Below are 42,125 nucleotides of genomic sequence, written 5' to 3' on the forward strand. Positions count from 1 at the left end.
GCGCCCGCGAGTTGCGCACGCAGCGCGTCGAGTTCGCGCGTGAGCGTGTCGACGGTGGCTTCGAGGCGCGCGACGCGATCGGCGAGCGGTAACGGGGGCGGCGGCGTCGCGGAGACCGCGAACGCGTCGGGCGTGGCGCGCGGGTTCTGCTGCTTGCGTTGCCGCAGCGCGTGCCCGACGCAGAATCCGACGGCGGCCCCGAGCAGCGAGCCGCTCCCGGCCGAGAAATCCCCGATCAAGGCAGCGATGCCGCCCACGATGAAACCGATTACGGCGAATGCCCAGTTCAACGCCTTGCTCCCTCTCACTATCGTTATCGTCCTTCGATCGCGGATCGCACCGGATCGAGGCGGTTTCAGCACGGCCGGCAGGCGAACCGGCATGCGCGCGCCGTGCGGCTCGGCCCTCGTGCGAAAGGCCCGCGGCATCGTCGCGATCGGCGTGTTTGCGGGGAATGTATCACAGCGTGCCCGCGCCGAATTCCGGGGGTGACGCGGTATCGCGGCATGCGCCGTTCGGTGTCGCCATCCGGCTTTTTGCACGGTCATGCTTTTTACTGGCGAATGGATGCGCGCTTTCGTCTGAGCAGATCGACGCCGGAACGGACGTCGATTTGTCGCAAAACGACGCGTGCCCGATGCGACCTGACGCAAAACCTCATGTGCCGTTCGCCGCGCTGCTGCGCACAAGTCCGGCGGGCGATGCCCGTCGTTGCTGGCCGGGCGCGTATTGCGCTGCCGCAATCGGCGGCGCGGCCCGCCGGACGGGGCCGGAGGCTGTGTCGTATTTGCGCAAGCGTTTGTCGTAATTCGTCGGCAGGCCGGGGTTTTTTCTGGCAACTATGTAGGCACGCTATGACAAGCGCGAGTCCCCGCTACACGAGGAGAAGGTTTCGATGGATGCCCCCAAGGTTGTGGTCGAAGGTCTGTGCAAGGTGTTTGGAAGCAATCCGCAGCAGGCGCTCGACATGCTCGCCGCCGGCGCGACGAAGGACGATGTGCTCAAGCGCACCGGTCAGGTCGTCGGCGTGCACAACGTCTCCTTCGATGTGCAGGAAGGCGAAATTTTCGTGCTGATGGGCCTGTCCGGCTCCGGCAAGTCCACGCTGATCCGCCTCGTGAACCGGCTGGTCGATCCGAGCGCCGGCAAGGTGCTGATCGACGGGCTCGACGTCGCGTCGGCGCGCCGCTCGGCGCTGACCGCGCTGCGCCGCAAGGACATGAGCATGGTGTTCCAGTCGTTCGCGCTGATGCCGCATCGCACCGTCGTGTCGAATGCCGCGTTCGGGCTCGAAGTCGCGGGCATGGGCAAGAAGGAGCGCGAGCGCCGCGCGATGGAAGTGCTCGAGCAGGTCGGCCTCGCGCCGTTCTCGCACAAGCTGCCGTCCGAGCTGTCGGGCGGCATGCAGCAGCGCGTCGGCCTCGCCCGCGCGCTGGCCGTGAACCCGTCGCTGATGATCATGGACGAGGCGTTTTCCGCACTCGATCCGCTCAAGCGCCGCGAAATGCAGGACGTGCTGCTGCAACTGCAGAAGGAACAGCGTCGCACGATCATGTTCGTGTCGCACGATCTGGAGGAAGCGCTGCGCATCGGCAACCGCATCGCGATCATGGAAGGTGGCCGCCTCGTGCAGGTCGGCACGCCGCAGGACATCATCGCGAACCCGGCCGACGATTACGTGCGCGCGTTCTTCGACGGCATCGACACCAGCCGCTATCTCACGGCCGGCGACCTGATGCAGACGGGCGCCGTGCCGCTCGTGTCGAAGTGCGATGCCGCGAACGTCGCGGCGTCGCTGAACGGCAGCGCCGAATACGCGTTCGTGCTCGATGCCCAGCGCAAGATCCGCGGCTTCGTCACGCGCGACGCGATCGGCCAGGACACGCCGTCCGTGCGGCCGATCGAAAGCATCCGGCGCGATGCGTCGCTCGACCATGTCGTCGCGCGCGTGGTCGCGAGCCCGAATGCACTGCCGGTCGTCGACGACGACGGCTGCTACTGCGGCTCGGTCGATCGCGCGCTCATCCTGAAGGCCATCACGCGTTCGCGAGGCTCCCATGTCTGAAATGATTCCGCTCGGTAGCTGGGTCGACCAGTCCGTTCACTACCTGCTCGACCACGACGCGAAGACGTTCGACGCGATCGGTCAGGCGATCGAAGGGCTCGCCGCATTCGTCGAGCATGGCCTGCAGGCGATCCCGATGTGGCTGATGATGGCGATCTTCATCGGCGTCGGGCTGTGGCGGGTGGGCTGGCGCTTCGCGCTGTTCACCACCGCGTCGCTGCTGCTGATTTTCGCGACCGGCTTCTGGGACCAGACGGTCATCACGCTCGGGCTCACGCTGTCGTCGACGATCATCAGCCTCGTGCTCGGCATTCCGCTCGGCATCTGGGCCGCGAAGAGCAAGTGGGTCGCCGCGATCGTGCGCCCGATCCTCGACCTGATGCAGACGATGCCGGCCTTCGTCTATCTGATTCCGGCCGCGATGCTGTTCGGTCTCGGCCGCGTGCCGGGGATCCTGTCGACGGTGATCTTCGCGATGCCGCCCGCGGTGCGCCTCACGAGCCTCGGCATCCGCCACGTGAACCGCGAGATCGTCGAAGCCGGCCAGGCGTTCGGCTGCACGCCGTGGCAACTGCTGTACAAGGTGCAGTTCCCGAACGCGCTGCCGTCGATCATGCAGGGCGTGAACCAGACGATCATGATGGCGCTGTCGATGGTGATCATCGCGTCGATGGTCGGCGCGGGCGGCCTCGGCAACGACGTGCTCGCGAGTATCCAGCGCCTCGACATCGGTCTCGGCTTCGAAAGCGGTCTGTCGGTCGTGCTGCTCGCGATCATTCTGGACCGCATCACCGAGAGCTTCGGCCGCGCACCGGGCACCGTGAAGGCGCCGCTGTTCTCCGGCCTCAAGCAGCTGTTTCGCGTGAAGGCCGCGCCCGCACAGGCCTGATCTTCGGCGGCCAGGAGCGACCTGGCCGCACACCCTGAATAGATAACGGTTCCCGCGGCTTCGGCCGCGGGGCTGGCCCCCTGCAACCTCCTCGCCAGGAGACCGATGTGACGTCCGCCGTCGCTGTCGCGCCCGCCGCCTGCGTTTCACCGGTTTCGTCCCTCGCCCATTTCGGCTTCCTGACGCTGCCGAACTTCTCGATGATCGCGTTCTCGAGCGCGGTCGAAGTGCTTCGGATGGCGAACTACGTCGGGCGGGCGGAACACTACAAGTGGTCGATCTACTCGCTCGACGGCGCGCCCGTGCATGCCAGTAACGGCATCGCGGTGCGGCCCACGCAGGCGCTCGACTACGACAACCTGCCCGACGTGATGATCGTGTGCGGCGGCATCCGCATCCGCGACGTGGTCGACGAGGGCGCGCGCGATACGCTCGCGGCGCTCGCCGAACGCGGGCTGCCGCTCGGCGGCATCTGCACGGGCGCCTATGCGCTGATGTCGAGCGGGTTGCTCGACGGCTATCGCTGCACCGTGCACTGGGAAAACCTGTCCGCGCTGCATTCCGAATTTCCGCGGGTGGGCTTTGCCGACGAGTTGTTCGTCGTCGATCGCGACCGGCTCACCTGCACCGGCGGCACCGCGCCGCTCGACCTGATGCTGAACCTCGTCGGCATGCGCTTCGGCCAGCAACTGGCCGCGCAGGTATCCGAGCAGTTCATCCTCGAGCGCATCCGCAGTTCGACCGATACGCAGCCGATTCCGGTCGATGCGCGGGTGGGCTTCTCGCGCGCGGAGCTGATCGAGGTCGTGCGGCTGATGGAGGCGAACATCGAGGAGCCGCTGTCGCTCGAGGAACTCGCGCGGCTCGTGCGGCTGTCGCAGCGGCATCTGCAGCGCATGTTCAAGGTGTACCTGAACGTTTCGCCGACCCACTATTACCTGACGCTGCGCCTGAAGCGCGCACGCGACCTGCTGCGCACGACCGATGCATCGATCGCGCGCGTGACGACGGTCTGCGGGTTTCATTCGCCGTGCCATTTCAGCAAGGCATACCGCGCGCAGTTCGGCCATGCACCGAGCTACGAGCGCCGGCTGCCGGGGCGCTGAACGGGCGGTCATTCGGTCCGCGACGTCGCCGGGATCGCGGCGCGCGGCTTCAATAAACGATCCCGCATTCAAGCAAACGACATCACTTTGAGGAGAAGCAAGATGAAGCGCCTATTGATCGCAGCGGTGTGCGGGATCGGGGTGGCCGCGCCGATGTCGGCCGTTTATGCGGCCGATCCGCCCGTATGCAAGAACGTGCGCTTCGCCGATGTCGGCTGGTCCGACATCGCGGCGACCACGGGCCTCGCGTCGACGATGCTGCAGGGGCTCGGCTACAACCCGACGAAGACGATCGCGTCGGTGCCGATCACGTTCGCCGGGATCAAGAGCAAGCAGATCGACGTGTTCCTCGGCTACTGGTCGCCGACGATGGACCCGATCATCCAGCCGTTCACGAAGGCCGGCACGATCAAGGTGCTCGCGACGCCCAACCTGACCGGCGCGAAATACACGCTCGCGGTGCCCGACTACGTGTACCAGGGCGGCCTGAAGTCGTTCGCGGACATCCAGAAGTACGCGGACAAGCTCAACGGCAAGATCTACGGGATCGAGCCGGGCAACGACGGCAATGCGCTGATCAAGAAGATGATCGACGGCAACCAGTTCGGCCTCGGCAAGTTCAAGCTGGTCGAGTCGAGCGAGGCCGGGATGCTGGTCGAGGTGAATCGCGCGATCCGCGACAAGCAGTGGATCGTCTTCCTCGGCTGGGAACCGCATCCGATGAACGTGCAGATGAAGATCGACTACCTGACCGGCGGCGACGACGTGTTCGGCCCGAACTACGGCGAGGCGAAGGTGCTGACGGCGACGCCGCCCGACTACTCGCAGCGCTGCCCGAACGTCGCGAAGTTCGTGTCGAACCTGCAGTTCACGACGTCGATCGAGAACCACGTGATGGTGCCGATCATGAACAAGCAGGATCCGAACAAGGCCGCCGCCGAATGGCTGAAGGCGAATCCGCAAGCCCTCGACAAGTGGCTCGCGGGCGTGACGACGCTCGACGGCAAGCCGGGCCTGCCGGCGGTGAAGGCGTACCTCGGCGTGCATTGACGGTGACCTGTCGGGCTTGGCGGTTGCGACCCGAAACCTGACGTGCATGATGAGCCGGCGCAAGCAGGGTGCCCTGCTTGCGCCGGTTTTTTGCTGCCCGCTTCGCGCTTGGCCCGACCGCCGGCCGGCGATGCGCTAGACTGCTCGATCCCGATCGAGGAGACGGCAATGACCCGCAGCACGCTCGATACATCCGGATGGCAATCGGCAGCCGCCACGCGGCCGAATGGCGCGACCGCTTCGGTCGATGCTGGCTGCAACCGGGCGATCCCGCACCGCGGCCGTTCATTCGCATGAAGCGCATCGAGCAAGTCGTGCTCGCCGCCGATCTCGCGGGCACGGCGGTATTCGCGATCGAGGGCGCCAATGCGGCGATCGGCGCCGGACTCGACCTGTTCGGGGTGATGGTGCTGTCGCTCGTCGTCGCGCTTGGCGGCGGCGTGATTCGCGACCTGCTGATCGGCGCCCGCCCGCCGAGCGCCGTGAGCGACTGGCGTTATCCGGCGCTCGCGTTCGCCGCCGGGCTGTTCGCGTTCGTGTTTCATGCGCGGGTCGCGTCGTTCCCGCCGTCGCTGCTGACGGCGCTCGATGCGGCCGGCCTCGCGCTGTTCGCGGTCGCGGGCGCGGTGAAGGCGCTGGAATTTCGCGTCCACCCGTTCATCGCCACGCTGATGGGCGCCGTGACCGGCTGCGGGGGCGGCGTGGTGCGCGATCTGCTGCTCGCACGGATACCGGTCGTGCTGGTCACCGACATCTACGCGAGCGCGGCGCTGCTCGGTGCGGTCGTCGTCGTGTCGTGCCGGCGACTCGGTTGCCCGCCCGTCGTCGCGGCCGTGCTGGGCGGCGTCGCGTGCTTTGCGCTGCGAATGGCGGCGGTGCGCTTCGGCTGGCAGTTGCCGAAAATTGCCGCGGGGGCGTAAGCGCCCGACTCACGATCCCTTCGTCGCCGCCGGCACGTCGAACACGCGATCGAACGCCCACTGGAACACGAACGCGTAGCAGAAGAAGAACGCGAACAGCCCGATGTCGACGACGAACGCGTCGAACCACGAGATGTCGAGCCACCCCGACACGACCGGCACGAGGATGAAGATCAGTCCGCCCTCGAATCCGGTGGCGTGCAGGATGCGCCGCCCGAGCGTACGCGCCGGCTGTCGGCGCGACGCTTCCCAGCGCTCGAACAGTGCGTTGAAGATCAGGTTCCACAGCATCGCGATCGCCGACATCGTCGCCGACAGCGCACCCGAATAGACGAGGTCCTGCTTGAAGATCGCCGCGATCACGGGCGAGATGCAGGAAATGGCGATCGCTTCGTAGAGCACCGCCTGCGTGATCCTGCGCGGTAGGCCTTGCACGGGTTCCTCCGGTTCGACGGCGGCGTCATGCCGCAACGTCCCGCAAGGCTAGCCGCGTTGCGCACCCGCTTCAATTCACCTAATCTCACCCGGATTGAATCCAATTCAACCCGGCCGCATCCGGCCCGCGAGGCTCCGTGTTCTCGAAAATTCCCCTGACCGCATTACGTGTATTCGAAGCGTCGGCACGGCTCGGCACGTTCAAGGCTGCCGCGGACGAGTTGTCCGTGACGCCGGCGGCCGTGTCGCACCAGATCAAGGCGCTCGAGAGCCGCGTCGGCGTGCTGCTGTTCGAGCGCGGCGCGGGCGGCGTGCGGCTGACCGAAGAAGGCGAGCGGCTGTTTCGCGCGAGTCACGATGCGTTGCTGGCGTTGAGCCGCGGGCTCGACGCGGTGCGTCCGGAGGCGGCCGACGAGCGCACGCTCGTGCTGACCACGACGCCGGCCTTTGCCGCGATGTGGCTGATTCCGCGTCTCGGTGCGTTTCGCCGCGTCGATCCGCATCTGCACATCAAGGTCGAAACCGGAAACGCGCTCGTCGATCTCGAACGCGATGCACGGATCGATCTCGCGATTCGCGCGACGTCGCGCCAGTTTCCCGCGCTGCACGAGATTGCGTTGATCGACGAGTACTTCGGCGCGTATGCGGCCGCCGGGTTCGATGCGCATCGCACGGACGCGCCGCTCGACCTGATCGAGACCGTGTGGGACACGCCGCTGCCCGTGTCGGTCGACTGGGCGTCGTGGTGCCGTGCGGCGGGCCGGGAAGCGTGGCTCGAACGCGCGGTGTTTCGCCATTACGACGACGAGCATTACGCGTTGCAGGCCGTGCTGCACGGGCAGGGTGTCGCGCTGCTCAGCTCCGTGCTGGCCGCCGAGCATGTCGAGCGCGGCGCATTGATGCCGATCGATCCCGCGGTGCGGCTCGACGGCGCGCGCTTCGTTGCGCTGTGCCGGCCGGGGCGGGAGCGCGAGCCGCAGGTCAGGCGGTTTCTCGACTGGCTCGAAGCGGAAATCGCCCGGACCCGCGACGCGGTGGCGCGGATCGCGCCCGATGAGCGCCGCGCCGCTACCCGAAGCTGACGCAATAGACCGGCGGCAAGTGCGCCGATATCTGTTGCCAGTGCTCGCCGCCGTCGGCGGACGTCCATAGTCCGCCCGTCGTCGACGCCATCGCGAGGCGCGTGCCGGAATCGTCCACCGCGAGCCCGTGCCGGTACACGAGGTCGTACGCCGGCGCGGCCGGCAACCCGTTCGACAGACTCTCGAAACTGCGGCCGCCGTCGCGCGTGCGCGTGACGACGAACCGGCCGTTCACCGGGATCCGGCACGCGTCCTTCACGGCCGGCACGAACCACGCGGTATCCGGTTCGTGCGGATGCACGGCCACCGCGAAACCGAAGCTCGATGGCTCGGCCTCGATGCGCCGCCAGTGTTCGCCGCCGTCGGTCGAGCGGAAGATCGCGCAGTGATGCTGGGTCCACAGCACGTCCGGGTTGGCCGCGCACTGCACGACGCGGTGCGGATCCTGCATGTTCGGCTCGCCGCGCCGCTCGGGCGGCATGTAGTCGGCTTCCATGCCTTCCGCCGTGACGCGCCAGGTCGCGCCGCCGTCGACGGTCTGCCAGACGCCGCCGCACGAGACGCCGACGGTGACGTGCCGGCTGTCGCGCGGATCGACCATCACCGAATGGATGCCCGGCGCGTCGTACCCGCCGCCGCCCCATTCGGCGCGTTCGGGGCGATCCCACAGCGCGCGGTTGAGGACCCACGAGTCGCCGTGGTCGTCGGAGCGGAACAGGCCGCCAGGAATCGTGCCGGCCCACAGCACGCCGGGTTCGTCCGCGCCGCCGGCTTCGAGCGACCAGATTTGCTGCAGCGTCCACGGCGGTTGCGGCGATCCGGCAGGCTCGTCGTCGGTGTCGCCGCTGCCTGCGCGCGTGTCGGCACGGGCAGGCGACACATCGGCTGGCTGCGGCGGATAAACCGGAACCGCGCATTCCTCCCAGTCGGTGGCGCCTGCGCGCAGCCGATGCAGCTTCACGCCGAAATGACCGAGATTGAGCGCCGCGTACAGCGTGCCGTCGCGCGGATCGGCGAGCGCCATGCTGACGGGCTCGCCGATGAAATGCGGTTCGCCGGGCGTCCAACCGCCGTTGCCGTCCGGTTGCAGGACGAACAGGCCCTTGCGGGTGGCGACGAGCAGTCGATCGTTCATGTGCGATGTCTCCGGATGGTTCGCCTTGGTACGGCGGCACTTGGTATGGGGATGCGCCCGTGCATCGGTCCCTTTATCCGCCGGTCAGCGCCTGCACGACATACACGCGGCTGGTGGTCCCGAGCGCATCGGACAGGCGCTGCCGGTCGCGGATCGGCTGGCCGTCGATGAACACCGACAGGTGCTTTCGCAGCGCGCCCTGGTCGTCGACGATGTAGCCGCGCAACCGTGGCTGCTCGCTGAAAATGGTGTCGAATGCTTCGCCGACCGTGTGCGCATCGATGTCGCGCTCGGGCGTTTCGACATGCCGCTGGATCGACGCGGCGAAGAAGAGGTGCGCCATGGCGGTAGCTGGCAGGAGCCGCACGAAGGGACGGCTTGTAGTGTAGGCGATCCGGCGCGCGCCGAAAGGTGCATTGAAGGCGCCGTGCAGGGTGGCGGCGGCTACACCGGAATCGACCGCCCCCGGATCCGGATCCCCAGCCGCACGACGCCGATCACCGCATTCGACAGCCAAGTGAGCCAGCGCGGCATCCCGCGACGGCGGATATCGAGCAGCAGCACGATGCGCACCGCGTCGCTGTCGTTCCACACCTCGTGCGTGAATGTGTCGTCCCACAGCAGGAAGCGGCCTTCGTCGAGCCGGTATTCGTGCCCGTCGACCTTCAGCACGGCGGCCGGTGTACCGTCCGCGCGCGTCGGCATCGACAGCACGAGATACCCGCGCAGGATGCCGCGAAACGGCCCGCGATGCGGCGGGATGTGCTTGCCGGGCGCGAGGAACGACAGCGACGCGGACAGCACGTCCGGCGACGCCGCGACGAGCGACGCGACGGTCGGGCAGCGCGACAGGTTGCGCGGAAACGGCTGCCCGTACGCCTGCATGATGAACATGCGCCAGTCGCGTGCGTCGTTGGCCGAGATGTCGTACTGCTCGCGCATGATTTCGTGAAAGCGCGGAATGCGCGGCATGTCGCGTGCTACCGCCAGCGCCTCCGCGCGGATCGCGGGCCACGCGCGCACGAAACGCTCGGCATCCGGGAATGCGGCCGCGTCGAGCACCGCACCGCTGTCGATATGGCGGTCGTACAGCGTGCGCAGCAGGGCGGCTGCATGGTCGTAGGCGGCGGACATGGGCGATCGATGGGCGGTCCGGATGAAGTGCTGGTCAGTCTGCCCGAAGCGCGACGGGCATTGCGTTACGTCAGGTTACGCCGGCTGACGAATGAATGACAGTTGAATGTCCGGCCGGCGCGAATGGCAAGCCGGGAATAAACACGACCCCTCCGTCGTCATACGGGTGTAGCACGTCGTCTCGTTGATCGATGAAGGAGTGGAACATGAATACGCAATGGCTGGTGGCCGCCACGGTGGCGGCAATGTCTCTCGCAGGTGTCGCGACGCAAGCGTCGGCACAGGCGCTCACGCGCGAGCAGGTCCGGCAGGAACTGATCGATGCCGAAAACAACGGGTTGCGCTTCGTGACCGATACGTCGTATCCGGACGTGAGCCCGCTGTTTCAGCATCAAGCCGAGCGGATGCCGCAGCGGCAGGCCAGCACGGCGGTCGGCAGCGATCCGGCCTTGTCGTCCGAAGCGGGCAAGCCGGCGGCGATGTCGCCGCGTCCGGGCACCGCCGCATGCGTCGGCCCCGCGAGCTTCTGCACGATCTATTTCGGCAGCTGATCCACCCGCCTGCATGCGCAGCTCACGCCTGCCCCATGGTTGATCGGTACATCACGTTGAAGGAGTTCATGATGAAAACATATGTCGCACTACTGATGATGATCGGTGCGCTCGCCGGTCAGTCGGCGTTCGCGCAAGCGGCCGCCCCGCTGACGCGTGCGCAGGTCCGCGACGAACTGATGCGTCTCGAAGCGGCCGGGTACGACCCGGCGAAGGGCGACGACGGCGAGTATCCGGCCGACATCCAGGCCGCGGAAGCGAAGCTCGCCGAGCAGGATCGGGCGCGCATGGCGGCGTCGGCGACGCCGGCGGCCGAACCCGGCATGCCGGCGCAGGTCGGCAACTAGGGGCCGACATGTCCCCGTGTGGCGAGAGACCGCCGGCATCGCGACAGAGCGAGGCGCGCGCGCTGCGGGTCGCGCGGATACGAATCGTGTGGAGCGGGGGTGCGGTGTCGTCCCGGCGCCGATGCGTGCTTCATGCCGGCGCTCGCGCTCGACGCGAAGCGTCCGGGTAGGCCGGCAGGCGGGCGGGACGCGACGCGCGTCGTGGCGCGTCGGAAAGTCCGGCCGCGCCGCGTCGAGGCGGCCCGGCCCGGCGCAAATCAGCGCCGTTCGTCCGCGATATGGCTGCGGATCACGTCCGCGAACGACGTGTCGCCCTTCAGCCCGAGCGCTTCCGCGCGCGACGTATCCCAGCGGCCCGGCCAGCTGCCGACGAGCTTCTCGACGCGTTCGTCGGGCGCATGACGGATCAGCTTGACGACCTCGTCGCCCGCGACGTCGCGCAGCGCCGCGATCATCTCGTCGACCGACACCGACAGCCCCGGCAGGTTGATCACGCGCTTGTTGCCGAGCTTCGCGCTGTCGAGTTCACAGCCGGCGACGAGTGCGTCGATCGCGCCGCGCGGCGACAGCAGCCACAGCCGCGTCGAGCCGGGCACCGGGCACACGCTTTCCTCGCCGTTCAGCGGCTCGCGGATGATGCCGCTCGCGAACGACGACGCGGCCGCGTTCGGGCGGCCGGGCCGCACGCTGATGGTCGGCAGCCGCAGCACGCGGCCGTCGACGAAGCCGCGCCGCGCGTAATCGCACAGCAGCAGTTCGGCGATCGCCTTCTCGGCGCCGTACGACGATTGCGGGTTCAGCGCGGTGTCGTCCTGCACGACGTCGGGCAGCGCGCCGCCGTACACCGCGACGGAGCTCGTGAACACGACACGCGGCTGGTGGCCGCGCGCGCGGCACACTTCGAGCAGCGTGCGCGATGCGTCGAGATTGATCCGCATGCCGAGATCGAAATCGGCTTCGGCTTGCCCGCTGACGATCGCCGCGAGGTGGAAGATCGCGCCCGTCTGCGTGTCGATCGCACTGTCGAGCACCGCGCGATCGGCGATGTCGCCGACGATCGACGTCACGCGCGCATCGCCGAAATCGCTGCCCTTGACGACGTCGAGCAGCACCAGCTCGTCGATCTTCTCGCTGCGACCGTCCGGGCCGGTCAATTCGCCGCGCTCGAGCAGCTTGCGCGCAAGACGCTGGCCGAGAAAGCCGGCGCCGCCGGTGATCAGTACTTTCATGTTGGTTGCCCTCTGAGGAATGCTTGAATTACAGGTACGGCTTGAGCCAGCCGAGGCCTTCCGACGTGCCGGCCTTCGGCCGATACTCGCAGCCGATCCAGCCGTCGTAGCCGAGTGCGTCGATCAGCGCGAACAGGTACGGGTAGTTGAGTTCGCCGACATCCGGCTCGTGGCGTTCAGGCACGCCCGCGATCTGGATATGGCCGATGCCCGCGAAATCGCGCTTGAGCTTCATCGCGAGATCGCCTTCGACGATCTGGCAGTGGTAGCAGTCGAACTGCACCTTCAGGTTCGGTGCACCGATTTCCGCGCGGATCGCCTGCGCGTCGTCCTGGCGGCTCAGGAAATAGCCGGGCATGTCGCGCTGGTTGATCGGCTCGATCAGGATCGTGATGCCGTGCGCGGCCGCCGCCTGCGCCGCATGACGCAGGTTCGCCAGGTAGGTGTCGCGATGGCGCGCGCGGTCGGCGCCCGGCGCGACCATGCCGGCCATCACGTGCAGCTTCTTGTTGCCGATCACGCGCGCATAGTCGAGCGCCTGGTCGATGCCGCGGCGGAATTCGTCCTCGCGGCCCGGCAGCGACGCAATGCCGCGTTCGCCCGCGGCCCAGTCGCCCGGCGGCGCGTTGAACAGCGCCTGTTCGAGGCCGTGCGCGTCGAGGCGCGCGCGGATGTCCTCGGCCGCGAAGTCGTACGGGAACAGGTACTCGACGGCCTTGAAACCGTCATGGGCGGCAGCGGCGAAGCGTTCGAGGAACGCATGCTCGGTATACATCATCGAGAGGTTGGCGGCGAAGCGGGGCATGGCAGCGGGTCCTGTGAATGAAGGGAGCGGGGCGCTATGCGCCCCGCGTCGAATGATGAATCGGCCGGCGGCGGATCAGCGGTTCACGAGCTTGGGCGGCGTGAGCCATACCGCGATCGCGCCGAGCACGAGCATCGCCGCGAGCACGTACATGCCGGACGACGTGCTGTGCGTGACGTCCTTCAGGTAGCCGATCACGTACGGGCTCGCGAAACCGGCGAGGTTGCCGACCGAGTTGATGATCGCGATCCCGGCCGCGGCCGCGGAGCCGGCGAGGAACGCGGTCGGCAGCGACCAGAACAGCGGCGCGCAGGTCAGCACGCCGCCTGCCGCGAGCGACAGGAACACGATCGACACCGCCGTATTGTGCGAGTACGACGCGGCGACCGCAAACCCGATCGCGCCCATCAGCGCCGGCACGATCAGGTGCCAGCGGCGTTCGCGGCGCTTGTCCGCGCTGTGGCCGAACAGGTTCATCACGACGATCGCGACGACGAACGGAATCGCCGACAGCAGGCCGATCTGCAGCGTATCGGTGATGCCGGTCGATTTCACGAGCGTCGGCATCCAGAACGTGAGCCCGTACTGGCCGGTGACGAACGCGAAGTAGATCAGCGACATCCACCACATGCGCGGGTCCGAGAACACGGCCTTCAGCGAATGGCCGTGCTTCTGCTGTTCCTGCGGCTGCGCGGCGATCTCGTCTTCGAGCAACTGCTTCTCGCGCTCGTCGAGCCATTTCGCGCTGCGAATGCTGTTGTCGAGATACAGGATCGTCGCGATGCCGACGAGCACGGCCGGCACGGCTTCGATCATGAACATCCATTGCCAGCCGTGGAAGCCCGAGCCGCCGTGGAAGCGTTCCATGATCCAGCCCGACAGCGGGTTGCCGAAGATGCCCGACACCGGAATCGCGGACATGAACACCGCGATGATCTTCGCGCGGCGGTGCGACGGGAACCAGTACGTGAGGTACAGGATCACGCCCGGGTAGAAGCCGGCTTCCGCGAGGCCGAGCAGGAAGCGCAGCACGTAGAACTGCGTGGGCGTCTTCACGAACGCGAACAGCGCGGACAGCAGCCCCCACGTGATCATGATCCGCGCGATCCAGATGCGCGCGCCGATGCGGTGCATCAGCATGTTGCTCGGCAGTTCGAACAGGAAGTAGCCGAGGAAGAAAATCCCGGCGCCGAGCCCGAACACGGTTTCGCTGAATGCGAGATCCTGCGACATCTGCAGCTTGGCGAAGCCGACGTTCACGCGGTCGAGATACGCGACCACGTAGCAGAGCATCAGGAACGGCACGATGCGCCAGAACACTTTCTTGTAGGTGCGGTCGAGTTCGCCCGATTGGGCGGCCGCGGCGGGCGAGCGGCTTGCGGCCGCGTCGAGAGCAGTCATCGTCGTCTCCTGGACTATCGTGTACCGGCGGCGCGTACGCCGCCGGATCGTGTGTGTGCTGACGGAAGGGCCCGCGCACACGGCGGGCATGGGAAGCGGTGCGTGATCCGGACGGCGACGCGTTACCAGCGCGCGCCGAAGGTCTGGCGCAGTTCGTCGAGCGCGGCGTCGGACAGCGGTTCCGGCTTCGGCTGCGTCATCAGCCACAGCCGCGCGGTTTCCTCGAGCTCCTCGAGTGCATACGACGCGTGCGATACCGACGGCCCCCACATCACGGGGCCGAGGCGATCGAGCAGCACGCCGCGCACCTGGTCGGCCAGCGTCGCGACTTCGGCCGCGACGGCCGGGTCGCCGGGGCGGCGGTAACGGATCAGCGGAATGTGGCCGACCTTCATCACGTAGTACGGCGTGATCGGCGGCAGCACGTCGGTGTCGCGCCACACGCCCGCGAGCGTCAATGCGACGAGGTGCGTCGAATGCGTGTGGACGACGCCGTTTGCTGCGGCGTTGCGCGCATAGATGCCGCGATGCAGCGCGAGCGTCTTCGACGGCTTGCCGCCCGAGACGGGCTGGCCGTCGGCGCCGACTTTCGCGATGTCGTTCGGGTCGAGCCGGCCGAGGCAGGCGTCGGTTGGCGTGATCAGCCAGCCGTCATGCAGGCGCGCGCTGATGTTGCCGGCGCTGCCGACCGCATGGCCGCGCGCGTACAGGCTCGCGCCGACCACGCAGATCTCTTCGCGCAGTTTGGCTTCGTCGCTCATCGTGCGGCTCCGTCCAGCGCGCGCAGCGCCTTGTCGAAAAAGTCGGTCGTGCCGAAGTTGCCGGATTTCAGCGCGAGGCCGAGCGGCTGCGCGTCGACGGTGGCCGTGGCCGGCACGCCCGGATCGATCTGGGCGCCGATCTGCAGCGATTTCACGTCGAGCGCCTGCACGACCGCGCCGGACGTTTCGCCGCCCGCGACGACGAACTTGCGCACGCCGAGTTCGCGCAGCCCGCGGGCGATCGCCGCGAGCGTGCTTTCGACGAGATGGCCGGCCGCGTCGACGCCGAGCGCCTGCTGCACGGCTTTCACTTCGTCGGGCGTGGCCGTTGCGTAGATCAGCACGGGCTGCGGCAGGTGCGCGCGCGCAAACGCGAGCGCCTGCTCGACGACGGGCTCGCCGCGCGAGGCCGCGAGCGGATCGATGCGGAAGCTCGGCCGCGTCGCGCGCCACGCGGCGACCTGTGCGTTGGTGGCTTTCGACGCGCTGCCGGCGAGTATCGCCGACAGGCCGTCGATGCGCGGCAGCGACGCCGCGTTGTCGCGCTCGGGCAGTTGCTCCGCGCGGCGGAAATTCGCGGGCAGGCCGAGCGCGATGCCCGAGCCGCCGGTGACGAGCGGCAGGCCTGCGCACGCTTCGCCGAGTACGTAGAGATCGCGGTCCGACAGCGCGTCGGCGATCGCGAAACGGGCGCCTTCCGCGCGCAGCTGGTCGATCCGCGCGCGCACGGCGGCCGCGCCGAGCGCGATCGTGTCGTAGCGGATCAGGCCGACCGGCGACTGCGTCTGCCGTTGCAGCACGCGCACGAGGTTCGCGTCCTTCATCGGCGTGAGCGGATGATTCTCCATCCCCGATTCGTTCAGCAGCACGTCGCCGACGAACAGGTGGCCGCGATAGATCGTGCGGCCGTTCTCGGGGAATGCCGGGCACGCGACCGTGAAGTCGCCGCCGGCCGCGTCGAGCAGCGCGTCGGCCACCGGCCCGATGTTGCCCGCGTCGGTCGAATCGAACGTCGAGCAGTACTTGAAGAAGAACTGGCGGCACCCTTGCGCGCGCAACCATTCGTACGCGGCGAGCGATTGCGCGACGGCGTCGGCGGCGGGAATCGTGCGCGACTTCAGCGCGACGACGATCGCGTCGGCGTCGACGATCGTGTCGGCAGCAGCGCCGTCGGCGGGCACGCCGATCGTCTGCACGGTGCGCATGCCGCTCTTGACGAGCATGTTCGCGAGATCGGTCGCGCCGGTGAAATCGTCGGCGATGCAGCCGAGCAGGGGACGGGAAGCGGAAGCGGTCATGGCAAAAGCGTCGTTCGAATCAGCGGGCGGGCGGCAGCGTGATGCCGGGGAAAGTCTTGATCACGGCGGAATCGTCCTCGCCGCCGTGGCCGGCGCTCGACGCGCTCATGAACATCTGGTGCGCGGTGGCCGACAGCGGCAGCGGGAATTTGCTGCGGCGCGCGGTATCGAGCACGAGGCCGAGATCCTTTACGAAGATGTCGACGGCCGACAGCGGCGTGTAGTCGCCGTTCAGGATGTGCGGCACACGGTTCTCGAACATCCACGAATTGCCGGCGCTGTGCGTGATCACGTCGTACAGCGCGTCGGCATCGACACCTTCGCGCAGGCCCAGCGCCATCGCCTCGGCGGCCGCCGCGATATGCACGCCGGCCAGCAACTGGTTGATGATCTTCACTTTCGAGCCGATGCCGTGCGCGTCGCCCAGGCGGTACACCTTGCCGGCGATCGCGGCGAGCACGTCCTCGCAGCCGGCATAGGCGGCGGCCGGGCCCGACGTCATCATCGTCATCTCGCCGGAGGCCGCGCGCGCCGCGCCGCCCGACACGGGCGCGTCGAGCATCTGCAGGCCCGCAGCCTCGATGCGCGCGCCGAGCGCGACCGCGAATTCGGGCGCGACGGTCGCGCTCGCGATCACGACGCCGCCCGGCTTCATCGCCGCGACCGCGCCGTGTTCGCCGAACAGCACCGTTTCCGTTTGCGCGGCATTGACGACGAGCGTGACGACGACGTCGCACTGCGCGCCGAGTTCGGCCGGCGTCGCGCACGCGATGCCGCCTTCGGCGGCGAACGCCTGCAGCACGGTGTCGCGCACGTCGCATGCGTGGACGCGCAGCCCGGCGCGCAGCAGCGAGCGTGCGACGCCGAGGCCCATCGCGCCGAGGCCGATGACTCCAACATTTCGTGACATGGTCAACCTTGATCGATTCGGGAGAGGTTCGTGACGGCGGCGCTGCCGGGAACGGCCGCGCCGCCGGCTTTCAGCAGATGCCGGCTTCCGCGAGACGGCGGGCGGCGTTGTACATGTGCGTGCGCGCCGCGTTGCGGGCGGCCATCGGGTCGCGCGCGCGGATCGCGTCGGCGATCGCCGCGTGTTCGTCGCGCACCTGGCGCGAGAAGTCCTCGCGCGTCGCTTCGTTGCGCCGCGTGACCTTCACGCCGGCTTCGAGGTACTGGTTCAGGAACTGCAGCGTCTTCAGGAAATACGGGTTGCCGGTGACGGCCGCGATCGTGCGGTGGAACGCGACGTCTTCCGCGACGCCGTCGCGCCCTTCGGCCACCGCTTCGTCGATCTTGCGCAGCGCGTCGTCGATGTCGGCCATGTCGTCGGCGGTGTGGTGCAGCGCGGCTTCGGCCGCGACTTCAGCCTCGATCGCGCGGCGCACCGCGAGCAGGTGCGGCAGCGAGCTCGCCTCGACGGCTTCCGCGTAGTCGATCCGCAGCGGCCGGATCGCGCCATGCTGGTTCACGAACACGCCGCTGCCCTGGCGCGGCTCGACCACGCCTTCGTTCTTCAGCCGCGAGATCGCCTCGCGGATCACGGTGCGGCTCACGCCGAATTCCTGCGCGAGCACGGCCTCGGTCGGCAGCTTGCCGGTGGCCGAGAAGCTGCCCACTTCGATCTGCTTGAGCAGTTGCTGCGCGACATGGTCGCTCATCGCCCGGGCGGGAATTTTCTCGAACATGATGCTCAGGTTTGTAAGGTGATGTGGTCATCATACAAATTTGAGCGGGCATCAGCATCCGGGATAACCCTCGTTTTACGGCGATGAACGTCGGCTAAGTTGACTGGAACCGGTTCCAAAAGCGGCGAAACCGATGTGAACGTGTGTCGATCCGCAATCGACGAGGGGAGGCGGATGCGCGCCCGGGGGCGTTCAGTCGGCGATGTCCTCGACCGGATCGGCCGACCCGTCGGGCGTCGCGGCGACTTCAGCCACGTCGCCGCCGCGCTCGCGATACGTCGCCGGCGGCACGCCGAACTGCTTGCGGAATTCGCGCCCGAGGTGCGACGCATCGGCGAATCCGCAGCTCGACGCGATATCGGCGACCGTGCGGTCCGAACTCGTCAGCAGCCACGCGGCGGTACGCAGCCGCACCTGTTTCGCGAAGGCCTGCGGGCTCTTGCCGGTCTCCGCCTTGAACAGCCGTTCGAGCTGCCGCGTCGACAGGTCGAGCTTGCACGCGAGTTCCTCGAGCGGCAGCGCCCGCCCGACGTGCTGTTCCATCAGAAGAATCGCGCGCTTGACCTTCGGATGCGTCGCCGGCTCGAGGCCCGGCGGATGCGGCTGCGGCGCGTTGCCTTTCTGCATCTCGCCGACCAGCAGGATGCGCAGCGCCTTCTGCACGGTCGCGTGATCGAAATGGCGCAGCAGGATCGCGGCGGCGACGTCGATCGACGCGCGGCCGCCCGAGCACGTGATCCGGCGCCGGTCGATCACGAACAGCCGGTCGGCGATCAGCAGGTCGGGATCGGCGGACGGAAAGCGCTCGATGAAATCCCAGTAATGGAACCAGCTCACGCAGGTGCGGTAGCCGTCGAGCACGCCGGCGCGCATCAACGTGAACACGCCGGTGCAGATGCCGACGACCGTCGCGCCGTCCGCCGCCGCGCGGCGGACGAAATCGAGCGTTTCAGGGCCGGCCTGCGGCCCCGAATGCAGCAGCCCGCCGACCACCACCACATAGTCGAACGGTTCGGCCGCGTCGAACGTCTCCCACGGCGTGATCTGGATCCCGCAACTCGCGCGCACCGGCGCGAGCGTCTCGCCGATCACGCTCCATGCGCAGCGCACCGGCTTGCTGTAGTCGCCGTCGTCGGCCGACAGCCGCAGCATGTCGACGAAGCCGGAGAAGGCCGTCAGCGTGAAATTCGGCAGCAGCACGATGCCGAAGCGGATGCGCCGCGGCGCGGGTTCTGCGAGGGGGGAAGCGGGTACGTCGGGGGTCATCGCGGCCAATCTCGTCACGCCGGGCAGGCGGTCTCACTCGTTTCACTCGGTTTGCGGGTTACGGCTGCCGGGGCGGCGCGGATGCAGCCAGCGTCGCCGATCGACCGCGGCCGGACTTGTGGTTTTTCGTCGCGAACCATCGCCAAAACGCACTTTCGGGCCGGCCGGGGCGGCGCTTGGCGGCGCTATCCCACGCCGATGCCGTTTTTGTTCTATCGGCCGATTTTACGCTTTGATGTACTGGGGCCCAACGACATTTCACGCATGCAACCCAAAGGAAGCCAGATGAACGTCAGCGCGTTCGACCTGTTCAAGATCGGCATCGGCCCGTCCAGTTCGCATACGGTCGGCCCGATGATCGCCGCGTGCCGCTTCGCGTCGCACGTCGAGGACGCGAACCTGCTCGGCTTCGTGCGCCGCGTGCGGGTCGAGTTGTACGGCTCGCTCGGCGCGACCGGCAAGGGCCACGGCACCGACAAGGCCGTGCTGCTCGGCCTCGAGGGCCACCTGCCCGACACGATCGATCCGGACCTGATCGAGCCGCGCCTCGCCGCGATCCGCGCGGAGAAGTCGCTGTCGCTGCTCGGCAAGCAGACGGTGCGCTTCGACGAGAAGGAACACATCGGCTTCTATCGCAAGCTGATGAGCGGCACGAGCATCGTGCATCCGAACGGGATGCGCTTCCAGGCGTTCGACGAACACGGCCAGTTGCTTGTCGAGAAGGAGTATTACTCGGTCGGCGGCGGCTTCGTCGTGAACCGCGACGGCGATCGCGTGAACGGCGTGCGGGCGGCGGTCGACGTGCCGTATCCGTTCCGCACCGGCGACGACCTGATGCGCCAGTGCCGCGAACACGGGCTGTCGATCGCCGAACTGATGCTGCGCAACGAATGCGCGCTGCGCCCCGCCGACGAAGTGCGCGCCGGGTTGCTCGCGATCTGGCGCACGATGGCCGCCTGCGTCGAGCGCGGCTGCAAGGTCGAGGGAGACCTGCCGGGCCCGATGCGCGTGAAGCGTCGCGCGGCCGAGTTGAATGGCCGCCTGCGTGCGCGTTCGGAAGAGTCGCTGCGCGATCCGCTGTCGATGCTCGACTGGGTCAACCTGTATGCGATGGCCGTGAACGAAGAGAACGCGGCCGGCGGCCGGGTCGTCACCGCGCCGACCAACGGCGCGGCCGGCGTGATCCCCGCGGTGCTGCACTACTACGTGAAGTTCGTGCCGGGCTCGAACGAAGCCGGCATCGTCGAATTCCTGCTGACGGCCGCGGCGATCGGGATCATCTACAAGGAAACCGCGTCGATCTCCGGCGCGGAAGTCGGCTGCCAGGGCGAAGTGGGCGTCGCATGCTCGATGGCCGCCGCCGCGCTCGCCGCCGTGATGGGCGGCACGCCCGACCAGGTCGAGAACGCGGCCGAGATCGGCATGGAGCACAACCTCGGGATGACCTGCGACCCGGTCGGCGGGCTCGTGCAGATCCCGTGCATCGAGCGCAACGCGATGGGCGCGATCAAGGCGCTGAACGCATCGCGCATGGCGCTCAAGGGCAATGGCCAGCACTACGTATCGCTCGATTCCGTGATCAAGACGATGCGCGAAACCGGCGCCGACATGAAGACGAAATACAAGGAAACGTCGCGCGGCGGCCTCGCCGTGAACGTCATCGAATGCTAACGAAGGATCCAAACATGAGCCGCTACTCGATATTCAGCCTGTTCCGCAACGGCCTCTCGTATCACGAGAACTGGGAAAAGCAGTGGAAGAGCCCGGAGCCGAAGAAGGAATACGACGTCGTGATCGTCGGCGGCGGCGGCCACGGCCTCGCGACCGCGTACTACCTCGCGAAGGAACACGGGATCACGAACGTCGCGATCCTCGAGAAGGGCTGGATCGGCGGCGGCAACACCGCGCGCAACACGACGATCGTGCGCTCCAACTATCTGTGGGACGAATCGGCCGCGCTGTACGAGAAGGCGATGAAGCTGTGGGAAGGGCTGTCGCAGGATCTGAACTACAACGTGATGTTCAGCCAGCGCGGCGTGATGAACCTCGCGCACACGCTGCAGGACGTGCGCGACACCGAGCGCCGCGTGAACGCGAACCGGCTGAACGGCGTCGATGCCGAATTCCTGACGCCCGCGCAGATCAAGGAAATCGAGCCGACCATCAACCTGAACAGCCGCTACCCGGTGCTCGGCGCATCGATCCAGCGCCGTGCGGGTGTCGCACGCCACGATGCGGTGGCCTGGGGCTTCGCGCGCGGCGCGGACCGCGCCGGCGTGGACATCATCCAGAACTGTCAGGTCACGGGCATTCGCCGCGAAGGCGGCGCGGTGGTCGGCGTCGATACGGTGAAGGGCTTCATCAAGGCGAAGAAGGTCGCGGTGGTCGCCGCCGGCAACACGACGACGCTCGCCGACATGGCCGGCGTGCGTCTGCCGATCGAAAGCCACCCGCTGCAGGCGCTGGTGTCGGAGCCGATCAAGCCGGTCGTCAACTCGGTGATCATGTCGAACGCGGTGCACGCGTACATCAGCCAGTCCGACAAGGGCGACCTCGTGATCGGCGCGGGTATCGACCAGTACACGGGCTTCGGCCAGCGCGGCAGCTTCCACATCATCGAAAGCACGCTGCAGGCGATCGTCGAGATGTTCCCGGTGTTCTCGCGCGTGCGGATGAACCGCCAGTGGGGCGGCATCGTCGACGTGTCGCCGGACGCGTGCCCGATCATCACCAAGACCGACGTGAAGGGCCTCTATTTCAACTGCGGCTGGGGCACCGGCGGCTTCAAGGCGACGCCCGGCTCGGGCTGGGTGTTCGCGCACACGATCGCCCGCGACGAACCGCATCCGCTGAACGCACCGTTCGCGCTTGACCGCTTCTACACGGGCCATCTGATCGACGAGCACGGCGCCGCTGCCGTCGCGCACTAACCGCACTGAGGAGAAAGAAACATGTTGCTGATCGAATGTCCGTGGTGCGGGCCGCGCGCCGAATCCGAGTTCACGTGCGGCGGTGAAGCCGACATCGTGCGCCCGGTGGCGAACGAGACCATGACCGACCGCGAATGGGGCGAATACGTGTTCATGCGCGAGAACAAGCGCGGGCTCCACAAGGAGCAATGGCTGCACACGCAGGGGTGCCGCCGCTGGTTCAAGGTCACGCGCGACACGGTCACCTACGATATCAAGGGCTACGAAAAGTTCGGCGGAGCATCCGCCGGCAACGCACACGAAGAGGGCACGAGCAAATGAGCCAGAAAGACCGCCTCGGCACCGGTGGCCGCATCAATCGCGCGATTCCGTTGACGTTCACGTTCAACGGCCGCACGTACCAGGGCTTCCAGGGCGACACGCTCGCGTCCGCGCTGCTCGCGAACGGCGTGCATTTCGTCGCGCGCAGTTTCAAGTACCACCGTCCGCGCGGGATCGTGACGGCGGACGTCGCGGAACCGAATGCCGTCGTGCAGCTCGAAACCGGCCCGTACACGGTGCCGAACGCGCGCGCGACCGAGATCGAGCTGTACCAGGGGCTCGTCGCGACCAGCGTGAACGCGGAGCCGACGCTCGAGAACGACAAGTATGCGATCAACCAGAAGTTCTCGCGCTTCATGCCGGCCGGGTTCTACTACAAGACCTTCATGTGGCCGCGCAACATGTGGCCGAAGTACGAAGAGAAGATCCGCGAAGCGGCCGGCCTCGGCAAGGCGCCCGAAGTGCTCGACGCCGATCGCTACGACAAATGCTACGCGCACTGCGACGTGCTCGTGGTCGGCGGTGGCCCGTCGGGCCTCGCCGCCGCGCATGCGGCCGCCACGGCCGGCGCGCGCGTGATTCTCGTCGACGACCAGCGCGAACTCGGCGGCAGCCTGCTGTCGTGCCGCGCGGAGATCGACGCGAAGCCCGCGCTGCAATGGGTCGAGAAGATCGAGGCCGAACTGCGCAAGCTGCCCGACGTGACGATCCTGTCGCGCAGCACCGCGTTCGGCTATCAGGACCATAACCTCGTGACGGTCACGCAGCGCCTCACCGATCACCTGCCGGTGTCGATGCGCAAGGGCACGCGCGAATTGCTGTGGAAGGTCCGCGCGAAACGCGTGATCCTCGCGACCGGCGCGCACGAGCGGCCGATCGTGTTCGGCAACAACGACCTGCCGGGCGTGATGCTGGCGGGCGCGGTGTCGACCTACGTGCATCGCTTCGGCGTGTTGCCGGGCCGCAACGTGGTCGTGTTCACGAACAACGACCGCGCCTATCAGACCGCGCTCGACCTGAAGGCGTGCGGCGCGAAGGTGACGGTCGTCGATTCCCGCGCGTCGTCGAACGGCGCGCTGCCGGCCGCTGCGAAGCGGCAGGGCGTGACGGTGATGAGCGGCGCGGTCGTCACGGCCGCTTCGGGCAAGTGGCGCGTATCGTCGGTCGACGTCGCGTCCTACTCGAACGGCCAGACCGGCGGCAAGCTGCAGACGCTGCCGTGCGACCTCGTCGCGATGTCGGGCGGTTTCAGCCCGGTGCTGCACCTGTTCGCGCAATCGGGCGGCAAGGCGTGCTGGAACGACGAGAAGGCGTGCTTCCTGCCGGGCAAGCCCGTGCAGGCGGAAGCGAGCATCGGCGCGGCGGCCGGCGAATTCGGGCTCGCCCGTGCGCTGCGGCTCGCGGTGGATGCGGGCGTCGAAGCGGCGAAGGCCGCGGGCTTCACGGCCGCGCAGCGTCCGGCCGCACCGCAGGTCGCGGAAACCGTCGAAGGCGCGCTGCAGCCGTTGTGGCTCGTCGGCAGCCGCGAGGCGGCCGCGCGCGGGCCGAAGCAGTTCGTCGACTTCCAGAACGACGTTGCCGCCGCCGACATCCTGCTCGCCGCGCGCGAAGGCTTCGAATCGGTCGAGCACGTGAAGCGCTACACGGCGATGGGCTTCGGCACCGACCAGGGCAAGCTCGGCAACATCAACGGGATGGCGATCCTCGCGGGCGCGCTCGGCAAGACGATTCCGGAAACGGGCACGACGACGTTCCGCCCGAACTACACGCCCGTGTCGTTCGGCACGTTCGCGGGCCGCGAGACGGGCGACTTCCTCGACCCGATCCGCAAGACGGCCGTGCACGAATGGCACGTCGAGCACGGCGCGATGTTCGAGGACGTCGGCAACTGGAAGCGGCCGTGGTATTTCCCGAAGAACGGCGAGGATCTCCATGCGGCCGTGAAGCGCGAATGCCTCGCGGTGCGCAACGGCGTCGGCATTCTCGATGCGTCGACGCTCGGCAAGATCGACATCCAGGGCCCGGACGCGGTGAAGCTGCTGAACTGGATGTACACGAACCCGTGGAACAAGCTCGAGATCGGCAAGTGCCGCTACGGGCTGATGCTCGACGAAAACGGGATGGTGTTCGACGACGGCGTGACCGTGCGCCTCGCCGACCAGCATTTCATGATGACGACCACCACCGGCGGCGCGGCGCGCGTGCTGACGTGGCTCGAGCGCTGGCTGCAGACCGAATGGCCCGACATGAAGGTGCGGCTCGCGTCCGTCACCGATCACTGGGCGACGTTCGCGGTGGTCGGCCCGAAGAGCCGCAAGGTCGTGCAGAAGCTGTGCCAGGACATCGACTTCGGCAATGAGGCGTTCCCGTTCATGAGCTACCGCAACGGCACGGTTGCCGGCGCGAAGGCGCGCGTGATGCGGATCAGCTTCTCGGGCGAACTCGCCTACGAAGTGAACGTGCCGGCGAATGCGGGCCGCGCGGTGTGGGAAGCGCTGATGGCGGCCGGCGCCGAGTTCGACATCACGCCGTACGGCACGGAAACGATGCACGTGCTGCGCGCGGAGAAGGGCTACATCATCGTCGGCCAGGACACCGACGGCTCGATCACGCCGTACGACCTCGGGATGGGCGGGCTCGTCGCGAAGTCGAAGGACTTCCTCGGCAAGCGTTCGCTGTCGCGTTCGGATACCGCGAAGGAAGGCCGCAAGCAGTTCGTCGGCCTGCTGACCGAAGACGAACAGTTCGTGCTGCCGGAAGGCGCGCAGATCGTCGCGAAGGACACGCAGGTGTCGGCGGTCGATCCGACGCCGATGATCGGCCACGTGACGTCCAGCTACTACAGCCCGATCCTGAAGCGCTCGATCGCGCTCGCGGTGGTGAAGGGCGGCCTGAACAAGATGGGCGAGAGCGTCGTGATTCCGCTGGCCAATGGCAAGCGCATCACCGCGAAGATTTCGAGCCCGGTTTTCTACGATACCGAAGGGGTGCGTCAGCATGTGGAATGAAACGAGAAACCAGACGCAGGTGGCGGGCGCGGGCGGCGTGACGCTTGAATCGCCGTTCGTCGGCGCGGCCGACGTGCTGAAGGCGCACCAGGCGCGCGCGTCGAAGAAGTTCACGCTGCGCGAGCGGCCGTTCCTCGATCTCGTCAACGTGCGCGGCGAGTTGAGCGATCCGGCCTTCGTCGCCGCGTTCGAGCGCGTGGTGGGCTGCCGGCCGCCCGCGCAGCCGAACACGGTGGCGCGCGGCGCCGAGTACGACGTGCTGTGGCTCGGCCCCGACGAGTGGCTCGTGCGGTCGAACGGGCCGGTTCAGGCCGGCGTGCTCGAAGCGAAGCTGGCGGAGGCCGTGCAGGGCCTGTACGCGGCGGCCGTCGACGTCGGCAGCGGCTATACGGTCGTCGAGGTCAGCGGCGAACGCGTGCGCGACGTGATCGCGCGCGGCTGCCCGCTCGACCTGCATCCGCGCGTGTTCAAGCCGGGCCAGTGCGCGCAGTCGCACTACTTCAAGTCGCCGATCACGCTGATCCCGACCGGCGACGACACGTTCGAGATCGTCCTGCGTCGCAGCTTCGCCGACTATTTCGTGCGCATCATGCTCGACGCCGCGGCGCCGCTCGTCTCATGAAGCCGTTCGACGAACCGTTCGTGGCGATCGACGCGCCGCGCCTGCGCGGGCGCGGCTGGAGCGTGTTCGTCGACGAACTGAAGGTGCCCGCGCGGATCGGCATTCACGCGCACGAGCATGAAGCACCGCAGCCGATCGTGATCGATGCACGGCTCGGGTATCGCTGCGAGCCGAGCGAGCAGGGCGAGTGGATCGACTACGACGGGTACTGCGCGCGCGTTGCGTCGTTCCTGTCGCACAAGCCGCATACGCGGCTGCTGGAGACGCTCGTCGCGGATGTCGCTGTGATGTCGTTTCGCGAATGGCCGGCGCTGGAATCGCTGACGCTGTCGATGTACAAGCCGAAGATCCGGCCGGGGACGAAGCGCGTCGGCGTGTCGCTCGACTGGACGCGCGGCGATTACCTGCGGTGGACGGGGGCGGCGGGGCAGCTTTGATCAGAGGGGGCCGGATCAAGGCACGAGGGAGGTGATCCGGCGATTCCATGGGGCGGCGGCGCGAATGCGCCGCCGCACTCGTTTACGTTCCTGCATGCACTTACTTCGCGTTGCGGTTCGCGGCGGGCGCCGCTGACGGATCGCTGACCGGCACCATGTGCGCCTTCGCGTTGTTCGCATCGTTCCCGGTATTCGCGCTTTTCGCATCGTCCTCGGGTTCGAGCACGAACCGGAACGCATCGACGCGCTGCATCACTTTCGCCGCATACGCACTCGATCCGCCGCTGTAGCTCTTCAACCCGGCCTGCACGTTGCCGCCGGCCGCCTTCACGTAGCCCGACAGAATGCGCGAGCCGACCTCGACGTTCGCATTCGGCTCGGTGAGATCCTTCACGTTGCGCAGCATGCCGCGGTGCGCGGACGGTACGACCTGCATCAACCCGGTCGCGCCATGCTGGCCGCGCGCCTTTTCCTGGAAGCGCGATTCGATCGAAATAATCGCGTAAACGAGTGCCGGCGGCAGCGAATATTTCGTCGCAGTGACGCTCACGATATCGGCGAGCTTCGCGGCGCGTTCCTTCGCGACGCCGAATTTCTTCGTCAGGTAGGACGTGATGCGGCGGTTTGCTTCGTTGGGCTGATCGTTGGCGAGCGGTGCGGATGCGTCGCCTGGCGCGGATGCGGCTGCTTCGGGCGCAGAGGCAGGCAAGGCGGGCGCCTGCTGCGCCGCGGCGTGCTGCGCAATGCCGAGCGAAAGCACGATCAGCCAGAAGAACCGTCGTCGCATGGTCGAGTGCGGGGAAATGGGAGGCGCATAGTATATCGACCAATCGCGGCCGGTGGTCGAGGGCGAGTTCGAGTGAAAGCGATATGTAGGCTTGTCACGTTCGCAATGATCGACGTGCCGATCGTTGCGCGGACACGCATCGGAGTCCGGATGAACCGGGCGTTTCCGTCCTCTCCTGCGATTCGCCCCGCGGTATCGCGGCAATGTCGTCGGCTCGCGTGTCCCATGCCGGCCGCAGTTCGGGCCCGATTTGCGAATCGGCGCGAACGAAACGCTAGTTGATGATCTCGCCCATACCGGTTTCGATGCGGGCTCTGAGCTGCTGGATGAACTCGGGATCGTACGGTTCCCAGCGATCGAGTTCGCCGACGATCTTCAAAGGCGACGTGCTTCGATACGAGCGCGTCGGATTGCCGGGGAATTTCTTGTCCGTGACGTTCGGGTCGTTTTCGAATTCGCCGGTGGGTTCGACGATATAGACCCGCGGCCGGCCGTCGCCCTTGGCCATTTCCGCGGCCAGGCCGGCGCCTTTGGGCAGGGCCGTGAAATAAATGTGATTCATCACCACGTCGTCCCGATAATTCGACCGGAAGCCTGCCGTCAGCAAGTCGCCGATCCGCAAATCCGCTTTCGTGCCATGAAAAAACGGGCCGGTGTCGAGGACAGACATGGTTGCTCCTTCGGAAAATTGCGCAACGGCTGCTAGGCGCGCCGCGCGCTCGCTACCCGCGCAATCGCGCCGATCGCATCGCTGACGAGCACCGCGAGCAAGCCGACGATCACGCCGCCTTGCAGCACGAATGCGGTGTTCGACGTCTGCAGGCCCGCGATGATCACGTCGCCGAGCCCGCGCGCGGCAACCGTCGAGCCGATCGTCGCGGTGCCGAGATTGATCACGACCGCGAGGCGGATGCCGTTGACGATCACCGGGAACGCGAGCGGCAGCTCGACGGACACCAGTTGCTGCCACCCGCTCATCCCCATCCCGCGTGCGGCGTCGACGACGTCGCGCGGCACGTCCTCGAGCCCCGCGATCGTGCTTTCGAAAACCGGCAGGAGCCCGTACAACACGAGCGCGATCAGCACGGGTTTCAATCCGAAGCCGACTGCCGGCACCGCGAGCGCGAGCACGGCGACCGGCGGGAAGGTCTGGCCGATATCGACGACGCTGCGCGCGACCGGCAGGAAATCGGCGCCGAACGGACGTGTGACCGCGATGCCCGCCGAGACCGCGACGATCGTGCCGATCAGGCTCGACAGCGCGACCGTGCCGAGATGCGCGAGCGTGAGATCGAGCAGGCTCGCGCGATCGTAGATCACCGGCGCGCCGTTGTCCGCGAACGGCGCGAACAGGCCCTGCAGCCAGGCCGGGCGCAACAACAGCACGAGCAGCAGCGCGAGCGCGGCCGCGCGGGCGACGTACGCGGGAAGCGACGGCCGCTTGGGCCCCACGCTGCTGCGCGTCGTCATGCGGGCTGCCTCGCGTGCGAGCGGATCGCGTCGAGCGTGATGCGACGGGGGCCGTGTGCGTGGCGGTCGCCGGCGGCGGTATCGTCGACGGGCAGCGCGTCGACACCGCGCCACAACAATTCGGACACCGCATCGCGCAGTGTGCGCGTCGCGGCGATCGGTTCGCCGTCGGCGTGGCCGGCTTCGGCCACGGCGTCGATCGGCGTGAGCGCGAGCAGGCGCAGCGGCCGGTCGACGCCCGCGACCAGTTGTTCGACCACCCCCGCTGCCGGCCGGCCGAGAATCTCGGCGGGCGACGCGACCTGCAGCAGCCGGCCGCCATCCATCACCGCGATCGTGTCGCCGAGCTTCAGCGCTTCCTCGATATCGTGCGTGACGATCACCACGGTGATGCCGAGGCGGCGCTGCAGCGCGAACAGGTCGTCCTGCGCCTTGTTGCGGATGATCGGATCGAGCGCGCCGAACGGTTCGTCCATCAGCAGCATCGCGGGCTCGGCGGCGAGGGCGCGCGCCACGCCGACGCGCTGCTGCTGGCCGCCCGACAGTTCGTGCGGCAGCTTGCCGGCGAATTCGGCCGGCGCGAGGTGGAACAGGTCGAGCAGTTCGTTCACGCGCGCGGCGATGCGCTCGGCCGGCCAGCCGAGCAGGCGCGGCACGGTCGCGATGTTGCGCGCGACGCTCCAGTGCGGAAACAGCCCGTGCCCCTGGATCGCATAGCCGATGCCGCGGCGAAGTTGCTCGGGTGCGACCGTCGCCGTATCGACGCCGTCGATGCGGATCGTGCCGCTGGTCGGCGCGATCAGCCGGTTGATCATGCGCAGCAGCGTCGACTTGCCGCTGCCCGATGCGCCGACGAGCGCCGTGATCGTGCCGCGCTGCATCGTCAGCGATACGTCGTCGACGGCGACCACGTCGCCGAAGCGTTTGCCGACTCGTTCGATCTCGATCATCCTGCACGTCCCTTCGCGAGCGACGTCGCGGCTTCGAACACGACGGCGGCCGCCAGTGCGAGCGCGATCGTCGGGATCGCGCCGAGCAGCACGAGATCGGCGGCCGATTGACCGATCCCCTGGAAGATGAAGGTGCCGAATCCGCCGCCGCCGATCAGCGCGGCAACCGCGGTCAGCCCGATGTTCTGCACGAGCACGATGCGCACGCCGCTCAGGATCACCGGCAGCGCGAGCACGAGGTCGACGCGCAGCAGCCGCTGCACGCGCGTCATGCCCATCGCGCGGGCCGCTTCGGTCACGTGCGGCGGCACCTGTTCGAGCCCGACCACGACGCTCGACGCGATCGGCAGCAGTGAGTAGAGGAACAACGCGAGCACGGCCGGCGCGACGCCGATCCCGCGAATGCCGAGCGCGGCCGCGAGCGGTACGTGCGCGGCGAGCAGGCCGAGCGGCGCCATCATCAGCCCGTACATCGCGATGCTGGGGATCGTCTGCACGATATTGAGCACCGGCATCGCGACGGTGCGCACCGCCGCGATGCGCGCACAGGCGATGCCGAGCGGCACGCCGGCCACGAGCGCGGCGGCGACCGAGCCGCCCGCGAGCGACACGTGACGAATCGCTTCGCGCCAGAAATCGTCGCTGCGCACCGCGTATTCGCGCATCACGGAGAGGCCGTCCCACCAGCCGCTCGCGAGCGGCACGGCAACCGCCGCGATCGCGACGGCGAGCGCGGCGAGACGCCGCCACGGGCCGAACGCGAGGCGCGCGAGCGCGTCGGCGATGAGCACGGCCCACGCGAACAGCAGCAACCAGACGCCGGCGTCGGGCGACACGCGGGCCAGCATGTCGTCGGGCGCGACGACGTGCGTCGCGGCCGCGCCGACCGCATACGCGAGCGTCGCGAGCCCCGCGCAGCCGGCCGCGAGCCGCCACGCGGGGCGGCTCGCCGTCATCGCCCATAGCGCGCCGACGGTCCACAGCGCGGCGAGCGCGGCGCCCTGCATCGCCGGCAGCGCGGCGAACACCGACAGCCCGGTACCGGCCGCGATCCGGTTCGGCCGCAGCACCGCGAACGACAGGCCGAACACGGCGACGATCGTCAGGATGCCGATCAGGATGCCGACCTTGTCGAGCGTGACGCGCCGCGCGGACGCGGCCGCGCGCTCCGTCATTTCACGAAACCCTTCGCTTTCAGGTAGCTTTTCGCGACGCCGGCCGCCGGCTCGCCGTTGAGCTGGATGCGGGCGTTCAGCGATTGCAGCGTCTTCAGGTCGAGGCTCGCGAACACGGGCTTGAGCAAGTCGGCAATCTGCGGATGCGCTTTCAGCGCGGCTTCGCGGATCACCGGCGCCGGCGCGTAGACGGGCTGCACGTGCTTGTCGTCGTCGAGCACCGCGAGGCCGCTCGATGCGATGCCGCCGTCGGTGCCGTAGACCATCGCGGCGTTCACGCCGTCGGTCTGGTTCGCGGCGGCCTTGATCGTCGCGGCCGTGTCGCCGCCGGACAGCACGACGAGCTGCTCGGGCTTCAGCTTGAAGCCGTACGCTTTCTCGAACGACGGCAGCGCCGACGCGCTGTTCACGAATTCGGCCGAGGCCGCGAGCTTCACCTTGCCGCCGCCGGCCACCCACTTGCCGAAATCGGAGAAGGTCTTCAGGTGCTGCGACTGAGCGACGGGCGCGAGCAGCGCGACGCCCCACGTGTTGTTCGCGGGCGCCGGGGCGAGCCACACGAGATGGTTCGCCGCGTAGTCGAGTTTTTTCGCGGTGTCGTAGCCCTGGCTCGCGTTCTTCCACACCGGGTCGTCGGCCTTGTTGAAGAAGAACGCGGCGTTGCCCGTGTATTCGGGGTAGACGTCGATCTCGCCGCTCGTGAGCGCCTTGCGCACGATCGGCGTCGTGCCGAGCGCGATCTTTTCGGTGACGGGAATGCCGTGGGCCTTCAGCACCTGCGAAATGAGGTTGCCGAGCAGGTTGCCTTCGGTGTCGATTTTCGACGACACCACGACGGGCGTGTCGGCGTGCGCGCCGGGCGCCACGATGGCGGCGGCGAACGCGAGGCCCAGGATCCGGGCGGGCAGGGCGAGCTTCATCGGGGCCAATCTCCAGGACGGGGGCGTACGCCGAAAGTTACTTGACTGAGCGGGCTTTGGCAAACCGCGTGCGGCGGCGTGTCCACAGCCGGTGTGGGGATAACCCGCATCCGTCATGCGGGCTTGTTACACTGAAATTCGTTCCCCGCCTGCGGACATTTGCTGACATGAAGCCCGAGCTGCTGGTCCTCATCGCGCTGCGCGGCGACGCGCATCGCGAGATCGCCGCGTCGTTCGACGTGCGTTATGCCCCGACGCCCGATGCGCGCGAACGCGCGATCGCCGAACACGGCGGCACGATTCGTGCGGTGCTGACCAACGGCAGCACCGGGCTGACCGCCGCCGAGATCGACCGGCTGCCGCAACTTACGTTCGTCAGCGCGCTCGGCGCGGGCTACGAGCACATCGACGTCGCGCATGCGAAGGCGCGCGGCATTGTCGTGGTCACGGGCGCCGGCACCAACGACGATTGCGTCGCCGATCACGCGTTCGCGCTGCTGCTCGCGGCGGTGCGCAACGTCGTGCAGCTCGATGCGAAGACCCGCGCGGGCGTATGGCGCGACGGGCTGTCGATGCCGCCGAACGTGTCGGGCAAGAAGCTCGGCATCGTCGGGCTCGGCAAGATCGGCGAGAAATGCGCGCGCCGCGCGGCCGGCTTCGACATCGAGATCGGTTATCACAACCGGTCGGAGAAGCCCGTGCCGTATCGCTATTTCGACCGGGTCGACGCGCTCGCGCAGTGGGCCGATTTCCTGATCGTCGCGACGCCGGGCGGCGCGGGCACGCGGCATCTGATCGATCGCACCGTGCTCGACGCGCTCGGCCCCGGCGGCTTTCTCGTCAACGTGTCGCGCGGCAGTGTTGTCGATACCGCTGCTTTGGCGGACGCGCTGCGCGAACGGCGCATCGCGGGCGCGGGGCTCGACGTGTACGAAGGCGAACCGGAGCCGCCGCGTGCGCTGACGGATCTCGACAGCGTCGTGCTCACGCCGCACATGGGCGGCTGGTCGCCCGAGGCGCTCGATCGTTCGGTGCGGCAGTTTCTCGACAACGCGGCGCGGCATTTCGCGGGGCAGCCGGTGTTGACGCCGGTGTGAGCGCCGCGCGGCGGCGTCGAATCAGTCCGCCTGCTTGCAGAATGTCCAGTAGAAATCCGGCAGGTTCGCCGGCTTGTCGGCATCGAGATCGATCCAGCCGAACTGGTGGTGCTCGTCGCTCAGCACGATGTCATGGCGATCGACCTCGCACTGGAAGCACACGATCAGTACGCGCTTGCCCGGCACGACCTCGCACGAGCGGCTGCCCACGTAGCGGATCGCCGACGCGACGATTCCGCATTCTTCCTCCACTTCGCGGGTGACCGCGTCTTCGAGCGATTCGCCCGCTTCGGGCCAGCCGCCCGGCAGTTCCCACTCGTCGCGGGGATTGCGCAGGAACAGGACGGAACGGCCATTGCGGACGATGGCTTTGGCGCTGAGGGGAATCATGGGGGCTCACCGTAGGCATTCGATTGCCGCAGCCTAGCGCAGGTGTTCCCTTCTTGCAGCGATGCTCCCGCCCGCATCGACGCGGATGCGGGCGGGGGAGACGGCAGCGTCAGGCTGCCAGCCGGCGCACGACTACGCGCCCGTCGATGATGACGCGAGCGGCACCGTCACCGACGTGCCGGCCGGATCGAGCGTCAGGCCCGTGCCGGGCGTCGGTCGCAGCGTCGCCTCGTAGTCGCTGGAGAGGACGACGAGCCCCAGCCGGTGGCCGGCTTCCAGCCGGTAGTCGCGCGGCATGAAGGTCAGCTTCAGGTCGTACGGCATGCCGGGCAGCACCGGTTGCGACACCCACTCGGACAGCCGGTTGCGCGGGTCGGTCCATGCGCGCGTGACGATCGTCGCCGTGCCGTCCGGCGCGCGGTCGACCAGCAGCGCCGTCACGTTCGCGACGCCCGTGAAGGTCAGCCTGACGTGCGCGGTCGCGGTGCCGGAGATGCGCGTGGCGGCTGTCAGCGGGGCCGTCTCGAAGCGGCTGCGGTTTTCGCCGGTCGGCGTGTTCGCCAGCGTGAGCGCGGGAATGCGCGCATCGTCGGTGAAGCGCGCGAGCGGGCCGCCGCTCGGCAGCCGCAGCAGCGTGCCGGTACCGGCGCCGTCGCCGCCCGCGAAGTACGTGACCGGCGTGGCGCGCCGCGCGGCCCAGTCGGCTTCCTTCAGCAGCGTGCCGTCCGCCTGCGCGATCACCGCGCGCGGATCCTGCTCGACGCCGTTGTCATAGCCGATCAGGTAGCGCGTGAACCAGCGGTTCACCTCCGCGGTCCACGCGTCGGCCATGCCCGGCACGCGGGTCGGATCGGTGTGCTTCAGGCGATGCAGCCACAGCTGGGTCGGCACGCCCTGGCGTCGCATCGCCAGATACCACGACGTCGACTGGTCGACGCGCACGTTGTCGTCGGTGAGGCCCTGCGCGACGAGCGCCGGAGCGACCGCGAACCCGGTCGGGATGTCGCGTGCGGCCCAGAACGGCGAATAGTCGCCGGTCTTGCGGTCTTCCTGCTGCAGTGCTTCGTCGATCAGGTGCGTGCAGCGCTCCGGATGCGCGTTGGTCAGCAGCGCCTTGATGTAGACGTCGACGTCCTCGCCCTGATAGCCTTCCGGCGCGCGCACGAGGCCGCCCGAGCGGTAGTAGCCGTACATGTTCGACAGCCCGGCGATCGGCACGATCGCGTCGAGCCCGCGCGTGCGCAGGCTGGCGACCATCTTCGGCAGCGTGCCGTCGTACGACACGCCGTACATGCCGACGTGGCCGGTCGACCAGTTCGCGACGACCGTCTTGCCGTTCGCGTCCTTCGCGGTCGCATCGCGGCCGAGCCAGCGGATCACCGACGCCATCGCGACCGATTCGTCGCGCGTCAGGATCGTCGGGCAGCCGTCCGAGCCGGCGGTGCCGAGCGAATCCGCATAGACGATCGTGAAGCCGCGCGGCACGAAATAGCTTTCGATCCACGAGCGGCCGGCGGCAGCCGCTTCGACCTGCTGCAGCATCCGCGACTGAGGCGCTGCGGCCAGGATGCGGGCGGACGCCGATGCCGCGGCACCGGCGGTCGCGGCCGGATGCGGCGTGCCGTCGAGTTCGACGTCGACGTCGTGATTGGGGCTGTCGGCGAGCCCGGCGTAATACGGGCTCGCGAGCACGATGACGGGCGTGCGCGCGCCGTTCGCGGTTTCGGACGGCCGCACGATGCGTACGTGGATGCGGTCGCGCGTGCCGTCGCCGTCGGAATCGACCGGCGTGTCGACCCACGCGTTTTCCTCGATCGTGCCGCCCGACAGCGACGGCTGCACCTGGCCGTTGCTGATCACCGGCTTGTAGCGTCCGCCGCTCGCCGGATTCGCGTACGGCACGCCGGACGGCGAAAAGCGCGACGCGAGCGATGGCGTATTGGCCGTGTCGGCCGCGGCGGAGGCCCCCTCCTGTTGGCCCTGCGCGAGCGCTGACACGCCCGCCACGCTGCCGCCGTCGTCGCCGCCGCACGCGGCGAGCGTCGCGGCCGCCACGAGCGCGGGCAGCCATGCGCGCCGCACTCCGGTTCGATGAATGTTCATTGAATCGACCTCGTCTCTTGTGTTTGTCTGGAACCGGCTGGCTCGCGATACGCCCCCTGCGGCCTGGCCGGGTGCTGCGTCGGATGAAGCGGAACTGCACCATCAAAAAACGGCGGGCGAGATGGATGAGCGTCTCGCCCGGTGCCGGCGCGCGTCAGGCGGCGCGCATCCGGCCGGCGTCGAGGCGAGTGCATCGCCCCGAACGGAAATCGTCAGTGCGGCGGTTCGCTGAGAATGCAGGACTGCGAATCAAATGCGGGCATGCCCGGGATTCCTTCAGGTTTCGAATGAAACGGAACGGCACGATGCAATGAGGCGGGAATGTTGCGAACGGCGGTGCTGCAACGGCAGGAAAGCGCGACGCGAGTCGGCACGCTGGCCGGATTGCTTTCCGGAAGCTTGCGCAAAAGTTATCTCAGCGAAATGCCCGTGTCAAACTTTTTTAGTTCGGGTCAAACAAAGTTTCGGTGTGCGTGGGGCGGGCGATCTCAACTTCCGCGGAATCCGTCCGTAAACAATGAAAAACGCGCTGAAAACGAGAGAGAGGGCAATGACGATTCCGGTCACGGCGGCGGGCGGCCTTACGCTCGCGCAAATGGCACAGGCGGCGCTCGACGGGCGTCAGACGACGGACGCGGCCGCGTCCGGCGCGCCGCAAGACGCGCCGATCGGCATCCGGGCAATCGACCCGGAAGCGATGCAGGCGGCGCTGACGAAACAGTTGTCGATGGTGGGCGACCTGTCGATGAAGCTGCGCGGCGTGACCGACGCGCTCGCGACGAGCCTGCGGGACATCGTCGCGAAGCGGCCGGACCTGGCCGATGCGCCATTCGATTTCATGACCGACGCCGGCCGGATCAAGGTGGTGTCGACGACGTTGACCGACAGCGACCGCGCATGGATCGAGTCGACGCTGAATGCGAACGCCGGCCTCGTGCTCGCGACGCGCGCGTTTCACGAGCAGGCCGTCGATATCGCCGCGCAGGGTGCGGCCGTGCGAGGCGATACGTTCACGGACAGCGATCGCGCGGCGGCGAGCCAGGGCGCCGACACGCGCTTTCACTTCATGAGCCTGCTCGACCGGTCGGTCGCGGACAACCCGCCGCCCGTGCCGCCCGGCGGGCACTTCACCACGCAGGACGGCACGACGCTGACGATCGCGCCGTCGGCCGGCAGCGCGCGCGGCACGCTCGCGTTGCTGGACGCCGCACGCCAGCTATCGTCGGGCACGTCGATCTTCGTCGACGCGTCCGGCAACAAGTCCCACGGCATGCGCGTGGAACTCGTCAACGTCGGCTTCGACGTGCTCGCCGGCTACACGCCGGACGGCGGCAACAGCGTCGGTTTCCACGAGATCGCGTAACGCCGCGCCAATCGAGCCGGCTGCGTCTACTCGTCGCGCAACGCTTCGGCCGGCCGCACCCGTGCGGCGCGCCAGCTCGGGTACAGCGTCGCGACGCACGACATCAGGAACGCGGCCGATGCGATCTCGGTCACGTCGAGCGCCGACAGCTTCGACGGCAGCGCGCTGAGGAAATACACGGACGGCGTCAGGAAGCGGATGCCGAGCAGTTGCTCGATCGCCGGCAGCACCACCGGGATGCTCACCGCGATCGCGCAGCCGAGCGCGACGCCTGCCAGCGTGCCGGCGAGGCCGATCGTCATTCCCTGGATCGCGAAGATCTTCATGATCGAGCGGGGCGGCGCGCCGAGCGTGCGCAGGATCGCGATGTCGCCCTGCTTCTGCGTGACCGTCATCACGAGCGACGACACGAGGTTGAACGCGGCGACCGCGACGATCAGCATCAGGATCAGCGACAGCATGCGTTTCTGCAGCCGCTCGGCCTCGAACCACGTGCGGTTCTGCCGCGTCCAGTCGCGGATATACAGGTCGCCCGACAGCGTACGCGACAGCGCCAGCGCGACCTCCGGCGCACGCTGCAGATCGTCGACGCGCAGCCGGATACCGGTCGGCGCGGGCACGTTGAACAGTTGCTGCGCATCGCGGATGTGGATGTACGCGAGCGCGCTGTCGTACTGATAGTGGCCCGACTCGAACGTGCCGACCACGTTGAACTGGCGGAACCGCGGCAGCGCGTCGCCCAGGCGCGCACGGTTGCCGGGCGCGAAGAACGTGATGCGGTCGCCGATCTTCACGTGCAGTGCATCGGCGAGCGCGGCGCCGAGCACGATACCCATCTCGCCCGGCGCGAGCGCGTCGAGGCGCCCGGTCTTCAGCTTGCGCGCGATCTCGGACACGCGCGGCTCGAGCACGGGATCGATGCCGCGCAGTGCGACGCCCGTCACGTTGCCCGCGTTCGTCAGCAGCGCCTGCGCGTCGACGTAGGGTGCGACGGCACGCACCGCCGCATTCTGTAACGATTCGTGCGCGGTCAGTCGCCAGTCGGGCATCGCGCCGGACGGCGAGAAGATTTCCACGTGCGCGAGCACCGACAGCATCCGGTCGCGCACCTCGGTGCGAAAGCCGTTCATCACCGACAACACGACGATCAGCGCGGCCACGCCGAGCGCGATGCCGGCCATCGCGGCGCCGGCGATGAACGACACGAAGCCGTCGCCGGCCGAGCGCCGGCCGCCGCGCGCGTAGCGCAGCCCGATCTGCCATTCGAACGGGAGTTTCAAGCGGTTTCCTTTCATTTCGATTCGATCCTGCCGAGCCGCGCATTCTAGCGAACGTGGCGCGACCGCGTGCAGCCGTCGAGTAGCGACGGTCCGCGACCAGCCGATACCCGACCGCCTGCCGGTTCGGCGACGTATCGTGGACGGCGCCCGCGTGGGCCGCAACTCGTCGAAGCCGTGATGCTGCACGAGGACCGCTGGTTCCGGTGGCATCCGGGTTTCAATCCGTACGGGCTCGCGTGCGACGCATGGATCACCTACGTGCGCGGCGGGCAGGACGCGATCGACCGTGCGCTGGCCGCGTCGCGTAACCGGCTGTATGCGCGCTGGCTGACGACGCATCCGGGCGATGCGTCGCTCAAGCCGCTGTCCGCGTTGCCGTTCGACGCGCCGCATGCGGTCGACCAGGCGCTCGCCGCGCGCAACGATACGCGCGACATGGGCGTGAAGGCGCGGGTCGGCCCCGCGAACTTCTTCGATCGCTCGATCGACGGGCAGGTGAATGGCCCGCTCGCGCGGCGCTCGCCGGGCTCCGGGCTCCAGCCGTTCGTCTATGCGCCCGGTTTCGACCGGGGCGCGCTGCATCCGGATTGCTGCGATGCCGGGCAGGTCGAAGGCGACCCGCCGCGCGTCACGTCGTCGCTACGCGGCAGTCCGTATGCGATGCGCGTGAAGACCACCGACGAAACGCGCATCGCGTTCAACGCGACCGCGCATGCGCTGTACGGGTTCGTCAACGATGCGTACGTCGGTCGCAGCGCGCCGGGCGACGCGCTGTTCTGGCAGCCGCGCACGGCCGGCAGCTATACGGTGCGGGTGGTCGACGATCACGGGCGCAGCGATCAGCGGCCGCCGGGAGTAGGGCTGGAGCAGTAAGCAGGCGCGGCCCGCTCGCGCCGGTTCAGACGCTGTAGCCGATCCTCAGCACGCCCCACGGCCGTCCGCCGACGACGATCGGCGCGGACACGTCCTTCATCAACGCGAACTGGCCGTTGCCCATGTCGCGGCGATAGGTCTGCAACAGGAACGGCTTGTCATGCGCCACGGACATGCGCGCCGTGCGGTCCGTGTAGATCCGGCGGTTCCGGCAATTCGCCGCGTTCCACGCGGCGTCCGAGCGCTGAGGCAGCGAGAACTTGCGGTTGTGGGTCGGCAGGTAGCACTGCCGGTCGAAGCTCGCGCAATAGACGACGCGTGCGTCGACGTCGAGCACCGGCTCCTGGATGGCCGGCAGCACGCGATCGGTAAACGCCGTGAAGCGCGTCATGAACTGCTGCGGGTCGGTGCCGGGAATCGGTTCGTAGTGCGTGTCGAAGAGCGCGTCGAGCGTGATGTCGCCGCGGCCGACCGCCTCCTCGAAGAGTTTGCCGATCGCGGCGGCCGTGCTGCGCGCGGCGTCGATCAGGCGCGTGTCGGGCGATTCGATGCCGGTCGCGGCGGTGAGCTCGATCAGCGTCTCGGAGACGGAGAGCAGATTGCCGAGCCGGTCCTTGGCCTGCGAGAAGTTCTCGGCCGAGTTCTCGACGCCGAACGCCATCTCGCCCACCTGTTCGTCGAGACGATGGCACTGCGTCTCGATCTCGTCCGTCAGCGACGCGATCTGTTCGGCCTCGCCGGCGAGTTCGGTGATCGCGTGACCGGTCGCGTGCACGACCTCGCCGATCGTGCGCGTGCCCTCGCGCACGCGATGCGCGCGGGCGGCGTTGTCGGTGCCCTCCGCGAGCAGGTGTTCGGTCTGCTCGGCGAGCCGCGCGAGGGTCGTCTCGATCTGGGCCGTCGCCTGCCCGGTCTTCGCGGACAGGTTCTTGACCTCGGCCGCGACGACCGCGAAGCTGCGGCCCGACTCGCCGGCGCGCGCGGCCTCGATCGCGGCGTTCAGCGCGAGCAGGTGGGTCTGGCGCGCGATGACGGAGATTTCCTCGGACACGGCCCGCACGTGATCGAGTGCGTCACGCAGCGCGCCCATCTGGTCGCTGATCGTGGTGACGCCCTCGACGAGGCCGTGAATGTCGGCGAGCGAGGCTTCGATCGTCTGCTGCGACTGTCGGACCGCATTCGACGCATTGGCGCTGACGTCGCGCACCTGCTGCGCGGCCTCGGCGATCCGGTGGTTGCCGCGCAGCGTGAGGGCGGCCGATTCACGCAGCGTGTGGCACACCTCCGCCTGTCGGGCGACGCGGGCCGCGACTTCCTCGACGTGACCCGACACGTCGCAGATCTCGATGCCCAGCCTGCCGGCCTGTTCGGCGATGTCGCCGACGAGCGCGCGCGACGAACGGCGGCCGCGGCCGATTCCGAAGAAGTTCACGTTGGTGGGTCTCCTTGAGGACATGCGCACCGGGTTCCCGGCGGATGGTGGGCGTGCGTTCCTGACTTGACGGCTGCACGGCCGCGGACTTGAGGTCGGGTAAACATCGAGATCGGCATCCCCGACGGCCGGACCGGCGCCGGGCGGGGCGCGTTTGCACCACGTTTGCGCCACGTTTGCCGTGGCGGCCGCGCGGCGGCGTGACGAGGGACGGGCGGCGCGTGGCGGCCGCCCGTCCACAGGCGCTGCGTCAGAACACGTGGTGAATGCCGGCGTTGACGCCGACCGTCGTGCCCGGCAGCCCGTACAGCGCGCCGCCCGTGATGCCGAGGCCGGTATTCATCGCGCCGTGGTTGTTGACGACGCCGACCTGCGCATACAGGCCGGTTCGCTTCGACAGGCTGTAGTCGGCGCCGATCGCGGCCAGCAGCGAATGATTGTGCGAGTCGTTGCGGTCGGTCGTGTACCACGCGCCGGTGTTCAGGTCGAGGGCCGGCGTGACGCGGTAGTCGAGGCCGGCGCTATACACGTTATTGCTGAACGAGCCGGCGACCTTGTAGCTCGTGAACGACGCCTTGCCGGTCACCGGCCCGAACGTGTAGGCGGCACCGATCGTGCGGCCGACGAACGCGACCGTGCTCGGCACCGGCGTCGGGGACGTACCGCCGTTACCGTCGTAGAGCGCCGCGTTGAGCATGAAACCGCCGTTCGTATAGGTGAGGCTGCCGGAATACTGGCGTCCCGCCTGGAAGTCGCCGGCCTTGCCGCCGAAGCCGAACATCGCGCTGGCCGTCAGCCCGGCGATGGTCGGGCTCGTGTACGAAATCGCGTTCGGATTGAAGAGGCCCGTGACGAGCACGTTGTCGACGTACGGAACCAGCGCGGCGCCGAAGTGCGAGACGTTGCGCGGATCCGATCCGAGGATCGCGAGCACGAACGGCGAGAACTGCAGGCCGACCTTCGTTTCGCCGAAGCCGCCGTCGATTCCGACCCATGCCTGGCGGCCGAAGAAGTTGCCGTTCGAGTGGCCGAACGCGCCGTCCGTGATGTTGAAGCCGCTTTCCAGCTTGAATCGCGCGTGCAGCCCGCCGCCGAGATCCTCGGTGCCCGTGATGCCGAAGTTGGTCGGCGTCATGCCCGTGTCGGTCAGCGCGAACTGGCGTCCGGCGTTGCCGCCGGTCGCCGAATCCAACGAGCGGCTCGTATAGAGCAATGCGGCGTCGAGGTCGCCGTACAGCGTGACGCTGCTCTGCGCGAAACTGCTCGTGCTTGCCGCCGCGCCCAGCAGCGCCGCGCAAATCGTCCATGTCCTGCTCTTCATCGTCTGTCTCCGTTTTGTGAGTGTTGTAATACGCACAACTGATTAAACCTTCGTTGGCGGAAGCGCTGCGAGCCGCCTGCATGCCGTGCCGTCGGGGAACGCACGGCGATGCTTCTCGCCGGCGCGAACGCGGCCGCGAGCCCGGCGTGGGAAACGGGCCAGCGGCCGTGCTGCGACGCCGCGGTGAAGCGATGCGCCCGCCGTGGCGGGCGGCGTTACATCGAACGGTTCAACTGCTCGAGGATGGCCGGGTTCTCGAGCGTGGACGTGTCCTGCGTGATCGCCTCGCCCTTCGCGAGCGAGCGCAGCAGGCGCCGCATGATCTTGCCCGAGCGCGTCTTCGGCAGGTTGTCGCCGAAGCGGATGTCCTTCGGCTTCGCGATCGGCCCGATCTGCTTGCCGACCCAGTCGCGCAGCGTCTTCGCGAGCGCCGCCGCTTCGTCGCCTTCCGGGCGCGAACGCTTCAGCACCACGAACGCCACGACCG

The 42,125-nt window shown here is 68.1% G+C and carries 41 protein-coding genes and 3 pseudogenes; 19 read left to right on the forward strand and 25 right to left on the reverse strand.

Annotation, left to right across the window (positions count from 1 at the left end):
• The coding region (locus tag H0X90_RS32990) for a hypothetical protein (RefSeq protein ID WP_196438384.1) at positions 1-290 on the reverse strand (290 nt) is incomplete at its 3' end.
• 164 nt (positions 291-454) lie between these two features.
• Between H0X90_RS32990 and H0X90_RS32995 the strand changes: the two genes are divergently transcribed.
• From H0X90_RS32995 to H0X90_RS33020, 6 genes and pseudogenes are all read left to right on the forward strand, one after another.
• A complete protein-coding gene (locus H0X90_RS32995; protein WP_006489122.1) occupies positions 455-808 on the forward strand; it encodes a hypothetical protein in 354 nt (117 codons plus the stop codon).
• A pseudogene (locus H0X90_RS33000) lies at positions 774-2,065 on the forward strand (glycine betaine/L-proline ABC transporter ATP-binding protein); the annotation flags it as partial. The gene H0X90_RS32995 and the pseudogene H0X90_RS33000, both read left to right, overlap by 35 nt.
• Positions 2,058-2,954, forward strand: a complete 897-nt coding sequence (gene choW / locus H0X90_RS33005) for a choline ABC transporter permease subunit (RefSeq protein ID WP_006491873.1) — start codon at positions 2,058-2,060, stop codon at positions 2,952-2,954. The pseudogene H0X90_RS33000 and the gene choW, both read left to right, overlap by 8 nt.
• 107 nt (positions 2,955-3,061) lie before the next feature.
• A complete protein-coding gene (locus H0X90_RS33010) occupies positions 3,062-4,060 on the forward strand; it encodes a GlxA family transcriptional regulator (RefSeq protein ID WP_006489109.1) in 999 nt (332 codons plus the stop codon).
• A gap of 102 nt (positions 4,061-4,162) precedes the next feature.
• Entirely contained in the window at positions 4,163-5,110 is a 948-nt protein-coding gene (locus H0X90_RS33015) for a choline ABC transporter substrate-binding protein (RefSeq protein WP_006489128.1), read from the forward strand.
• Positions 5,111-5,403: 293 nt separating this feature from the next.
• Entirely contained in the window at positions 5,404-6,030 is a 627-nt protein-coding gene (locus H0X90_RS33020) for a trimeric intracellular cation channel family protein (protein WP_034178320.1), read from the forward strand.
• A gap of 9 nt (positions 6,031-6,039) precedes the next feature.
• Here H0X90_RS33020 and H0X90_RS33025 read toward each other — a convergent pair whose 3' ends face one another.
• The gene (locus H0X90_RS33025) at positions 6,040-6,465 is read right to left on the reverse strand and encodes a PACE efflux transporter (RefSeq protein WP_012493547.1); all 426 of its coding nucleotides are present in this window, start codon (positions 6,463-6,465) and stop codon (positions 6,040-6,042) included.
• 137 nt (positions 6,466-6,602) lie between these two features.
• On the opposite strand from H0X90_RS33025, the gene H0X90_RS33030 reads away from it, so the two are divergent.
• Entirely contained in the window at positions 6,603-7,547 is a 945-nt protein-coding gene (locus tag H0X90_RS33030; protein WP_006496818.1) for a LysR substrate-binding domain-containing protein, read from the forward strand.
• Here the strand turns inward: H0X90_RS33030 and H0X90_RS33035 are convergent.
• From H0X90_RS33035 to H0X90_RS33045, 3 genes are all read right to left on the reverse strand, one after another.
• Entirely contained in the window at positions 7,534-8,682 is a 1,149-nt protein-coding gene (locus H0X90_RS33035) for a hypothetical protein (RefSeq protein WP_006489115.1), read from the reverse strand. The genes H0X90_RS33030 and H0X90_RS33035 overlap by 14 nt on opposite strands.
• Before the next feature lie 73 nt (positions 8,683-8,755).
• Positions 8,756-9,025: a MoaD/ThiS family protein gene (locus tag H0X90_RS33040; protein ID WP_006489119.1), complete on the reverse strand. Its 270-nt coding sequence runs from the start codon at positions 9,023-9,025 to the stop codon at positions 8,756-8,758.
• Positions 9,026-9,126: 101 nt separating this feature from the next.
• Positions 9,127-9,816: an aspartyl/asparaginyl beta-hydroxylase domain-containing protein gene (locus H0X90_RS33045; RefSeq protein WP_006489133.1), complete on the reverse strand. Its 690-nt coding sequence runs from the start codon at positions 9,814-9,816 to the stop codon at positions 9,127-9,129.
• Between the two features lie 206 nt (positions 9,817-10,022).
• Here H0X90_RS33045 and H0X90_RS33050 point away from each other — a divergent pair, with 206 nt between their 5' ends.
• Positions 10,023-10,367: a DUF4148 domain-containing protein gene (locus tag H0X90_RS33050; RefSeq protein WP_006489118.1), complete on the forward strand. Its 345-nt coding sequence runs from the start codon at positions 10,023-10,025 to the stop codon at positions 10,365-10,367.
• Positions 10,368-10,438: 71 nt separating this feature from the next.
• Positions 10,439-10,714 carry a DUF4148 domain-containing protein gene (locus H0X90_RS33055; RefSeq protein WP_034178321.1) on the forward strand — a complete coding sequence of 92 codons (276 nt, stop codon included), beginning with the start codon at positions 10,439-10,441 and terminating at the stop codon, positions 10,712-10,714.
• A gap of 257 nt (positions 10,715-10,971) precedes the next feature.
• Here H0X90_RS33055 and denD read toward each other — a convergent pair whose 3' ends face one another.
• The 8 genes and pseudogenes from denD to H0X90_RS33095 all read right to left on the reverse strand — a co-directional run bounded on the left by denD (position 10,972) and on the right by H0X90_RS33095 (position 19,159).
• A complete protein-coding gene (gene denD, locus H0X90_RS33060; RefSeq protein ID WP_077188768.1) occupies positions 10,972-11,943 on the reverse strand; it encodes a D-erythronate dehydrogenase in 972 nt (323 codons plus the stop codon).
• Positions 11,944-11,971: 28 nt separating this feature from the next.
• Positions 11,972-12,748, reverse strand: coding sequence for a 2-oxo-tetronate isomerase (gene otnI / locus H0X90_RS33065; RefSeq protein WP_060211766.1), 777 nt, complete (start codon positions 12,746-12,748; stop codon positions 11,972-11,974).
• Positions 12,749-12,823: 75 nt separating this feature from the next.
• Positions 12,824-14,149, reverse strand: coding sequence for an MFS transporter (locus tag H0X90_RS33070; protein ID WP_006489121.1), 1,326 nt, complete (start codon positions 14,147-14,149; stop codon positions 12,824-12,826).
• 122 nt (positions 14,150-14,271) lie between these two features.
• Positions 14,272-14,910: an aldolase gene (locus tag H0X90_RS33075; protein ID WP_077188767.1), complete on the reverse strand. Its 639-nt coding sequence runs from the start codon at positions 14,908-14,910 to the stop codon at positions 14,272-14,274.
• Complete coding sequence (otnK, locus tag H0X90_RS33080) at positions 14,907-16,208, reverse strand: 3-oxo-tetronate kinase (protein WP_059720690.1); 1,302 nt, start codon at positions 16,206-16,208, stop codon at positions 14,907-14,909. Before otnK ends, H0X90_RS33075 begins: the two co-directional genes overlap by 4 nt.
• 19 nt (positions 16,209-16,227) lie before the next feature.
• A pseudogene (gene ltnD, locus H0X90_RS33085) lies at positions 16,228-17,139 on the reverse strand (L-threonate dehydrogenase); the annotation flags it as partial.
• Between the two features lie 49 nt (positions 17,140-17,188).
• The gene (locus H0X90_RS33090) at positions 17,189-17,893 is read right to left on the reverse strand and encodes a FadR/GntR family transcriptional regulator (RefSeq protein ID WP_006489135.1); all 705 of its coding nucleotides are present in this window, start codon (positions 17,891-17,893) and stop codon (positions 17,189-17,191) included.
• A gap of 192 nt (positions 17,894-18,085) precedes the next feature.
• Positions 18,086-19,159, reverse strand: a complete 1,074-nt coding sequence (locus H0X90_RS33095) for a GlxA family transcriptional regulator (protein ID WP_006489138.1) — start codon at positions 19,157-19,159, stop codon at positions 18,086-18,088.
• 285 nt (positions 19,160-19,444) lie between these two features.
• Between H0X90_RS33095 and H0X90_RS33100 the strand changes: the two genes are divergently transcribed.
• From H0X90_RS33100 to H0X90_RS33125, 6 genes are read left to right on the forward strand one after another with little or no spacing between them, the layout of a single operon-like run.
• Complete coding sequence (locus H0X90_RS33100; protein WP_077188766.1) at positions 19,445-20,830, forward strand: L-serine ammonia-lyase; 1,386 nt, start codon at positions 19,445-19,447, stop codon at positions 20,828-20,830.
• Positions 20,831-20,844: 14 nt separating this feature from the next.
• Positions 20,845-22,089 carry a sarcosine oxidase subunit beta family protein gene (locus H0X90_RS33105; RefSeq protein WP_006480591.1) on the forward strand — a complete coding sequence of 415 codons (1,245 nt, stop codon included), beginning with the start codon at positions 20,845-20,847 and terminating at the stop codon, positions 22,087-22,089.
• A 21-nt stretch (positions 22,090-22,110) separates the two neighbouring features.
• A complete protein-coding gene (locus H0X90_RS33110) occupies positions 22,111-22,410 on the forward strand; it encodes a sarcosine oxidase subunit delta (protein ID WP_011547035.1) in 300 nt (99 codons plus the stop codon).
• A complete protein-coding gene (locus H0X90_RS33115; RefSeq protein WP_077188765.1) occupies positions 22,407-25,418 on the forward strand; it encodes a sarcosine oxidase subunit alpha family protein in 3,012 nt (1,003 codons plus the stop codon). Before H0X90_RS33110 ends, H0X90_RS33115 begins: the two co-directional genes overlap by 4 nt.
• Positions 25,408-26,040 (forward strand): sarcosine oxidase subunit gamma, encoded by a 633-nt coding sequence (locus H0X90_RS33120; RefSeq protein ID WP_077188764.1) that lies wholly within the window; start codon positions 25,408-25,410, stop codon positions 26,038-26,040. Before H0X90_RS33115 ends, H0X90_RS33120 begins: the two co-directional genes overlap by 11 nt.
• Positions 26,037-26,477 (forward strand): dihydroneopterin aldolase, encoded by a 441-nt coding sequence (locus H0X90_RS33125; protein ID WP_077188763.1) that lies wholly within the window; start codon positions 26,037-26,039, stop codon positions 26,475-26,477. Before H0X90_RS33120 ends, H0X90_RS33125 begins: the two co-directional genes overlap by 4 nt.
• Positions 26,478-26,577: 100 nt before the next feature.
• On the opposite strand, the gene H0X90_RS33130 is transcribed toward H0X90_RS33125, so the two are convergent.
• The 6 genes from H0X90_RS33130 to H0X90_RS33155 all read right to left on the reverse strand — a co-directional run bounded on the left by H0X90_RS33130 (position 26,578) and on the right by H0X90_RS33155 (position 31,779).
• Entirely contained in the window at positions 26,578-27,264 is a 687-nt protein-coding gene (locus H0X90_RS33130; RefSeq protein ID WP_006496828.1) for a lytic transglycosylase domain-containing protein, read from the reverse strand.
• 274 nt (positions 27,265-27,538) lie between these two features.
• Complete coding sequence (arr, locus tag H0X90_RS33135; protein WP_006496829.1) at positions 27,539-27,934, reverse strand: NAD(+)--rifampin ADP-ribosyltransferase; 396 nt, start codon at positions 27,932-27,934, stop codon at positions 27,539-27,541.
• A 32-nt stretch (positions 27,935-27,966) separates the two neighbouring features.
• Positions 27,967-28,734 carry an ABC transporter permease gene (locus H0X90_RS33140; RefSeq protein ID WP_006489111.1) on the reverse strand — a complete coding sequence of 256 codons (768 nt, stop codon included), beginning with the start codon at positions 28,732-28,734 and terminating at the stop codon, positions 27,967-27,969.
• Positions 28,731-29,684: an ABC transporter ATP-binding protein gene (locus H0X90_RS33145; RefSeq protein ID WP_006489110.1), complete on the reverse strand. Its 954-nt coding sequence runs from the start codon at positions 29,682-29,684 to the stop codon at positions 28,731-28,733. The genes H0X90_RS33140 and H0X90_RS33145 overlap by 4 nt, the downstream gene beginning before the upstream one ends.
• Positions 29,681-30,859 carry an ABC transporter permease gene (locus H0X90_RS33150; RefSeq protein ID WP_012493541.1) on the reverse strand — a complete coding sequence of 393 codons (1,179 nt, stop codon included), beginning with the start codon at positions 30,857-30,859 and terminating at the stop codon, positions 29,681-29,683. The genes H0X90_RS33145 and H0X90_RS33150 overlap by 4 nt, the downstream gene beginning before the upstream one ends.
• Positions 30,856-31,779, reverse strand: a complete 924-nt coding sequence (locus H0X90_RS33155) for an ABC transporter substrate-binding protein (RefSeq protein ID WP_006493662.1) — start codon at positions 31,777-31,779, stop codon at positions 30,856-30,858. The genes H0X90_RS33150 and H0X90_RS33155 overlap by 4 nt, the downstream gene beginning before the upstream one ends.
• Positions 31,780-31,946: 167 nt before the next feature.
• On the opposite strand from H0X90_RS33155, the gene H0X90_RS33160 reads away from it, so the two are divergent.
• Complete coding sequence (locus tag H0X90_RS33160; protein WP_069353785.1) at positions 31,947-32,876, forward strand: 2-hydroxyacid dehydrogenase; 930 nt, start codon at positions 31,947-31,949, stop codon at positions 32,874-32,876.
• 21 nt (positions 32,877-32,897) lie between these two features.
• Here H0X90_RS33160 and H0X90_RS33165 read toward each other — a convergent pair whose 3' ends face one another.
• Together H0X90_RS33165 and H0X90_RS33170 are read right to left on the reverse strand one after the other, a co-directional pair.
• A complete protein-coding gene (locus tag H0X90_RS33165) occupies positions 32,898-33,266 on the reverse strand; it encodes an NUDIX domain-containing protein (RefSeq protein WP_006486124.1) in 369 nt (122 codons plus the stop codon).
• Positions 33,267-33,398: 132 nt separating this feature from the next.
• Positions 33,399-35,369 (reverse strand): Xaa-Pro dipeptidyl-peptidase, encoded by a 1,971-nt coding sequence (locus tag H0X90_RS33170; RefSeq protein WP_006496833.1) that lies wholly within the window; start codon positions 35,367-35,369, stop codon positions 33,399-33,401.
• On the opposite strand from H0X90_RS33170, the gene H0X90_RS33175 reads away from it, so the two are divergent.
• A complete protein-coding gene (locus H0X90_RS33175) occupies positions 35,362-35,601 on the forward strand; it encodes a hypothetical protein (RefSeq protein WP_125346493.1) in 240 nt (79 codons plus the stop codon). The genes H0X90_RS33170 and H0X90_RS33175 overlap by 8 nt on opposite strands.
• 318 nt (positions 35,602-35,919) lie before the next feature.
• A complete protein-coding gene (locus H0X90_RS33180; RefSeq protein WP_171984120.1) occupies positions 35,920-36,732 on the forward strand; it encodes a hypothetical protein in 813 nt (270 codons plus the stop codon).
• 26 nt (positions 36,733-36,758) lie between these two features.
• Here the strand turns inward: H0X90_RS33180 and H0X90_RS33185 are convergent, their stop codons facing one another.
• Positions 36,759-38,027 carry a lipoprotein-releasing ABC transporter permease subunit gene (locus H0X90_RS33185; protein ID WP_077188760.1) on the reverse strand — a complete coding sequence of 423 codons (1,269 nt, stop codon included), beginning with the start codon at positions 38,025-38,027 and terminating at the stop codon, positions 36,759-36,761.
• Between the two features lie 162 nt (positions 38,028-38,189).
• On the opposite strand from H0X90_RS33185, the gene H0X90_RS33190 reads away from it, so the two are divergent.
• Complete coding sequence (locus tag H0X90_RS33190) at positions 38,190-38,885, forward strand: transpeptidase-transglycosylase (protein ID WP_227739686.1); 696 nt, start codon at positions 38,190-38,192, stop codon at positions 38,883-38,885.
• Between the two features lie 25 nt (positions 38,886-38,910).
• On the opposite strand, the gene H0X90_RS33195 is transcribed toward H0X90_RS33190, so the two are convergent.
• The 3 genes and pseudogenes from H0X90_RS33195 to H0X90_RS33205 form a co-directional block, all read right to left on the reverse strand.
• The gene (locus tag H0X90_RS33195; protein WP_048989536.1) at positions 38,911-40,317 is read right to left on the reverse strand and encodes a methyl-accepting chemotaxis protein; all 1,407 of its coding nucleotides are present in this window, start codon (positions 40,315-40,317) and stop codon (positions 38,911-38,913) included.
• A gap of 250 nt (positions 40,318-40,567) precedes the next feature.
• On the reverse strand, positions 40,568-41,638 hold the full coding sequence (locus H0X90_RS33200) for a porin (RefSeq protein WP_006486121.1): 1,071 nt from the start codon (positions 41,636-41,638) through the stop codon (positions 40,568-40,570).
• A gap of 215 nt (positions 41,639-41,853) precedes the next feature.
• Positions 41,854-42,125 (reverse strand): annotated as a pseudogene (locus H0X90_RS33205) (acetyl-coenzyme A synthetase); the annotation flags it as partial.

Source organism: Burkholderia sp. 9775_39 (assembly GCF_015712225.1).
In the GTDB taxonomy this organism is placed as follows: domain Bacteria; phylum Pseudomonadota; class Gammaproteobacteria; order Burkholderiales; family Burkholderiaceae; genus Burkholderia; species Burkholderia cenocepacia.

Bases quoted from the DNA above. Each gene is read 5' to 3' on its own strand.
- H0X90_RS33145 (WP_006489110.1), bottom strand. From the start codon at position 29,684: ATGATCGAGATCGAACGAGTCGGCAAACGCTTCGGCGACGTGGTCGCC.
- otnK (WP_059720690.1), bottom strand. From the start codon at position 16,208: ATGACCGCTTCCGCTTCCCGTCCCCTGCTCGGCTGCATCGCCGACGAT.
- H0X90_RS33170 (WP_006496833.1), bottom strand. From the start codon at position 35,369: ATGAACATTCATCGAACCGGAGTGCGGCGCGCATGGCTGCCCGCGCTC.
- H0X90_RS33175 (WP_125346493.1), top strand. From the start codon at position 35,362: ATGTTCATTGAATCGACCTCGTCTCTTGTGTTTGTCTGGAACCGGCTG.
- H0X90_RS33100 (WP_077188766.1), top strand. From the start codon at position 19,445: ATGAACGTCAGCGCGTTCGACCTGTTCAAGATCGGCATCGGCCCGTCC.
- H0X90_RS33095 (WP_006489138.1), bottom strand. From the start codon at position 19,159: ATGACCCCCGACGTACCCGCTTCCCCCCTCGCAGAACCCGCGCCGCGG.
- H0X90_RS33035 (WP_006489115.1), bottom strand. From the start codon at position 8,682: ATGAACGATCGACTGCTCGTCGCCACCCGCAAGGGCCTGTTCGTCCTG.
- H0X90_RS33045 (WP_006489133.1), bottom strand. From the start codon at position 9,816: ATGTCCGCCGCCTACGACCATGCAGCCGCCCTGCTGCGCACGCTGTAC.
- otnI (WP_060211766.1), bottom strand. From the start codon at position 12,748: ATGCCCCGCTTCGCCGCCAACCTCTCGATGATGTATACCGAGCATGCG.
- H0X90_RS33160 (WP_069353785.1), top strand. From the start codon at position 31,947: ATGAAGCCCGAGCTGCTGGTCCTCATCGCGCTGCGCGGCGACGCGCAT.
- H0X90_RS33140 (WP_006489111.1), bottom strand. From the start codon at position 28,734: ATGACGACGCGCAGCAGCGTGGGGCCCAAGCGGCCGTCGCTTCCCGCG.
- H0X90_RS33190 (WP_227739686.1), top strand. From the start codon at position 38,190: ATGCTGCACGAGGACCGCTGGTTCCGGTGGCATCCGGGTTTCAATCCG.
- denD (WP_077188768.1), bottom strand. From the start codon at position 11,943: ATGAAAGTACTGATCACCGGCGGCGCCGGCTTTCTCGGCCAGCGTCTT.
- H0X90_RS33120 (WP_077188764.1), top strand. From the start codon at position 25,408: ATGTGGAATGAAACGAGAAACCAGACGCAGGTGGCGGGCGCGGGCGGC.
- H0X90_RS33125 (WP_077188763.1), top strand. From the start codon at position 26,037: ATGAAGCCGTTCGACGAACCGTTCGTGGCGATCGACGCGCCGCGCCTG.
- H0X90_RS33185 (WP_077188760.1), bottom strand. From the start codon at position 38,027: ATGAAAGGAAACCGCTTGAAACTCCCGTTCGAATGGCAGATCGGGCTG.
- H0X90_RS33055 (WP_034178321.1), top strand. From the start codon at position 10,439: ATGAAAACATATGTCGCACTACTGATGATGATCGGTGCGCTCGCCGGT.
- H0X90_RS33105 (WP_006480591.1), top strand. From the start codon at position 20,845: ATGAGCCGCTACTCGATATTCAGCCTGTTCCGCAACGGCCTCTCGTAT.
- H0X90_RS33020 (WP_034178320.1), top strand. From the start codon at position 5,404: ATGAAGCGCATCGAGCAAGTCGTGCTCGCCGCCGATCTCGCGGGCACG.
- H0X90_RS33015 (WP_006489128.1), top strand. From the start codon at position 4,163: ATGAAGCGCCTATTGATCGCAGCGGTGTGCGGGATCGGGGTGGCCGCG.
- H0X90_RS33110 (WP_011547035.1), top strand. From the start codon at position 22,111: ATGTTGCTGATCGAATGTCCGTGGTGCGGGCCGCGCGCCGAATCCGAG.
- H0X90_RS32995 (WP_006489122.1), top strand. From the start codon at position 455: ATGTATCACAGCGTGCCCGCGCCGAATTCCGGGGGTGACGCGGTATCG.
- H0X90_RS33155 (WP_006493662.1), bottom strand. From the start codon at position 31,779: ATGAAGCTCGCCCTGCCCGCCCGGATCCTGGGCCTCGCGTTCGCCGCC.
- H0X90_RS33165 (WP_006486124.1), bottom strand. From the start codon at position 33,266: ATGATTCCCCTCAGCGCCAAAGCCATCGTCCGCAATGGCCGTTCCGTC.
- H0X90_RS33075 (WP_077188767.1), bottom strand. From the start codon at position 14,910: ATGAGCGACGAAGCCAAACTGCGCGAAGAGATCTGCGTGGTCGGCGCG.
- H0X90_RS33040 (WP_006489119.1), bottom strand. From the start codon at position 9,025: ATGGCGCACCTCTTCTTCGCCGCGTCGATCCAGCGGCATGTCGAAACG.
- H0X90_RS33180 (WP_171984120.1), top strand. From the start codon at position 35,920: ATGACGATTCCGGTCACGGCGGCGGGCGGCCTTACGCTCGCGCAAATG.
- H0X90_RS33115 (WP_077188765.1), top strand. From the start codon at position 22,407: ATGAGCCAGAAAGACCGCCTCGGCACCGGTGGCCGCATCAATCGCGCG.
- H0X90_RS33200 (WP_006486121.1), bottom strand. From the start codon at position 41,638: ATGAAGAGCAGGACATGGACGATTTGCGCGGCGCTGCTGGGCGCGGCG.
- choW (WP_006491873.1), top strand. From the start codon at position 2,058: ATGTCTGAAATGATTCCGCTCGGTAGCTGGGTCGACCAGTCCGTTCAC.
- H0X90_RS33070 (WP_006489121.1), bottom strand. From the start codon at position 14,149: ATGACTGCTCTCGACGCGGCCGCAAGCCGCTCGCCCGCCGCGGCCGCC.
- arr (WP_006496829.1), bottom strand. From the start codon at position 27,934: ATGTCTGTCCTCGACACCGGCCCGTTTTTTCATGGCACGAAAGCGGAT.
- H0X90_RS33050 (WP_006489118.1), top strand. From the start codon at position 10,023: ATGAATACGCAATGGCTGGTGGCCGCCACGGTGGCGGCAATGTCTCTC.
- H0X90_RS33130 (WP_006496828.1), bottom strand. From the start codon at position 27,264: ATGCGACGACGGTTCTTCTGGCTGATCGTGCTTTCGCTCGGCATTGCG.
- H0X90_RS33150 (WP_012493541.1), bottom strand. From the start codon at position 30,859: ATGACGGAGCGCGCGGCCGCGTCCGCGCGGCGCGTCACGCTCGACAAG.
- H0X90_RS33090 (WP_006489135.1), bottom strand. From the start codon at position 17,893: ATGTTCGAGAAAATTCCCGCCCGGGCGATGAGCGACCATGTCGCGCAG.